49 protein-coding genes and 1 pseudogene (1 of these 50 running past the window's edge) are annotated in these 57,671 nt (G+C 69.6%); 17 read left to right on the top strand and 33 right to left on the bottom strand.

Annotated features, from left to right (window positions below):
• Positions 1–643 carry the 3' end of an amidase gene (locus ACFVVM_RS20665; RefSeq protein ID WP_387620514.1) on the top strand. Its footprint begins 827 nt before the window's first position, so the window shows 643 of its 1,470 coding nt (coding positions 828–1,470); its start codon lies beyond the left edge, outside the window; it ends in the stop codon at positions 641–643.
• Between the two features lie 79 nt (positions 644–722).
• On the opposite strand, the gene ilvC is transcribed toward ACFVVM_RS20665, so the two are convergent.
• Genes ilvC through ACFVVM_RS20650 form a run of 3 tightly spaced genes read right to left on the bottom strand, consistent with a single transcriptional unit; the run spans position 723 to position 4,204 of the window.
• Positions 723–1,724 (bottom strand): ketol-acid reductoisomerase, encoded by a 1,002-nt coding sequence (ilvC, locus tag ACFVVM_RS20660; RefSeq protein WP_387620911.1) that lies wholly within the window; start codon positions 1,722–1,724, stop codon positions 723–725.
• Positions 1,725–1,775: 51 nt separating this feature from the next.
• Entirely contained in the window at positions 1,776–2,279 is a 504-nt protein-coding gene (ilvN, locus tag ACFVVM_RS20655; protein WP_019048314.1) for an acetolactate synthase small subunit, read from the bottom strand.
• Positions 2,276–4,204 carry an acetolactate synthase large subunit gene (locus tag ACFVVM_RS20650; protein WP_387620511.1) on the bottom strand — a complete coding sequence of 643 codons (1,929 nt, stop codon included), beginning with the start codon at positions 4,202–4,204 and terminating at the stop codon, positions 2,276–2,278. Before ACFVVM_RS20650 ends, ilvN begins: the two co-directional genes overlap by 4 nt.
• Before the next feature lie 307 nt (positions 4,205–4,511).
• Here ACFVVM_RS20650 and ACFVVM_RS20645 point away from each other — a divergent pair, with 307 nt between their 5' ends.
• Together ACFVVM_RS20645 and ilvD are read left to right on the top strand one after the other, a co-directional pair.
• Complete coding sequence (locus ACFVVM_RS20645; RefSeq protein WP_387620508.1) at positions 4,512–5,345, top strand: PH domain-containing protein; 834 nt, start codon at positions 4,512–4,514, stop codon at positions 5,343–5,345.
• Between the two features lie 296 nt (positions 5,346–5,641).
• The gene (ilvD, locus tag ACFVVM_RS20640) at positions 5,642–7,483 is read left to right on the top strand and encodes a dihydroxy-acid dehydratase (protein WP_387620506.1); all 1,842 of its coding nucleotides are present in this window, start codon (positions 5,642–5,644) and stop codon (positions 7,481–7,483) included.
• Between the two features lie 135 nt (positions 7,484–7,618).
• Here ilvD and ACFVVM_RS20635 read toward each other — a convergent pair whose 3' ends face one another.
• From ACFVVM_RS20635 to ACFVVM_RS20615, 5 genes and pseudogenes are all read right to left on the bottom strand, one after another.
• On the bottom strand, positions 7,619–8,686 hold the full coding sequence (locus ACFVVM_RS20635) for an MFS transporter (RefSeq protein WP_387620503.1): 1,068 nt from the start codon (positions 8,684–8,686) through the stop codon (positions 7,619–7,621).
• A 62-nt stretch (positions 8,687–8,748) separates the two neighbouring features.
• Positions 8,749–8,868: pseudogene (locus ACFVVM_RS20630) on the bottom strand (hypothetical protein); the annotation flags it as partial.
• Positions 8,869–8,977: 109 nt separating this feature from the next.
• Positions 8,978–9,274, bottom strand: a complete 297-nt coding sequence (locus ACFVVM_RS20625) for a helix-turn-helix transcriptional regulator (protein WP_387620500.1) — start codon at positions 9,272–9,274, stop codon at positions 8,978–8,980.
• 1 nt (position 9,275) lies between these two features.
• On the bottom strand, positions 9,276–9,635 hold the full coding sequence (locus tag ACFVVM_RS20620) for a type II toxin-antitoxin system RelE/ParE family toxin (protein ID WP_387620498.1): 360 nt from the start codon (positions 9,633–9,635) through the stop codon (positions 9,276–9,278).
• 77 nt (positions 9,636–9,712) lie between these two features.
• Positions 9,713–10,561 (bottom strand): DoxX family protein, encoded by an 849-nt coding sequence (locus tag ACFVVM_RS20615; RefSeq protein WP_387620495.1) that lies wholly within the window; start codon positions 10,559–10,561, stop codon positions 9,713–9,715.
• Positions 10,562–10,651: 90 nt separating this feature from the next.
• Here ACFVVM_RS20615 and ACFVVM_RS20610 point away from each other — a divergent pair, with 90 nt between their 5' ends.
• Positions 10,652–11,773 carry a PQQ-dependent sugar dehydrogenase gene (locus tag ACFVVM_RS20610; protein WP_387620492.1) on the top strand — a complete coding sequence of 374 codons (1,122 nt, stop codon included), beginning with the start codon at positions 10,652–10,654 and terminating at the stop codon, positions 11,771–11,773.
• Between the two features lie 64 nt (positions 11,774–11,837).
• On the opposite strand, the gene ACFVVM_RS20605 is transcribed toward ACFVVM_RS20610, so the two are convergent.
• From ACFVVM_RS20605 to ACFVVM_RS20565, 9 genes are all read right to left on the bottom strand, one after another.
• A complete protein-coding gene (locus tag ACFVVM_RS20605) occupies positions 11,838–12,431 on the bottom strand; it encodes an RDD family protein (RefSeq protein ID WP_387620489.1) in 594 nt (197 codons plus the stop codon).
• A gap of 158 nt (positions 12,432–12,589) precedes the next feature.
• The gene (gene gatB, locus ACFVVM_RS20600) at positions 12,590–14,101 is read right to left on the bottom strand and encodes an Asp-tRNA(Asn)/Glu-tRNA(Gln) amidotransferase subunit GatB (protein ID WP_387620487.1); all 1,512 of its coding nucleotides are present in this window, start codon (positions 14,099–14,101) and stop codon (positions 12,590–12,592) included.
• A 21-nt stretch (positions 14,102–14,122) separates the two neighbouring features.
• A complete protein-coding gene (locus ACFVVM_RS20595; RefSeq protein ID WP_387620484.1) occupies positions 14,123–15,502 on the bottom strand; it encodes an alpha/beta hydrolase family protein in 1,380 nt (459 codons plus the stop codon).
• Positions 15,503–15,532: 30 nt separating this feature from the next.
• Positions 15,533–16,567 (bottom strand): ATP-dependent 6-phosphofructokinase, encoded by a 1,035-nt coding sequence (locus ACFVVM_RS20590; protein ID WP_387620482.1) that lies wholly within the window; start codon positions 16,565–16,567, stop codon positions 15,533–15,535.
• Between the two features lie 28 nt (positions 16,568–16,595).
• On the bottom strand, positions 16,596–17,480 hold the full coding sequence (locus ACFVVM_RS20585) for a hypothetical protein (RefSeq protein ID WP_387620480.1): 885 nt from the start codon (positions 17,478–17,480) through the stop codon (positions 16,596–16,598).
• Positions 17,481–17,589: 109 nt separating this feature from the next.
• Complete coding sequence (fdhD, locus tag ACFVVM_RS20580) at positions 17,590–18,399, bottom strand: formate dehydrogenase accessory sulfurtransferase FdhD (protein ID WP_387620478.1); 810 nt, start codon at positions 18,397–18,399, stop codon at positions 17,590–17,592.
• A 39-nt stretch (positions 18,400–18,438) separates the two neighbouring features.
• Positions 18,439–19,074 carry a DUF1345 domain-containing protein gene (locus tag ACFVVM_RS20575; protein ID WP_387620475.1) on the bottom strand — a complete coding sequence of 212 codons (636 nt, stop codon included), beginning with the start codon at positions 19,072–19,074 and terminating at the stop codon, positions 18,439–18,441.
• Positions 19,075–19,121: 47 nt separating this feature from the next.
• Positions 19,122–20,036: a LysR family transcriptional regulator gene (locus ACFVVM_RS20570; protein WP_387620472.1), complete on the bottom strand. Its 915-nt coding sequence runs from the start codon at positions 20,034–20,036 to the stop codon at positions 19,122–19,124.
• 12 nt (positions 20,037–20,048) lie between these two features.
• Positions 20,049–21,278 carry an FUSC family protein gene (locus ACFVVM_RS20565; RefSeq protein WP_387620469.1) on the bottom strand — a complete coding sequence of 410 codons (1,230 nt, stop codon included), beginning with the start codon at positions 21,276–21,278 and terminating at the stop codon, positions 20,049–20,051.
• 283 nt (positions 21,279–21,561) lie between these two features.
• On the opposite strand from ACFVVM_RS20565, the gene ACFVVM_RS20560 reads away from it, so the two are divergent.
• From ACFVVM_RS20560 to ACFVVM_RS20550, 3 genes are read left to right on the top strand one after another with little or no spacing between them, the layout of a single operon-like run.
• Positions 21,562–23,883, top strand: coding sequence for an FdhF/YdeP family oxidoreductase (locus tag ACFVVM_RS20560; RefSeq protein WP_387620466.1), 2,322 nt, complete (start codon positions 21,562–21,564; stop codon positions 23,881–23,883).
• Between the two features lie 23 nt (positions 23,884–23,906).
• On the top strand, positions 23,907–24,572 hold the full coding sequence (locus tag ACFVVM_RS20555) for a hypothetical protein (protein ID WP_387620464.1): 666 nt from the start codon (positions 23,907–23,909) through the stop codon (positions 24,570–24,572).
• An 8-nt stretch (positions 24,573–24,580) separates the two neighbouring features.
• Positions 24,581–25,090 (top strand): NAD(P)H-dependent oxidoreductase, encoded by a 510-nt coding sequence (locus ACFVVM_RS20550; protein ID WP_387620462.1) that lies wholly within the window; start codon positions 24,581–24,583, stop codon positions 25,088–25,090.
• A 39-nt stretch (positions 25,091–25,129) separates the two neighbouring features.
• On the opposite strand, the gene ACFVVM_RS20545 is transcribed toward ACFVVM_RS20550, so the two are convergent.
• From ACFVVM_RS20545 to ACFVVM_RS20535, 3 genes are all read right to left on the bottom strand, one after another.
• A complete protein-coding gene (locus ACFVVM_RS20545; protein WP_387620460.1) occupies positions 25,130–29,134 on the bottom strand; it encodes a protein kinase in 4,005 nt (1,334 codons plus the stop codon).
• A gap of 102 nt (positions 29,135–29,236) precedes the next feature.
• On the bottom strand, positions 29,237–29,926 hold the full coding sequence (locus ACFVVM_RS20540) for a response regulator (protein ID WP_387620457.1): 690 nt from the start codon (positions 29,924–29,926) through the stop codon (positions 29,237–29,239).
• Positions 29,923–31,224, bottom strand: a complete 1,302-nt coding sequence (locus ACFVVM_RS20535; protein WP_387620455.1) for a sensor histidine kinase — start codon at positions 31,222–31,224, stop codon at positions 29,923–29,925. The genes ACFVVM_RS20540 and ACFVVM_RS20535 overlap by 4 nt, the downstream gene beginning before the upstream one ends.
• A gap of 155 nt (positions 31,225–31,379) precedes the next feature.
• Here ACFVVM_RS20535 and ACFVVM_RS20530 point away from each other — a divergent pair, with 155 nt between their 5' ends.
• From ACFVVM_RS20530 to ACFVVM_RS20520, 3 genes are read left to right on the top strand one after another with little or no spacing between them, the layout of a single operon-like run.
• Entirely contained in the window at positions 31,380–31,703 is a 324-nt protein-coding gene (locus ACFVVM_RS20530; RefSeq protein ID WP_387620452.1) for a hypothetical protein, read from the top strand.
• A 34-nt stretch (positions 31,704–31,737) separates the two neighbouring features.
• Positions 31,738–32,460 carry an ABC transporter ATP-binding protein gene (locus tag ACFVVM_RS20525; RefSeq protein ID WP_387620449.1) on the top strand — a complete coding sequence of 241 codons (723 nt, stop codon included), beginning with the start codon at positions 31,738–31,740 and terminating at the stop codon, positions 32,458–32,460.
• A complete protein-coding gene (locus ACFVVM_RS20520; RefSeq protein WP_387620446.1) occupies positions 32,457–34,949 on the top strand; it encodes an FtsX-like permease family protein in 2,493 nt (830 codons plus the stop codon). The genes ACFVVM_RS20525 and ACFVVM_RS20520 overlap by 4 nt, the downstream gene beginning before the upstream one ends.
• Positions 34,950–34,953: 4 nt before the next feature.
• Here the strand turns inward: ACFVVM_RS20520 and ACFVVM_RS20515 are convergent, their stop codons facing one another.
• On the bottom strand, positions 34,954–38,262 hold the full coding sequence (locus ACFVVM_RS20515; protein WP_387620443.1) for a protein kinase: 3,309 nt from the start codon (positions 38,260–38,262) through the stop codon (positions 34,954–34,956).
• A gap of 196 nt (positions 38,263–38,458) precedes the next feature.
• On the opposite strand from ACFVVM_RS20515, the gene ACFVVM_RS20510 reads away from it, so the two are divergent.
• Entirely contained in the window at positions 38,459–39,355 is an 897-nt protein-coding gene (locus ACFVVM_RS20510) for a hypothetical protein (RefSeq protein WP_387620440.1), read from the top strand.
• Between the two features lie 10 nt (positions 39,356–39,365).
• Here ACFVVM_RS20510 and ACFVVM_RS20505 read toward each other — a convergent pair whose 3' ends face one another.
• A complete protein-coding gene (locus ACFVVM_RS20505; RefSeq protein WP_387620437.1) occupies positions 39,366–40,031 on the bottom strand; it encodes a response regulator in 666 nt (221 codons plus the stop codon).
• A 9-nt stretch (positions 40,032–40,040) separates the two neighbouring features.
• Positions 40,041–41,204: a sensor histidine kinase gene (locus ACFVVM_RS20500; protein WP_387620435.1), complete on the bottom strand. Its 1,164-nt coding sequence runs from the start codon at positions 41,202–41,204 to the stop codon at positions 40,041–40,043.
• Positions 41,205–41,371: 167 nt separating this feature from the next.
• On the opposite strand from ACFVVM_RS20500, the gene ACFVVM_RS20495 reads away from it, so the two are divergent.
• A complete protein-coding gene (locus tag ACFVVM_RS20495) occupies positions 41,372–42,121 on the top strand; it encodes a hypothetical protein (protein WP_387620432.1) in 750 nt (249 codons plus the stop codon).
• 44 nt (positions 42,122–42,165) lie between these two features.
• On the top strand, positions 42,166–42,606 hold the full coding sequence (locus tag ACFVVM_RS20490) for an SRPBCC family protein (RefSeq protein ID WP_387620429.1): 441 nt from the start codon (positions 42,166–42,168) through the stop codon (positions 42,604–42,606).
• Positions 42,607–42,654: 48 nt separating this feature from the next.
• On the opposite strand, the gene gatA is transcribed toward ACFVVM_RS20490, so the two are convergent.
• A complete protein-coding gene (gene gatA / locus ACFVVM_RS20485) occupies positions 42,655–44,142 on the bottom strand; it encodes an Asp-tRNA(Asn)/Glu-tRNA(Gln) amidotransferase subunit GatA (protein WP_387620426.1) in 1,488 nt (495 codons plus the stop codon).
• Positions 44,139–44,435 (bottom strand): Asp-tRNA(Asn)/Glu-tRNA(Gln) amidotransferase subunit GatC, encoded by a 297-nt coding sequence (gatC, locus tag ACFVVM_RS20480; RefSeq protein ID WP_067493225.1) that lies wholly within the window; start codon positions 44,433–44,435, stop codon positions 44,139–44,141. The genes gatA and gatC overlap by 4 nt, the downstream gene beginning before the upstream one ends.
• A 258-nt stretch (positions 44,436–44,693) precedes the next feature.
• Between gatC and ACFVVM_RS20475 the strand changes: the two genes are divergently transcribed.
• Positions 44,694–45,344, top strand: a complete 651-nt coding sequence (locus tag ACFVVM_RS20475; protein WP_387620423.1) for an amino acid-binding protein — start codon at positions 44,694–44,696, stop codon at positions 45,342–45,344.
• On the opposite strand, the gene ACFVVM_RS20470 is transcribed toward ACFVVM_RS20475, so the two are convergent.
• The 3 genes from ACFVVM_RS20470 to ACFVVM_RS20460 form a co-directional block, all read right to left on the bottom strand.
• Positions 45,337–45,861, bottom strand: a complete 525-nt coding sequence (locus tag ACFVVM_RS20470; protein WP_387620420.1) for a GNAT family N-acetyltransferase — start codon at positions 45,859–45,861, stop codon at positions 45,337–45,339. The two genes, ACFVVM_RS20475 and ACFVVM_RS20470, sit on opposite strands and share 8 nt — an antisense overlap.
• A gap of 91 nt (positions 45,862–45,952) precedes the next feature.
• Positions 45,953–46,288 carry a hypothetical protein gene (locus ACFVVM_RS20465; RefSeq protein WP_387620417.1) on the bottom strand — a complete coding sequence of 112 codons (336 nt, stop codon included), beginning with the start codon at positions 46,286–46,288 and terminating at the stop codon, positions 45,953–45,955.
• Between the two features lie 45 nt (positions 46,289–46,333).
• Positions 46,334–47,446: an ATP/GTP-binding protein gene (locus ACFVVM_RS20460; RefSeq protein ID WP_387620414.1), complete on the bottom strand. Its 1,113-nt coding sequence runs from the start codon at positions 47,444–47,446 to the stop codon at positions 46,334–46,336.
• A 431-nt stretch (positions 47,447–47,877) separates the two neighbouring features.
• Here ACFVVM_RS20460 and ACFVVM_RS20455 point away from each other — a divergent pair, with 431 nt between their 5' ends.
• Positions 47,878–48,231: a hypothetical protein gene (locus tag ACFVVM_RS20455; protein WP_387620411.1), complete on the top strand. Its 354-nt coding sequence runs from the start codon at positions 47,878–47,880 to the stop codon at positions 48,229–48,231.
• Between the two features lie 98 nt (positions 48,232–48,329).
• Here the strand turns inward: ACFVVM_RS20455 and ligA are convergent, their stop codons facing one another.
• The 4 genes from ligA to ACFVVM_RS20435 form a co-directional block, all read right to left on the bottom strand.
• Positions 48,330–50,483: an NAD-dependent DNA ligase LigA gene (gene ligA, locus ACFVVM_RS20450; protein WP_387620409.1), complete on the bottom strand. Its 2,154-nt coding sequence runs from the start codon at positions 50,481–50,483 to the stop codon at positions 48,330–48,332.
• A gap of 98 nt (positions 50,484–50,581) precedes the next feature.
• Positions 50,582–51,652, bottom strand: coding sequence for a methionine synthase (locus tag ACFVVM_RS20445; RefSeq protein WP_387620406.1), 1,071 nt, complete (start codon positions 51,650–51,652; stop codon positions 50,582–50,584).
• Between the two features lie 78 nt (positions 51,653–51,730).
• Positions 51,731–52,846, bottom strand: a complete 1,116-nt coding sequence (gene mnmA, locus ACFVVM_RS20440) for a tRNA 2-thiouridine(34) synthase MnmA (RefSeq protein WP_387620404.1) — start codon at positions 52,844–52,846, stop codon at positions 51,731–51,733.
• A complete protein-coding gene (locus ACFVVM_RS20435; protein WP_387620401.1) occupies positions 52,846–54,072 on the bottom strand; it encodes a cysteine desulfurase family protein in 1,227 nt (408 codons plus the stop codon). Before ACFVVM_RS20435 ends, mnmA begins: the two co-directional genes overlap by 1 nt.
• A gap of 408 nt (positions 54,073–54,480) precedes the next feature.
• Between ACFVVM_RS20435 and ACFVVM_RS20430 the strand changes: the two genes are divergently transcribed.
• Together ACFVVM_RS20430 and ACFVVM_RS20425 are read left to right on the top strand one after the other, a co-directional pair.
• Positions 54,481–55,221, top strand: coding sequence for a serine hydrolase (locus ACFVVM_RS20430; RefSeq protein WP_387620398.1), 741 nt, complete (start codon positions 54,481–54,483; stop codon positions 55,219–55,221).
• A gap of 315 nt (positions 55,222–55,536) precedes the next feature.
• Positions 55,537–56,787, top strand: coding sequence for an amidohydrolase family protein (locus ACFVVM_RS20425; RefSeq protein WP_387620395.1), 1,251 nt, complete (start codon positions 55,537–55,539; stop codon positions 56,785–56,787).
• A gap of 83 nt (positions 56,788–56,870) precedes the next feature.
• Here ACFVVM_RS20425 and ACFVVM_RS20420 read toward each other — a convergent pair whose 3' ends face one another.
• The gene (locus ACFVVM_RS20420; protein WP_387620393.1) at positions 56,871–57,221 is read right to left on the bottom strand and encodes a MerR family transcriptional regulator; all 351 of its coding nucleotides are present in this window, start codon (positions 57,219–57,221) and stop codon (positions 56,871–56,873) included.
• Between the last annotated feature and the right edge of the window lie 450 nt (positions 57,222–57,671).

Raw genomic sequence — 57,671 nt, 5'->3', positions numbered from 1 at the left:
CGGAGCGGCGGTGCGGGCGGGCGTGCACCGGGTCGCCGCGGCACTCGTCGAGGCGGGCGCCCGCGTCGAATGGCACAGCCCGCTGCTGCCCGACCTGACCGAAGCCGCGACGCTGTACCAGCTGTTGATGTTGTCGAACGCCGCCACGAGCCTGTCCGTCGACGTGTACGAACAGCTGCGGGCCCGCGCCGCCGCGCTGAGCACGGACGACCGGAGTCTCGACGCGGCGAGGCTGCGCGGCATGGTGCTCAGCCACCGTGACTGGGTCGAGGCGGACAATCGTCGCGAACTGCACCGCCAGAGCTGGCGGCGACTCTTCGCCGACTTCGATGTCGTGGTGTGCCCGGTCACGCCCACTCCCGCCTACCCACACGACCACCGCGGCGGCCTGGAGGACCGGCGCATCGACATCGACGGCGTCGAGCATCCGTACTTCGACCAGCTCGTCTGGGCCGGTGTGGCGACCATGCCCGGTCTGCCCGCCACCGCCATACCGGCGGGCCGGTCGCCCGAGGGTCTGCCGGTGGGGGTACAGCTCATCGGCCCGATGTTCGAGGACCGAACCCCGCTGCGGCTGGCCGAACTGCTGGAGCGGGTGATCGGCGGATTCCAGGCGCCGCCGTCCGCCGCGGGCGGTGCGTGAGGTCCCGCGACGACCGCGGAAACGCCGAAAGGGCCCATCCGATCCGAAGATGGATGGGCCCTTTCGAGCAGACGAGAACTTACGCGGTTTCGGTGATCGGGCGGTCGACCCAGCTCATCAGGCCGCGGAGCTTGGCGCCGGTGACCTCGATGGGGTGCTCGGCGTTCTCCTTGCGCAGACCCTCGAGCTCCTTGTTGCCGCCCTCGACGTTGGCGACGAGGCGCTTGACGAAGGTGCCGTCCTGGATGTCCTTGAGGATCGCCTTCATGCGCTCCTTGGTGTCGGCGTCGATGACGCGCGGACCGGACAGGTAGCCGCCGAACTCCGCGGTGTCCGACACCGAGTAGTTCATGCGCGCGATACCGCCCTCGTACATCAGGTCGACGATCAGCTTGAGCTCGTGCAGGACCTCGAAGTAGGCCATCTCGGGGGCGTAGCCCGCCTCGACCATGACCTCGAAACCGGTCTTGACCAGTTCCTCGGTGCCACCACAGAGGACGGCCTGCTCACCGAACAGGTCGGTCTCGGTCTCTTCCTTGAAGGTGGTCTTGATGACGCCGGCGCGCGCGCCGCCGATGCCCTTGGCGTAGGACAGCGCCAGCGCCTGGCCCTCGCCCTTCGGGTCCTGGTCGACCGCGATCAGGGCCGGAACGCCCTTGCCGTCGACGAACTGACGACGCACCAGGTGGCCGGGGCCCTTCGGGGCGACCATCGCGACGGTGACGTTGGCCGGAGCCTTGATCAGACCGAAGTGGATGTTGAGGCCGTGGCCGAAGAACAGCGCGTCGCCGTCCTTCAGGTTCGGCTCGATGTCGTTGGTGAAGATCGACGCCTGCGCGGTGTCGGGGGCCAGCACCATGATCACGTCGGCCCACTCGGAGACCTCGGCGGGGGTACCGACGGTCAGCCCGGCCTCTTCGGCCTTCGGGCGCGACTTCGAGCCCTCGGCGAGGCCGACGCGCACGTCGACACCGGAGTCGCGCAGGCTCAGCGAGTGCGCGTGGCCCTGGCTGCCGTAGCCGATCACGGCGACCTTGCGGCCCTGGATGATCGACAGGTCAGCGTCGTCGTCGTAGAACATCTCGACTGCCACAGTGGAGTCCCTTCTGGATTATTTCTGGTTGATGAAAAGTTAGCGGGTCGCCGTGATCGACTTCGGACCGCGTCCCACGGCCACGACACCGGACTGCACGATCTCGCGAATACCGTACGGCTCGACCATGCGCAGCAGGGCGTCCAGCTTCGAGCGGGTGCCGGTGGCCTCGATGGTCAGCGCGTCGGGCGAGACGTCGATCACCTTGGCGCGGAACAACTGCACGGCCTCGATCACCTGCGTGCGCACCGAGGCGTCGGCGCGCACCTTCACCAGGATCAGCTCGCGGGCCACCGAGGCGTCGGCGTCCTGCTCCACGATCTTGATGACGTTGATCAGTTTGTTGAGCTGCTTGGTGACCTGCTCGAGCGGCAGATCGTCGACGGTGACGACGATGGTCATCCGCGAGATCTCGGGGATCTCGGTGCCACCGACGGCCAGCGACTCGATGTTGAAGCCGCGGCGCGAGAACAGGCTCGCGACTCGCGCCAGCACGCCCGGCTTGTCCTCGACGAGAACGCTCAGGGTGTGGGTCGTGCTCATTCTTGGGAACCCTTCTCGAATGCCGCCTGCTCGCGCTCCATGGCCTCGTGGATGACGGCAGGCTCGGAGACCTGGTCGTCCTCGTCGAACAGCGGACGGATGCCGCGGGCGAACATGATCTCGTCGTTGCTGGTGCCCGCGGCGACCATCGGCCACACCTGGGCATCCTTGCCGACGATGAAGTCGATCACGACGGGTCGGTCGGTGATCTCCTGCGCCTGCCGGATCGCGGCCTCGACGTCTTCTTCCTTCTCCACCCGGATACCGACGCAGCCGAGCGCCTCGGCCAGCTTGACGAAGTCGGGGATGCGCAGGGTGTGCGTGCCCAGATCGGTGTTGGAGTAGCGCTGTTCGTAGAACAGGGTCTGCCACTGCCGGACCATGCCCAGGTTGCCGTTGTTGATCAGGGCGACCTTGATCGGCACACCCTCGATCGCGCAGGTGGCCAGTTCCTGGTTGGTCATCTGGAAGCAGCCGTCACCGTCGACCGCCCAGACCTCTTTCTCCGGGGCGCCCATCTTGGCACCCATGGCGGCCGGGACGGCGTAGCCCATGGTGCCGAGGCCACCGGAGTTCAGCCAGGTGCGCGGGTTCTCGTACTTGATGAACTGCGCGGCCCACATCTGATGCTGACCGACACCGGCGCAGTAGACGGCCTCGGGACCGGCCAGGCGGCCCAGCGCGTCGATGACGAACTCCGGCGACAGCGAACCGTCGCTGGGCTGACTCCAGCCCAGCGGGTAGTTGTCGCGGATCCCGCCCAGGTAGGCCCACCATTCGGTGAGCTTCAGCAGCGGGGCGTCGCCGGTCTGCGGGTCGGCCTTGAGGGTCTCGATCAGCTCGACGATCACCTCACGCGCGTCGCCGACGATCGGGACGTCGGCGTGGCGGTTCTTGCCGATCTCGGCCGGGTCGATGTCGGCGTGGATGACCTTGGCGTCGGGCGCGAAGGAGTCCAGCTGGCCGGTGACGCGGTCGTCGAAGCGGGCGCCGAGGGTGATCAGCAGGTCCGACTTCTGCAGCGCGGCCACGGCGCCGACGGTGCCGTGCATGCCGGGCATGCCCATGTTGAGGGTGTGGCTGTCGGGGAACGCGCCGCGCGCCATCAGGGTGGTGACCACCGGGATGCCGGTGAGCTCGGCCAGCTCGAGCAGCTCGGCCGAGGCGTCGGACTTGATCACGCCGCCGCCGACGTAGAGCACCGGCGCCTTGGACTCCAGGATCATCCTGGCGGCCTCGCGCACCTGCTTGCCGTGCGGCTTGGTGACCGGACGGTAGCCGGGCAGACGCATCTCAGGCGGCCAGGAGAAGGTGGTCTGGGCCTGCAGGGCGTCCTTGGTGATGTCGACCAGGACCGCGCCCGGGCGACCCGAGGCGGCGAGGTAGAACGCCTCGGCCAGGATCCGCGGGATGTCGATCGGGTCCTTGACCAGGAAGTTGTGCTTGGTGATCGGCATGGTGATGCCGGAGATGTCGGCTTCCTGGAAGGCGTCGGTGCCGACCAGGCTCGACGGCACCTGACCGGTGATCGCCACGATCGGGACCGAGTCCATCTGGGCATCGGCCAGCGGGGTCACCAGGTTGGTGGCGCCGGGGCCGGAGGTGGCCATACACACACCGACCTTGCCGGAGGCCTGCGCGTAGCCGGTCGCCGCGTGACCGGCGCCCTGCTCGTGGCGCACCAGCACGTGGCGGACCTTCTTCGAGTCGAACAGCGGGTCGTAGACAGGAAGGACCGCGCCGCCGGGAATGCCGAATACGGTGTCGACGTCGAGCTCTTCGAGCGACCGGACCACCGACTGCGCGCCGGTGACGCGCTCGGGCGCGACCTGGCGGCGGGTGGGGGTGGTCGCCGGGCTCGGCTGTCCCGTTGAAGGCGCTGACCTGCGGGCCGATGGCCCGGGTCGTGCGGTTGGTGCACTCACCGTCTTCGTTCCTAACTTTGTCGTTCCGACTCCGGACTGGCGCGGAATTCTCCCGAACACAAAAAAGCCCCCGATCAGCGCATGGCTGTTCGAGGGTGGCGCGTCGCAACGCGAGCTGACGTATTCGACTCAGGTAGTCAGGCTCAACGCTGGACGCGCCGGCCGATTACGAGCAACTCGTTTCGATTCACGCACACGACGTTATGCGCGCGGGAACCGATGAGTCAAACAGGCTACTCACTGCGTCCCATTATGTGGGACTCGAGCGGTTGCGTGGGTCCGTGTACCAAGATGCGAGGATAGGGGGGTGTCTTCACCGCATCAGTCCGTGCCACCGGCTAAATCGTCCCACACCACCGACGAGGGAACCGATACGGGTCGCCCGACGCGACCCGGCGGTCTGCGTGCGGCGAGTCAGGGCAGGCTCGCCGCGATCGCCGCGGTAGTGGTTGCCTACCTGGCCTTCGTCGTCGTCGGTACCGTGCAGGACTGGTCGCTGGTCCTGCGGATCGGGCTGATCGTGCCCACCGCGGTGATCGTCTGGCTACTGATCCCGCGCAAGGCCAACACCCCGGTTCCTGGCACGCACGTGATCGCCGTCCCGCGCCTGGCCTACATCGGCGTGCTGGTGCTGGCCTTCTGCGTGTTCTTCCCGTTCGTCGGGTGGCCCGTCGCGCTGTGGTGGCTGCTGCTGTTCCCGGTGATCGCGGTCTTCTGGCTCACCCGCACGCACACCACGATCTCGGCGGCCGGGCTGGATCTGAGCTCGATGTTCGGCAAGCGTCACCTCGACTGGTCCCAGGTCAAGGGCATCAGCATCCCCAAGCGCGGGTATGTGCGCGCCCGGCTCGACGACGACTCCGAGGTCAAACTGCCCTCGGTGAGTTACGACCGCCTGCGCGAGCTGATCGAGGCCTCCGGTGGGCGCCTGCCCGATGTGTTCGGTGCCGCCGAGGCCGCCGAGCGGGAGCGCCTCGCTCGTGAAGAGGCCGAGGCCGCCGAGCGGGACGAAGCAGCCGACACCGCGACCACCGACGCCGAGGTCAGCGACGCGAAGGCCACCGACGCGAAGGGCACCAGCGCGAAGGCCACCGAGACCACGGCGACCGACGACACCGACGGCTCGGCGAAGTCGAACTGACGGCGATCTCGGCCACATCGGGAATCCACGCGCTCACGACACCGTTGTGCCGGTAAGCTGACGCCGACCGGGCACCCCCGCGCCGACGGCACGACCGCGGCGACACCCGCCGGAGCGATACTCCCGCCCCGGCCCGGTCCCCTCCCTTCTGCACGCCACCGGCGCGACGCGACCACCGCCCGTCCGAGTAACGTGCAGGATTGCCGAACGCACCGCGGACTCGCACCGCGCCCCGCAGGTCAGCCCCCTGCGCGCAGGCGAGGACGCACCAAGCGACACGACCAAGGACTCCGCTGATGCCACCGCTTCGCTCACGCACCACCACCATCGGCCGCAATGCTGCGGGCGCGCGCTCGCTGTGGCGCGCGACCGGCATGACCGACTCCGATTTCGGCAAGCCGATCATCGCGATCGCCAACTCCTACACCCAGTTCGTGCCGGGCCACGTGCACCTCAAGAACATGGGCGACATCGTCGCCGAGGCGGTGCGCGCGGCCGGTGGCGTGCCGCGCGAGTTCCACACCATCGCCGTCGACGACGGCATCGCGATGGGCCACGGCGGCATGCTCTACTCGCTGCCCTCGCGCGAGATCATCGCCGACTCGGTGGAGTACATGGCCAACGCGCACACCGCCGACGCGCTGGTGTGTATCTCCAACTGCGACAAGATCACTCCCGGCATGCTCAACGCCGCCATGCGGCTCAACATCCCGGCGGTGTTCGTCTCCGGCGGTCCGATGGAGGCCGGTAAGGCCGTGATCGCCGACGGTGTCGCGCACGCGCCGCTCGACCTGGTCAGCGCGATCTCCGCGAGCGCGAGCCAGGCCGTGTCCGACGAGGGTCTCGACGAGGTCGAGCGCTCCGCCTGCCCGACCTGCGGTTCGTGCTCGGGCATGTTCACCGCCAACTCGATGAACTGCCTGACCGAGGCGCTCGGACTCGCGCTGCCCGGCAACGGTTCCACCCTCGCCACGCACTCCGCGCGCCGCGCGCTCTTCGAGCGGGCGGGCACGGTCATCGTCGACATCGCCAAGCGCTGGTACCAGGACGACGACGCGTCGGTCCTGCCGCGAAACGTCGCCAACGCCAAGGCCTTCCGCAACGCGATGGCCCTCGATGTGGCCATGGGCGGGTCGACCAACACGGTGCTGCACACCCTCGCCGCCGCGCAGGAGGGTGAGATCGACTTCGATCTGCAGACCATCGACGAGATCAGCCGCCGGGTGCCGTGCCTGTCGAAGGTCTCCCCCAACTCCGATTACCACATGGAAGACGTGCACCGCGCCGGTGGCATCCCCGCCATCCTCGGCGAGCTGCGCCGCGGCGGCCTGCTCGAGACCGACGTGACCACCGTGCACACCGCCGACTACACCGAGTTCCTCGACACCTGGGACATCCGCTCCGGCAAGGCTTCCGACGAGGCGATCGAGCTGTTCCACGCCGCACCCGGCGGCGTGCGCACCGTGGAGCCGTTCTCCACCTCCAACCGCTGGTCCTCGCTCGACACCGATGCCGCAGGCGGCTGCATCCGCGACATCGAGCACGCCTACACCGTCGAGGGTGGACTGTGCGTGCTGCGCGGCAACATCGCCCCCGACGGCGCGATCCTCAAGACCGCCGGCATCGACGAGGAACTGTTCACCTTCGAGGGCCCGGCCGTGGTGGTCGAGTCCCAGGAGGAGGCGGTCTCGATGATCCTGGGCAAGAAGATCCAGCCCGGTGACGTGGTGGTCGTGCGCTACGAGGGCCCCGCGGGCGGTCCCGGCATGCAGGAGATGCTGCACCCCACCTCGTTCCTCAAGGGCCTCGGCCTCGGCAAGGTGTGCGCGCTGATCACCGACGGCCGCTTCTCCGGCGGCACCTCGGGCCTGTCGATCGGCCACGTCTCCCCCGAAGCCGCCTCGGGCGGTGTCATCGGCCTGATCGAGAACGGCGACCGCATCCGCATCGACGTGCACACCCGCGCCCTGGAAGTCCTTGTGCCCGACGAGGTCCTGGCCGAGCGCCACGCGAAGATGGAAGCCTCCGAGCGCCCGTGGCAGCCGGTCAACCGCGACCGCACGGTCACCACCGCCCTGCGCGCGTACGCGGCCCTGGCCACCTCGGCAGACAAGGGCGCAGTCCGCAAGGTGCCCTGACCGCCTCTCCGGGAATTTTGGCCAGACATAGGTGCGCCGCCGGTCGTCGATGCGACCGGCGGCGCCGTCGTTGGTGGGCTCAGCCCGTACCCGGTGAGTTACCGATGTTCTTGCGAGATCAGGTGTTGCTGTCGCTCACACGAGGGCGGGTTGAGTTGTGGACGTGGGTGATTCGGCCGTTCGGGAGGGGATGAAGGCGGTGGCTATCAGGCCGAGGAGGACGAAGGCCGCGGCGAGGTAGCCGCCGAAGGTGATGCCGGTGGTCATGGCGGTGCGGCCCGCTTCGGCGATCTCGCGGGTTTCCGGTTGTGCGGCAAAGCCTTCGATGGCTGCGCCCGCGCTGCTGGTGATGGCGTGCGAGAACTGTTGCGCCTGGGCAGGTGGCGTGCCCGCCGCGGTGAGGTCACTGTCCACCTGGGAGCTCAGTGTGGTGAAGAAGACCGTGGTGAGCAGGGCGATGCCGAGGGCGGAACCGAGCTGGCGGAAGGCGCGCTGGATGCCGGAGGCCTGGCCGTTGTCGTGCTCGGGGATGTCGGCGAGCACGACATTGGTGACCTGGGCGGTCGCGAAGCCGACGCCGACGCCGTATACGCACAGGATCAGCGAGATCGTCCACCAGGGGCTGTCGGTGGCGGCGAAGAACGCGAGCGCCGCCAGGCCGACGACCTCGAGTGCGAGGCCGAGCCGGACCATGTTCAGCGGTGAGGCCTTCCCCGCCAGCCCGAAGCTGGCACCGCTGGCGATGAAGCTGCCGATGGCGATCGGCACCAGCGCCAGCCCGGATTGCACGGCGCTGTAGCCGAGGGTGAACTGCAGCCACAGCGGCATGACCGCGACGATGCCGAACTCGCCGAGCCCGATGATCAGCGTGGCGACGTTGCCGTTGCGGAACGAGGCCCGCCGGAACAGGCTCAGATCCATCAACGCCTTGTCGGCGTCGGGACCGCGGCGCAGCAGCACCTGCCGCCCGAGGAAACCGCCGAGCGCGAGCACGCTCAGCACCAGCGCGACCAGAACCGGCGAAGGCCCACTGTCCCAGCGGAAACCACCGATGGTCATCGGATGGGTCGTGGTGATCCAGCCGTAGGTGCGGCCTTCGACCAGCCCGAAGGCGAGCAGCCCGAGACCCAGCACCGACAGCACCGAACCGGCGACATCGAGGCGGCCCGGCACCCGGGGCGAGCGATCGATGCACAGCAGCACCCGACCACGATCAGCACCGCCAACGGCACATTGATCCCGAAGGCCCAGCGCCACGAGACGTGCTCGGCCAGCCAACCGCCGAGCAGCGGGCCCAGCGCGGCCGCCGCACCGATCGTCGAACCCCACACCGCGAACGCCTGACCACGCGCTTTGCCGGTGAAGGTGGCATTGAGCAGGGTCAACAAGGTCGGCCGACAAGTTCGACGGCCGCAAGGGGCCGTAAGCGCACCAAGCCCTGGTCGAATTCGGGTGGGCCGCCGGTCGTCGATGCGTCGGGCGGCTCAACCCGGCTCAGGCTGCGGTGATGAACGATACGTCGACTGTCGCGCCGAGTGCGGCCGCCAGTCGATCCAGCAGCGTCAGTGTCGGCACGTGTTCGCCGGCCTCGAGCCGGGAGATCGCGGCTTGGCTGGTGCCCGCCCGACGCGCGAGTTCGGTCTGCGAGATACCGAGGTCGACTCGCCGTTCACGAACGGCTCTGCCGAGCTCGACTGCCCGCTTCTCGGCCTCGTAGCCGGACTGGACGATCGAGCCATCCCGCCGCGCCACCTGTTCGGTATCCCACCTGACATGCGGACTTTCGCTCATGTCAGACCTCTCTCTCGAAAACATCCAGTGCGTGGCCGTGATTGGCCTCGCACTCCTTCTGCGCCAACAGAGCTCGGGCAACCTCACCGGATTCTCGCTGCCGAGTCTTGTAGAAGACTGTCAGGAGCACAACGCGTCGTTGTGGAGCCAGCCAGTACGTCACCCGGACGGCTCGGCCGTCAAGGCTGAATCGAAGCTCGCGCACCTTGCCACCGAGATGCCTCGAGTACGGCTCCCCTAGCGTGTTCGCCTGCTCCACCAGCATCTCTGCTCGGTACAACGCCCGACCGTAGTGATCATCACTCAGCGACTCCAACCATTCCCGGACCTCGGGTTCGACTTCCAAGCCGAACAGTGCCATGCGTCCAGGCTATATGCCAATGATGGCATATGCCAGCCACGGCATGGATTTGCAAGTCCGCCCATGGTTTCGTCGGATCAGAACGGGCCGATGCCCGTCAGCGGGTTGCCGCCGTGGAGGAACCAGTAGGTGGCGATGGCCGCGGCGAGGGCCAGCAGGACCACGACGGCGGAGCCGTAGGCGGGGCGGGTGGCCCAGCCGCGGGTGCGGTCGAGGGACCAGCGGCCGGGGCCGGTGAGGATGATGGCGAGGGCCGAGCCGGCCAGGATCGAATCGAGTTCGACGCCGCTGGGGGTGCCCGCGTTGTATTGGAAGCCGGGGTACATGCCCTGCTTCCACATCCACGCGGTGGCGATGGTGGCCAGCACGGCACCCGCGGCGAGCGGGGTGGCCAGGCCGATCACCAGCAGGATGCCGCCGCCCAGTTCGCCTGCGATCACCAGGGCGGTGGCCAGCGACGGGTAGTCCCAGCCGCCGCCTTCCATCATCGACTTGGTGCCGTCGAGACCGGGGCCGTGGAACCAGCCGGTCAGCTTCTGCAAGCCGTGGTAGATGAAGGTGTAGCCGACCACCAGGCGCAGCACGAACAGGCCCAGATCGAGGGTGCCGCGACGCGGTTCGCGGGCGCGGCGCTGCAGCCGGACCGCGCCCGCCGAGGTGGCGGCCGCGGGCGGGATGGTGGCGTAGCCGTAGCTGTCGTCGCCACCGCCGCCGAGCTCCGCGCCCGCGGTGGGCACCTCGTCACCGGGGTCGAGGCCGAGGTCCTCGTCGGTGTGGGCGATGGGCTTGCGCAGATCCGCCGTCGGCATCTGCGTGGTCGGCGAATCATACGGGCTGGTCACCGGGCGGCCAGCCGACGACGCAGCCGGTCCGGCCTGCGCTGATCCGTCCGCCGTCGGTGTGTCGTCGTTCGACTTGTCGGTCACCGACCCACCTTATGACGTGCGATCGCGGTGCGCCGCTCTTCCTGGCATCAGGCGTGTCAGCCCCGCTCGACTGCCGGTAACGTCTGTGGCATGAGTTCGGGAATCGCGGTTCGCGTGGCAGTCGGGGTGGCGGTGGGGGCCGTACTGGTCGCCGGGTGCGCCCGTTTCGACGAGTCGGCGTCGAGTCCGTTCACCACCGAACCGTCACTGGGTGGCTCCAATGTCGAGCCCAAACGCCCGCAGGATTCGCCGTCGCAGGCGCCGCGGCCGACCGGGCCGTGCATCGATCCCGATCCGAACGTCATCGCCACCTGCCTGGACTCGGCGTCCGGGCTGATCGCGGTCGGCGAGAGCGCACTGGTGGCCGAGCGGCGTACCGGACGCATCCTGCGGGTGGTCCCGGTCGACGCGAGCACGCCGCAGGAGCCGCCGGTGGAGATCGCCGCGCTCACCGTCGACGGCTCCGGCGACGGCGGCATCTCCGACATCGTGCTCTCGCCCACCTTCGGCGAGGACGGGCTGATGTACGCCTACATCACCACCGGCAGCGACAACCGCGTGGTGCGCCTGTCCCAGGACGGCGCGCCCAAGGAGATCCTGACCGGAATACCCAAGGGCGCCACCGGAAATCGCGGTGCGCTGGAATGGGCGACGCCGACCCAGCTGATGGTGCTCACCGGCGATGCCGGAAACCCCGGCGCCGCAGCCGATCCCGGCTCGCTCGGCGGCAAGGTCCTGCGGCTGGAATCGCCGTCCTCGGGCAGCAACAGCCCGCAGGTCGTCGCCTCCGGGATCGGGACCGCGGGCGACATCTGCCGCGACGGCAAGGACGGCATGTGGGTCACCGACCGCACCGCCGCCGAGGACCGGCTCCAGCACCTCGGCGCCGACGGCGCCATGAGCGTCGCCTGGACCTGGCCCGACCGCCCCGGCGTCGGCGGCTGCACCGCCACCGGTGACGGCGTGGCCGTCGCCCTCGCCGACGGCAAGGCCCTGGCCGCGGTCGGCGCCGACCCCACCACCTTCGCCGTCACCACCGCCCCGACCATGATCGGCCAGGACAAATACGGCAAGCTCCTCGGCGCCACCGCCAGCGCCGACGGCAGCGTCTGGGTGACCACCATCAACAAAACCGACGGCGAGCCAGGCGAATTCGACGACCGCGTCGTCCGCATCCCACCACCCTCGGGTGGCGCGGGCGGGCCTGACTAGGCCGACTTCAACGCTTCGGCGCCCACCTCCGAACGAGGATGGGCGACGATGTCGTCCACCGAGTTCAGTTCTTGGCGAAGCTGATCTTCTTGGGCAGCAGCATCGGAAGGTCCTTCTTGATCTCGATCTTCCGACGCTTCGCACGCACCACGCGAGTTCCTGCGGCGTAGTCGTGGAGGGCGCGGCGGTTGGCCAGCGGAAGCGCCGTGAGCAGAAGATTGAAGGCAATGCTCGCCATGCCGATCAGGGACAAGACCTCGAGAACAACAACATCAGGGTGATTGCCGGACAATGACATCAGCACGAACGGCATGAAGATCATCGACATCCGAGTGAGAGCAGGGCGGAGTTCAAGCCTCGGCCGGGACCAGGGGGCCGAAGGCACGACGCGCAGTCCCATGAGCCCCTTGCCGAGCGTTTGCCCCTCTCGACGAGTGAGGAGGAAGACCTCCAACCCCACGTAGGCGATGAAATAGCAAGCCGCCGCGTAGATTCCGGCGGACCAATCCCGCATCCATCCCGCACTGACCAGGACGTGCGAGAACGCGTACACGATGCCGACCGGTATCGCGACGACAAAGGTCAGGCCCAGACAAAATGTCAGGTCGAGGACCCGCGCGACGAGCCTGCGAAAGAACGGCGCTGGAGTGAGCGTCACGCGGTCTCCTGGATGGGTTCGCTGTAGTTGGATTCGTCGAGCTCGAAGCAGACGTACGAATCGAAACATCGCGACACAGTGAGATGCGTTACACCGCAAACCCTCTGGCGCTACGAGCCCGGTGCCGCCGCTCCAGGGGCGGCGGCACCGGGTGGACCTCAGTTCGCGGAGACGCTGGCGATGACCAGTTCGCGGACCTTGGCGGCGTCGGCCTGGCCGCGGGTGGCCTTCATGACGTCGCCCACGATCTTGCCCGCGGCCTGCACCTTGCCGGAGCGGATCTTGTCGGCGATGTCGGGGTTGGCGGCGAGGGCCTTGTCGACCTCGGTCTGCAGGGCCGAGTCGTCGCTGACCATGCCGAGGCCCTTGGCCTCGACGATGGCGGCAGGCTCGCCCTCGCCCGCGAGGACGAAGTCGACGACCTGCTTGGCGACCTTGTTGTTGACGGTCTTGGCCTCGACCAGGGCGATCACCGCGGCCACCTGGGCGGGGGTGATCGGCAGGTCGGCCAGGGCGACCTCGCGTTCCTTGGCCTTCTCGGTGAGGTAGGCGACCCACCAGGAGCGGGCCTCGTTGGCGGGGGCGCCGGACTCGACGGTGGCGATGATCAGGTCGAGGGCGCCCGCGTTGACCAGGTCGCGCATGACCTCGTCGGACAGGCCCCAGTCGGCCTGGATGCGGGCGCGCACCAGCCACGGGTATTCGGGGATGGTGGTGCGCAGTTCCTCGACCCACTCGGCCGCCGGGGCGACGGGCTCGAGGTCGGGCTCGGGGAAGTAGCGGTAGTCCTCGGCGGTCTCCTTGCGGCGACCCGCGGAGGTGGACCCGTCGGCCTCGTTGAAGTGGCGGGTCTCCTGCACGATCTCACCGCCGTCGGTGAGCACGGCGGCCTGGCGGCGCATCTCGTAGCGCACGGCGACCTCGACGCTCTTGAGCGAGTTCACGTTCTTGGTCTCGGTGCGGGTGCCGAACACCGTGGCGCCCACCGGCATCAGCGAGACGTTGGCATCGCAGCGCAGCGAGCCCTGCTCCATCTTCACGTCGGAGACGTTGAGCGAGCGCAGCACCTCGCGCAGCGCGGTGACGTAGGCGCGCGCCACCTCCGGCGCGCGCTCCCCCGCACCGGTGATCGGCTTGGTGACGATCTCGATCAGCGGTACACCGGCGCGGTTGAAGTCGAGCAGCGAGTGGCTGGCGCCGTGGATGCGTCCGGTCGCGCCGCCCACGTGCAGCGACTTGCCGGTGTCCTCCTCCATGTGCGCGCGCTCGATCTCCACCCGGAAGGTGGAGCCGTCGTCGAGGACGACGTCGAGGAAGCCCTCGGTGGCGATCGGCTCGTCGTACTGGCTGATCTGGTAGTTCTTCGGCTGATCCGGGTAGAAGTAGTTCTTGCGCGCGAACCGGCCCCACGGGGTGATCGAACAGTTCAGCGCCAGGCCGATCCGGATGGCCGATTCCACGGCCTTCTCGTTCACCACCGGCAACGAGCCGGGCAGGCCGAGGCAGACCGGGCACACCTGGGTATTGGGTTCGGCGCCGAACTCGGTGGGGCAACCGCAGAACATCTTGGTCGCCGTGGACAACTCGACGTGGACCTCCATGCCGAGTACGGGCTCGTACCGGGAGAGGACATCGGCGTAATCCATCAACTCGACCGTGGGTGCGCTCATAGCTTCCTATCTTAGGAAGCGCTAGCTGGGCGGGACGCGCTGGGTGAGCCAGTCGGTGACATAGGTGAGCACCGACGGGTCGATGGTGGTCTCGATGGTGACGTACTCACTGGGCTTGCCGCTCTCCGAGGGCTGCATCATGTGGTTGAGCCCGGGGAAGGTGTGCACCGTGGCATCGGGCGCACCGGCCAGGTTCTCGCGCATCGGTCCCTCGTTCTGGGTGGCGATCACCTGCTGGTCGGTGCCGCCGAAGAAGGCCAGGACCGGAATCCGCATCGCCTCGAGCGCGGGCTTTGGGTCGTAGGTGACGAACGAGGTCATGTACGGGGTGCTGAAGGAGTCGACCGCCGACTGCGGGGTGCGCTCGGCCTCGGGCAGCGAATCGTTGTGCTGCTGGGCGTAGGCCTTGGCGCCTTCGGTGTCGCCCGCGCGCAGCAGCGCGGTCCACTCGGTGACGAAGCGGACCTGGGCGTCGATCTGCTCCTGCGGGGCACCGGAGGAGGCCATGATCACCTCGTTCTGCTCGATCAGCACATCGGCGCCGGGCACCGAGGGACCGGCCATCAGGATCGCGAAGGCGATATTGCTGTCGGGCCGGGCGGCGATCAGCGGCGCCAGGTAGCCGCCCTCGCTGTGGCCGAACAGGCCGACGCGGGCCGGGTCGATCTCGGGACGCTCACGCAGGAACGCGACACCGGCGGCAGCGTCGTCGGCCAGATCGGGGTAGGTGGCCTGGTCGAGGGTGCCGCTGGTACCGCCGACACCGCGGTCGTCGGTGCGCAGCACGGCGTAGCCGGCGCGGGTGAAGGTGTCGGCCAGCAGCTGGAAGGGCTTGTGGCCCATGATCTCTTCGTTGCGGTCCTGCGGGCCGCTGCCGGTGATCAGCAGCATCGCCGGGAACGGGCCGTCGCCCTCGGGTGTGGTGAGCGTGCCCGCGATGGTGATGTCGCCGTTGCGGTAGGTGACGTCCTCGCTGGAGTACGGGAACGGCGGGGTCGGGTCCTGCGGGCGTTCCATGCCCTCGATCGGGCCGCGCGACAGGGTGACCGGCAGCTTCTCCCCGAACTGCACCCAGTCACCGGCGATCTGCTCGCCCTCGAGGCGACCGCGGAAACCCGGTTCGCCCGGCGCGTCGGGAACGTTGAACTCGACCCGATCCGGTTCGGTGAGCACATCTTTCAGCGGTGCCTCGGTCACGCCCTGGACCGGGATGTCGATCGTGGCCGAGCCGTCCTCGGCGAAGTTCACCCCGATCCCGATGACCTGGCCGGGAACCTCGATGTCACCGTGCCACTGGCCCAGTACCGGCGAGGCCGCCGCGTCCTCGGACGAATCCGAGCAGCCGGTGGCCAACGCGGCGACAGCGAACAGTACCGAAACGATCACTCGACCAGTGCGCATACGGCCACCGTACCGAACCCCTGTGACAGCTCAGCCGAAGAACGCCTGTGCCTCGCTGAGCCGTTCGACCGGAACGCGCTTGAGCTGCTTGGTCGCCTCCGACAGCGGGACCAGGCTGATGGTGGTGCCGTGCAGCGCGACCATCTGGCCGAAGTGGCCCGCGTGTACGGCCTCGGCGGCGTGCACGCCGAACCTGGTCGCCAGGATGCGGTCGTAGGGGGTGGGGCTGCCGCCGCGCTGGACGTGCCCGAGCACGGTGGTGCGCACTTCCTTGCCGATCCGGCGTTCGATCTCCGAGCCCAGCTGCTGGGCGACGCCGGTGAAGCGCTCGTGCCCGAACTCGTCGATCCCGCCCTCGCGCAGGGCGAATCCGGAATCGGGCGCCGGATGCGCGCCCTCGGCGACCACGCAGATGAAGTGCTTGTCGCCGCGCTGGAAACGCTTCTTGATCATGGCGCACACCTCGGCCACATCGAAGGGTTCCTCGGGGACCAGGGTCAGGTGCGCGCCCGCGGCGATGCCGGAGTTGAGCGCGATCCAGCCCGCGTGGCGGCCCATCACCTCGACCAGCATGACGCGCTGGTGGGATTCGGCGGTGGTGTGCAGGCGGTCGATGGCCTCGGTGGCGATGGACAGGGCGGTGTCGTGGCCGAAGGTGACGTCGGTGCAGTCGATGTCGTTGTCGATGGTCTTGGGCACGCCGACCACCGGCACGCCCTCGTCGGAGAGCCAGCTCGCCGCGGTCAGGGTGCCCTCGCCGCCGATCGGGATCAGCGCCTCGATGCCGTTGTCGTCGAGGGTCTGCTTGATCCGGCCGAGTCCGGCGCGCAGCACGTCGGGATTGGTGCGCGCGGTGCCGAGCATGGTGCCGCCCTTGGTGAGCAGCCGGTCGGTGCGGTCGTCGTTGTGGATCCGGATCTTGCGATCCTCGAGTAGCCCGCGCCAGCCGTCCTGGAAGCCGACGATCGCATCGCCGTAACGGCCGTTCGCGGTGCGGACAACAGCCCGGATCACCGCGTTCAGCCCTGGACAGTCGCCGCCGCCGGTCAAGACTCCGATGCGCATGGCGACCATCTTGCCGCACCGGCGCCGATCAGGCGCAGCGACCTCCGGCCAGCTCGCTCAGATGCCCGGACAGCAGCGTCGTCATCTTGTCCAGCATGGTCATTCCGTCGCCGAACGCACCCGAATCCGGCTGCGCGGCGAAGGCGATGGCGATCCGGCCGGTGGGCGAATCGATCAGGCCGAACTGGCGGACCAGGTACTTGCCCGCGGGATCGGGCCCCCATCCGCCCTTGAACTCCGAGCTGCCGAACGCGCCGAGGCCCCAGCGATGGCTCGGCACGATCTGGCCCATCAGGTCGAGCACGCGCTGACTCTGCGGCACGCAGGGCAGTTGCGCGGCGAAGCGCACCTGATCGGCCAGCGTCCATTCGGCCTGTCCGTAGACCGAGGCGTCCGAGCGGGTGCGCGTGGTGGGCACCGTGGTGGCGTTGTCACCGCCCTCGCGCAGCACGCCCTGCACGGCCGCCGAGGCGTCGACGCCCGAGCCGAGCGAGGCCCACAGCGTGTCGGCGGCGCCGTTGTCGGAGGCGGTGATGGCGGACGAGGCCGAGGCGGCGTAACCGCTGTTGGCGCGGAGTGCGGCGATGGCCAGCGGGACCTTGATCGTCGACCAGGCCGGACCGGAGGTCCAGTTCCCGAAGGTGACCATCTTCGTGCCGCCGACCGGCATGATCGCCAGCCCGGCGCGGCCACGGAAACCCTGCTGGAGTTCGGCGAAGTCGGCGGCGAGGGAACCCGGTAGCGCGACGGAGAACTCGCCGCCGCCCGCACCGGGATCGATGACCGGCGCCGTTCTGGTCACCTGGGGTGGTTCGGCTTCGGGTTCGGTACCGCAGGCTGCGGTGAGTACCACGACCGCGCCCAGCAGCGCGGTGAGCACCGTCCGAACACGACGGCGTCGATCAATCGTCATAATGTGAAGCATCTTCGTTTGTGAACTCCCCCGGGCTTTCGGTGCTGGGTAGCCGTCCCGACACCGTACTGGGCAGTATGGCCGATCGCCCACCGGGTCCGGGAAACACTCAGCTCAGACGGTGTTCACCGGTGTAGATGTTCATCGTCTCGCCGCGCAGGAAGCCGACCAGCGTCAGATCCGACTCGGCCGCCAGGTCGACGGCGAGCGAGCTGGGCGCCGAGACCGCGGCGAGCACGGGGATGCCGGCCATCACCGCCTTCTGCGCGAGTTCGAAGGACGCGCGGCTGCTCACCACGAGCACCAGATCGTGGGCGGGGACGCGGTTCTCGCGGATCGCCCAGCCGATCACCTTGTCCACCGCGTTGTGTCTGCCGATGTCCTCGCGCAGCGCCAGCAGCGTGCCGTCGGCGGTGAACAGGCCCGCCGCGTGCAGGCCGCCGGTGGCGTCGAACAGTTTCTGTCCGGTGCGCAGCTGGGCGGGCAGCCCGGCGAGTACGTCGGTGGACAGCGTGAGGCCGTCGTGCGGGATCGGGTAGCGGGTGTGCGTGCGCACCTCGTCGAGCGCGGTCTTGCCGCACAGGCCGCAGGAGCCGGTGGTCAGGAAGTTGCGGGTGTGCAGCGGGACCGGCGCGCGCAGGCGCAGATCGAGCACGTTGTAGGTGTTGCGGCCCTCGCTGTCGGTGCCCGCGCAGTAGCGGGCGGTGACGATGTCGTCGACCGCGCCGATGATGTCCTCGCCGAACAGGAAGCCGTGCACCAGGTCGATGTCGTTGCCGGGGGTGCGCATGGTGACGGTGAGCGATTGGCCGTCGACCCGGATCTCGAGCGGTTCCTCCACCGCGAGGGTGTCGGGCCGCTGGATGCGCCCGGCCGGGGACAGCCGGGTGGTCTTGCGCCGTGCGGTGACTCTGCTCATCAGTCGTGCCGATCGCTCGTTGGCTTGCGGGCGGTTCACTCAGCCGGTGACGACACCGGCGACCAGGTTGATCGTCGTCGCCAGAATGACCGTACCGAAAGCGTAGGACAGCAGGCAGTGGCGCAGCACGATCGCGCGCACCCGCCGGTCGGAGACGTCGGTGTCGGAGACCTGATACGTCATCCCGAGGTTGTAGCTGAAATAGAAGAAATCGCGGTAGGCGGGTGGGTCCTCGGAGTTGAAATCGATCCCGCCCCTTGGGGTCTCGTAGTAGAGATAGGCATAGCGCGCGGCATACATCAGGTGCACGGCCGCCCACGCCGCGAAGACACCGCCCAGCGCGGTCGCCGCCGCGACCTGCCCCTCCCCGGACCGGCCGACGACCAGGATCACCACGATGCCGACCAGCCCACTCAGGGTCGCGGCAACGACCGAGAGTTCCTCGATGAACGGCTGGAAGTCCTCGCGCCGGGCATTGCGCCGGGTCCGCTCGGCGTCCATCGGCCACAGCACCAGCCAGCCGATCACGACGAAAACGACGGCGGCCGTGGCGATTCCGGCCAGCGAGCCCATGGCCGGATCACTGCGCAGGCCGACGAGTACCCCCGCCAGCACACCGAGGGCGATCGAACCGACCAGGCGGATGACCGCCGACAGCAGCAATCGGGTGCCCATGGGGTGGAGCGTACCGGCCGGTTGCCGGGGTGTAGCTGATTTCGGGCTCAGGCCGATCCGCGGGTGAGGGTGTCGTCGATGCCCGCGGTGCGGGCGGTGGCGGTGAGGGCTCTGGCGAGGACCGAGCCGGGGTCGGCGTCCTGGGTGACCAGCACGATCCGCGCGGTGACGGCGGGGTCGTCGAGGGCGAGCACCCGCACCCCGGCGGGCGCGGGCACGGTGTGCAGCCAGGGCTGCGGCACGACGCAGGCCCAGCGGCCGGTGCGCACGTGCGCGAGCAGCGCCAGCACCGAATCGGTCTCCAGCTGCGGGGTGGCGACGAGGCCGCGGGTGGCCAGCGCGTCGTCGATGATCTGCCTGCCACGCATTCCCTTGTGCAGCAGGCACATCGGCATCTCCAGCGCCTCGGTCCAGGTGATCGACTCGGCGCGGCCCGCCAGCAGGTCGGTGCCCGCGAGCAGGACGTGGCGCTCCTCGTAGAGCGGGGTGCGTGCCAGCCCGTCGAACTCGACGCCGTGGCCGTAGACGATCCCGGCGTCGAGTTCGAACCGGCGGATCCGTTCGACGATGTCGCGCGAGCGCAGGCTGGTCTCGATCCGCACCCGCACCAGCGGGTGCGCGGCGCAGAAGGGGTCGGTGAGCAGGGCGACGGTCCCCGACGCCGCGGGGATCACGCCGATCCGCAGCGCGCCGGTGAGACCCGTCTGCAGCGCGAGGACTTCCTGTTCGAGCGCGTCCCGGTCGGCCAGGATGCGCCGCGCCCACAGCACCAGCCGCTCCCCCTCCGGGGTGAGCCCTTCGAAGGCGTGGCCGCGGCGGACCAGCGGCACGCCCAGCTCACGTTCGAGCTTGCGGATCGCCTCCGACAGCGCGGGCTGGGAGACGTAACAGGCGGCGGCCGCGCGGGCGAAATGGCGTTCGCGGGCGAGGGCGACGAAGTACTCGAGCTGCCGGAACAGCATGTGCCGAGGTGGTCAGTCGTCCTCGTCGTCGGCGGCTTTGTTGCGCGCCCTGGCGATCTCGAGCGCCTGCTCGGCGGTGGCCTTGTCCGGGTACGGGCCCATCCGGTCGCCGTACCAGCAGGTCTTGCCCTGTTCGGCCGTGTGATGCTTCAGGCAGTAGTACCACTGTGCGTTGTCATCAGCCATGTCGCCAGTATGCATGGCCGTGCATGCCTGCGTCTCGCACGTGGATGAAGCGTCGGCAACCGGTTCGCGAATCAGCAGGGCGACAGCGATTCCCACCGCGACACCGAGCACCGTGTCGATCCCGCGGTCGGTGAGCATGGTGAGCGGATCGGTCGGTTCGGCCAGCTCGGTCATGGCCATGATCAGCGGGGTGAAGAAGCCGAGTGCCACGGCATAGTGCCTGGCCATGAACAGTTCGGTCGGGTACAGCAGCGCGATGATCACCAGTGCGAGCACCGCCGGACCCGGTCCGGGGAGCAGCAGCGGCGCGGTCACCGCGAGGCCGAGGAAGGTGCCGAGCACGCGGTGCACACCGCGGGTGATCCGGCCGCGGGAATCAGCGGCGGCCAGTGGCACCGCCGCACCCGCCATCGCCCAGTTCGCGTGGCCGACGCCGAGCAGCAGTCCGATCCCACCGGCGATCGAGATCGCCAGCGCGTAGCGGCCCGCCTGCACGAGCGAGACCCGGCCGGTCCGGTGCGGTGGGGCGGGCATCGCGAGCACATCGACGCGACGCGCGCGGCGGGCGGAGTCGAGGTAGCCGACCAGCACGCACAGCGCCGCGGTGGCCGCGCAGATCGCCAGCGCGAGCACCGGGTCGGGCTGGGCGCCCGCCACCATGGCGATCGCGCCGAACGCGAAGATCCCGAAGAACGGGCCTTCCGGCCGCAGCCCCAGCCGATCGGTGAGCGGCGAGGCGAGCGCGGCGAACACCGCGACGGCCGAGACCAGCACGGCGGGCGAGGCGTGCAGGCGCGCCAGCAGGATGCCCGCGCCGACGGACCCGACCAGCAGCACGGCGGCTTCGCACTGGTGGATCAGTCGTTGCCGCGGTGCCTCGGCGAAGCCGTACATGCCGGTGAACGAGCCGAACACGGCGTAGATGAGCAGGTCGGTGCGGCCGGCCGCGATCAGGATCAGGCCGGGGATCGCCAGGCCGACGAAGACTCGGGCGGCGGGCAGGTGATCGATCTCGGTGGTGAACCGGCGAATGATCGGGCGCTCCAGCGTCGGCATGGTGCGCAAGATTTCCTCCGGAGATCGGTCGCTCGAGGCGGCCCGGCGGGGCCGAGGAATCAGGGTGCCCGACCCGCGCGCACGCCGTCAACCTGCGGCGATGGACTCCGCGAGGCGGTTTCGGGGGCGGATCGGCGGTGATAACCGCGGCCTATCGACCGGTCGGAATTCGGTCTTGGCACCCCGGCCCGCCTACGCCGTACCGTGACCTGCGCGGAGGAGGATTCCCCCAGGAGTGAGTGACAAGGACCGACTTCGAACATCTCGTCGAAGGGAATGTGTCATGGTAGCCAGCCCGCCCAGACGGTTCGACCCCGACGACGGCCCGAGCGGTGACGCCGACCGGGCCGCCACGCCGAAATTCAAGCCCTATCACCACCCGGCGGCAGGCTGGGGCGCGGCGAAGGCGGTCAGCGAGTTCATGATCGTCAAGGAGCGCGAACCGCTCCTCGGCACCCACGCGATCCTGAAGATGAACCACGAGAACGGCGGTTTCGACTGTCCGGGGTGCGCGTGGCCCGATTCGATCAAGGGCATCCATCTCGACATCTGCGAGAACGGGATCAAGCACGTCACCTGGGAGATGACGCACAAGCGGGTCGGGCGTGAGTTCTTCGCGACGCATTCGGTGGGCGAGCTGTCGACCTGGAGCGACCACGATCTCGAGGACCAGGGCAGGCTCACCGAGCCGATGGTCTACGACCCCGACACCGATCACTACGTCCCGATCAGCTGGGCCGAGGCGTTCGACCTGGCTGGCACGGCCCTGCGTGAGCTCGACGACCCGAACCAGGCGGCGTTCTACACCTCCGGTCGGCTCGGCAACGAGGCCACCTTCCTCTATCAGCTGATGGCGCGCGAGCTGGGCACCAACAACCTGCCCGACTGCTCGAACATGTGCCACGAGGCCAGCGGGCGCGCGCTGCAGGCCGCGCTCGGCACCGGCAAGGGCACCTGCGATCTGGAGGACTGGGAGACCACCGACGCGCTGTTCGTGATGGGCGTCAACGCCGCCTCCAACGCGCCGCGCATGCTGACCGCACTGGCCGAGGCGGATCGGCGTGGCGCCCAGATCGTGCACATCAACCCGCTGGTCGAGGCCGGTGCGACGCGCACGATCATCCCGCACGAGATCATGCAGATGGCCACCTTCCACTCCACCAAGACCTCCACGCTGAACCTGCAACCGCGCATCGGTGGCGATTTCGCGCTGATCCGCGGCATGGCCAAGGCCGTGTTCGAGGAATCCGAGACCGAGCCCAAGGCGCTGGATCGCCAGTTCATCGAGCGCCACACCGTCGGCTTCGACGACTATCGCGCCAGGGTCGAGGCGACGCCGTGGTCGCTGATCGAGCAGCAGTCCCTGTTGAGCGAGGCCGAGATCCGCAAGGCGGCACGGATCTACTGCGACGCCGACCGCAGCATCATCAGCTGGTGCCTCGGGGTGACCCAGCACGAGCACGGCGTCGACACCATTCGCGAGATCGTGAATCTGCTGTTGCTGCGCGGCAATCTGGGGCGCGAGGGCGCGGGTCCGTCGCCGGTGCGCGGGCACAGCAACGTGCAGGGCAACCGGACCTGCGGCATCGACAACAAGCCACCCGCCAAGTTCCTCGACCGGCTCGACGAGGTGTGCGGCATCCTGTCCCCGCGCGCCGACGGCTACGACGTGGTCGCCACCATCGAGGCGATGCAGGCGGGCAAGCTGAAGGTGTTCATGGCGATGGGTGGCAACTTCGCGCTCGCCGCGCCCGACACCGCCTACACCTACGAGGCACTGCGCAAGTGCGCCTTGACGATCCAGGTCTCCACCAAGCTCAACCGCAGCCATCTCGTGCACGGTGCCCGCGCGCTGATCCTGCCGTGCCTGGGCCGCACCGAGCGCGACGAGCAGCGCGGCGGGTTGCAGCGGACCTCGGTGGAGGACTCGATGGCGATGGTGCACCTGTCGAAGGGGATGAAGAAGCCCGCCTCGGCGCACCTGCGCTCCGAACCCGCCATCGTCGCGGGGATCGCGCGTATCGCGTTGCCCGACAGCCGGACTCCGTGGGAGTCCTATGTCGAGGACTACGACCGGATCCGCGACACCATGTCGAAGGTGCTCGACGGGTTCGAGGACTTCAACCGGCGCGTGCGGCTGCCGCTGGGCTTCCGGATCAAGCAGCCGGCCAGGGAGCTGATCTTCCTCACCCCCTCGGGCAAGGCCGAGTTCTCGGCGGCGGAACTGCCCGATCTGACCATGGCGCCGGGCATGCTGACGCTGGCCACCATGCGCTCGCACGACCAGTGGAACACCACCATCTACTCCGACAACGACCGGTACCGGGGCATCAAGAACCTGCGGACCCTGGTGTTCATGAACCGCGAGGACATGCGCGAACGCGGTCTGCGGGAGTTCGACGAGGTCGACATCACCAGCATCGCGCGCGACGGCAGCAAGCGTTCGGTGCAGCGCTACAAGGTGATTCCGTACGACATTCCGGTCGGTTGCGCGGCGGGGTACATGCCCGAACTCAATGTGCTGTGCGCGATCGGCGACTACAGCACGCAGAGCGACCAGCCGATCATGAAGAACCTCAAGGTCACCATCGACCGTTCCGTGTAGATCGTCTTCTCAGGAGAAGCCCTATGAATTCGCATACGCGCAAGACACTGGACGCGATCACCGGCCATCCGGCGCCGCGCGATCTGGAATGGACCAAGTTCGTCACCCTGTGGGAGGACCTCGCCGACGAGGTCGAGCAGGAGTCCGGCGATCGCCTCGCGGTGAAGATGAACGGGCACCGCGAGGTGTTCCACCGTCCGCACGATGGTCGGGTGTCGATCGGCGACATCGAGCACGCGCGTCAATTGCTGCGTGACACACCGGAACTCAAAGGGTCGGGCAGTCTGTTCGCCGTCGCGATGGATGCGGAGAAGGCTCGCATCCTGCACTTCGATCTGGGGACCACCGGGGTCAGCGACACCGAACACGATGTGCGCAACCATGATTCGGCCGCGCGTCATCTGCGCACGGTCGAGCGGCACACCGGCCACGACGACCATCAGGTGTACCTGCGCTACTTCGACGATCTCGCCGTGGCGCTGCTCGAGGAGATCGGCACGGAGAGCTTCGTCGTGCTCGGGCACGGCACCGGAACCTCCGATGTGGCCGAGGATTTCGTGCTGCGGTTGCGCGAGACCGATCACGCGCTCGCCGATCGCGTCGCGGGTGTCGGCGTGGTCGATTTGAGTGCAGCCAACGACGCGGCGCTCGAGGCCGCGGCGCAGAAGATTCTCGCCGGGGCGAAGTAGGAGTCGCGATGTCGTATCTGCTCGCCCTGGTGGCCGACACCGACGCGGACTCCGACGCGCAGAAGCTGGCGGGCGAGGCGCAGCGGGTCGGGATCCGCAACAGTGTCGATGTGGTGACGCTGGCCGAACTCGACACCCTGCCCGCGTACCGCCCCGAGCTCGACACCGAGGACGGTCGGCCGCTGATCGCCAATCAGTTGCGACGTTCGACGCTCGAGGCCGCCGGGGTGCTGCTGTTCGCGGCCGAGGGCGGTGTGGTGGCGCCGCTGGCCGACAGTGTGCTGACCTGGCTGGCCCACTCCGGCTCCGGGCCTGCGCCGGTGATCGCGGGGAAACCGGTCGCGGTGATCACGGCGGGGCCGGGTGAGGTGATCAATCAGGACATCGCCGATCGGCTGCGGGCGGCGGGTGCCGACGTCGTGGCCGACGGGGTGTCGATCGCCACGGCGTGGAGTGATCCGAACACGATCGAGCGGCTCGGCGATGTGGTGGTCGCCGTGGCGTCGTCGGCGAACTGACCTGTCCGGCCGCGGCTTTCGGGCCGCGGCCGGTGCCGGTCAGTAGACGTAGACCACGGCGTTGTCACCGCCGGTGCAGGTGACGAGTTTGCCGTCCGGGGTGCAGGTCATCGTGTAGGCGCGGCCGGTCACCGGGCTCGTCGCGACGACCGACTGGGGGCCGGTGCGGCCGCTGGTGCCACCGGCCACGTACGCCTCCCTGACCGCTTCGGCGAAACCACAGCTGGTGACCGTGGTGCCGACGGCCGCGCTGCCGTATGCGCCCCCGGCGGCGCCGGATTCACAGGGCTGCGCGCCGGCGGGCAGGGTCACCGGGCCCGCCGTGGTGGTCGGCGCGGTGGTGGTGGCGCGCGGTGCGGTGGTCGCGGTGGGTCCACCCGCCCCGGCCGGCGACTCGGCGGTCGTCGCGGCGGCGGTGGTGTCGGTGGTATCGGCGGACGACATCAAGCGCCAGCCGATCGCCCCGCCGATGACCACGACGACGAGACCGACCACGCCGAGCAACACCGGCAGCAGCCACGCGCGGTTGCGCCGGGGCTCGTGCTGCCGGCCCGGGTCGTAGGCGGGTTCGGGACCGTACGCCGGATCGGGGCCATGGGCCGGATCGCGGTAGGCGTGGTCGCCGTAGGCGTTAGCGTCGTCGTACTGGGAGTAGGCGGGCTCACCGGAACCGGTGTACTGCCTGGTCGCGGCCGCGGGATCGTCGTGGTCGCCCGGCGCCGCCTGATGCGCGGCGAACGGCGCAGCCCCGCCGCGGTACTGGTGGGTCGCCTGCGCACGCTGCGGATCCGCGTCGTACTGCTCGGTCGGCGCACCGCCGTAATGCTGCGTCGGCGCCGCCCGCTGCGCATCGAACCCCGCCGGATCGAACTGCTCGGTCGGCGGCCCGAACTGCCCCGCCGCACCGTAATGCTGTGTAGCGGCGAACCTTTGCGGATCCCCCTGCGGAGCACGGCCGGGGTACTGCTCGGTGGGCGCACCGAACCCGACGTCACGATCGTCGTACTCGTCGTCGTCGAATCCGGGCCGAGGGCCGAACCCCGCGTCCGGATCATCGCTGTAGCGCTGAGTCGGGGCCACGGGACGTGTCGAACCTCGGTCCGCGCCGAAAGGTGCAGCGGGGGAGCCAAAATGGGTGTCCGGCCCATCGCCTTGGGTGGCGAACGCAGCCGCGTCAGAACCGAACTCCGCATCGGAGTTGTCGCCATAGCGCTGAGTCGGGGCGCTCGGGCGCGGGGCGCGGTCGTCACCGAATTGCGCTGCCGAGCCGCCGAATCGCGCGTCGCGGTCGTCATCGAACGGGGCACCGGTGGGGCCGAAGCGATCGGCCGATCCGGAGCCGAAACCGGCATCGTCGTCGTAGCGCTCGGTCGGAGCGCCGGGACGCGGACCGTGTCCGTCACCGAATTGCGCTGCCGAGGCGCCGAATCGGGCATCGGGTGCGTTGCGGTCGTCATCGAACGGGGCGCCAGTGGGGCCGAAACGGTCCTCGGCATGCGCCTTGGCGCCGAATGGCGTCTCGGCTGGACCGAAGCCGTCGTCCGATCCGTGCTCCTTGTTGTCGAACCCTGCTGTGCCGGAGCCGAAGCCGACATCGGGATCGTCGCCATAGCGCTGGGTTGGTGCGCTGGGACGAGGGCCGGGTTCGTCGCCGAATTGTGCTGCCGGGGAACCGAATCGGGTGTCCGGGGTGTTCCGCTCGTCGTCGGGTGACGCACCGGCGGGGCCGAAGCGGGCGTCAGGGTCGCCTGCGAAGTGCTGGGTGGGGGCCGAGCGGGGGTTCGGCGGTGGGCGGTATTGCTCCGTCGGGGGCGTGAATGGTGCTGCGGGAACAGGGTGTTCGCCGGAGTAGCGCTGAGTCGGGTTCGCTCGCTGGGAGTCGGGGCCTGGCGGCTGGGCCGCGGCGTGTGGGGGTTGGGCGAGGCGGTGGGGGCCGGTGGGGGCCGGGTAGGGCGGGGTGGGCTGGGCGATCGGGCCCGAGGTTTCGCCGGGGTGGTCGCCGCCGTAGAGGTGGGCGTCGGGGAACGGGCGCATGCGGGGCAGGCCCTGGTCGGGGGTGTAGGCCGGTGGGGGCTCGGGAGCCTCGACCGGGCCGTCGGCGGGAGGTAGGGGGGTGAAATGGGTGTCGGCCACGCGGATTTCGGCGGGGCCGGTCGGCTGGATCACCGCCGGGATGGACACCTCGCCCGAGCCCTCCACCGGGACGCGGCGGAAGCCGGTGGTGTCCGAGGAGCCGGGACGTGGCTCGGGGGGACGGATGATCAGGGTCGGCTGGGCGCCGGTGGCCGAGGTCTGGCTGCGCGAGGTCTCGATGCCGCCGGTCGCGGTCACCGCCCCGACGACACGGAACTCCCCGGTGGGCGTCGGCTGCGGCTGATCGTCCTCGTCGTCCTCCGCACCGGACGCAACGCGCCCGGCACCGGTCACCGACCCGGCATTCTTCGCGGTCCTGGTGGAGCCGGCCGGCACGGGACCCGTCCCGGAACCTGGCACGCCACGCGACCCGCCCGCCGGTCCGGGAGCATCCCGACCCGCCACCGGATGACCACCGGTGCCCGAACCCGAGGAGCCACCACGCGCCCCACCGGCCGGTCCTGGATTGTCACGGCCGGCCAGCGGGACAGCACCGGACGTAGAGCCCGCGGGCACACCACGCGGCCCCCCGGATCCGGGCCCACCAGGCACATCTCGACCCACCAAGGGCACAGAACCGGTGGCACCACGCGGCGCACCAGGCGAATCCCGGCCCGGCAACGGTGAAGCACCGGTCCCGGAGCCCGGCACACCACGCGGCCCGCCGACTCCGGGGCCGGGAGCGTCCCGACCCACCAACGGCACGGAACCGCTGGCGCCACGCTGCGCACCAGCGGGCACATCTCGACCTGCCAACGGGGTAGCACCGGTCCCGGAACCAGGCACACCACGCGGCCCACCGGATCCGGGCCCGGGAGCGTCCCGGCCCACCAGTGGCACAGATCCGGTCGCACCACGCTGCACGCCAGCGGGGCCATCTCGGCCCGCCAACGGCATGGCGCCGGTGGAGCCACGCGAACCACCGGGTCCGGCCAACGGCGCAGCGCCGGTTCCGGAACCGCCGGGCACTCCGCGCATCACGGCAGCGGCCGAACCGGCGGGCACATCACGGCCGACCACCGGGGTCGGGTGGGATCCGGTCGAGCGGCCGGGGGCGTTCGGCGCGGTCCCGGGGTAGGCGCCGGGCTGTCCGTAGGCAGGGTAGGCCGGTGGACGCGGCGCACCACCGTGGAAGGCCGAGGCCAGCGCGTCCCTGGCCGCGATGGCCAGGTCGCCCGCGGTGGCGTACCGGTCGGCGGGGTCCTTGGCCATGCCGCGCGCGATGACGTCGTCGAGGGCGGCGGGCAGGCCGGGCAGCAAGGTGCTGGGGCGCGGCGGCGCTTCGGAGAGGTGGGCGCGGACGAGCACGCTCATGCTGGCCGCGGGGAACGGGGAGGCGCCGGTGAGGCATTCGTGCAGGACGCAGGCCAGCGAGTAGACATCGGCACGGTGCGAGACCGGGCCGACGTCGAAGCGCTCCGGCGCCATGTAGATGTAGGAGCCCATCGCCATCCCGACCTGGGTCACCGCGCTGTCGCCCTCGGTGTGCGCGATGCCGAAGTCGGCGAGATAGGCGAAATCGGCGGGGGTGACCAGGATGTTGGCCGGTTTCACATCGCGGTGCACCAGTCCGCCCGCGTGCGCGGCATCGAGGGCGGCGGCGATCTGCTCGACGACGGCGACCGCGCGCTCCGGACTCAGCGGCCCGCCCGTGTGCAACACGCTCCGCAGATCGGTGCCGGGGACCAGGCGCATGTCGATGAACAGCACCCCGTCGATCACGCCCCAGTCGTGAATCGGGATGACGTGCGGCTCGGCCAGTTTCGCCGCGGCCTGGGATTCCCGGCGGAACCGGACCTGATAGGCCGGGTCCTGCGCGAGCTCCTCGGCCAGCAACTTCAGGGCGACCACCCGGTCCTTGCCGGTGTCGTAGGCCTCGTAGACCTCACCCATCCCGCCTTTGCCCAGCATCGACCGCAACTCGTACGGGCCGAACCTGCTCCCCGTCCGTGACCCAGGTGCTTGCACCGGCGTCCGCCTCCCACTCCATGCGGGCCCTGCGGAGCCCGCGTGTCAGAAGGTGGATTCTCCCGGTGACACCACGCCGTGGTCAAACGCGAACACGATCGCGGCGGCGCGATCACGCAGGTCGAGCTTGCCGAATATGTGTCCGACGTGGCTTTTCACGGTGACTTCGGAGATACCGAGCTCCGCGGCGATCTCACTGTTGACCCGGCCGCGCCCGATCAGTTCGAGCACCTCGTATTCGCGGGCGGTCAGCTCACCGAGCCGCCGATCGGCGCGCGTACCGGTCGGTTTGACCGTCCGATAGGCGGTGAGCACCCGCCCGGTTACCGAGGGATCCAGCCACGCCCCACCGGCGGCGACCGTGCGCACCGCGCGGATGAGGTCCTCGGCGGGGGAATCCTTGAGCAGGAATCCGGCCGCCCCCGCGCGCAGCGCACCGGAGAGCAGCTGGTCGTCGTCGAAGGTGGTGAGCACGAGCACCGGCGGCGCGTCGGGACGCGCGCGCAGCAGCCGGGTCGCGTCGATCCCGCCGACCCGCTTCATCCGCAGGTCCATGAGCACCACATCGGGGCGATCGGCGGCGACGGCGGCCGCGACCTCGTCCCCGTCGGCGCACTCGCTGACGGTGAAGCCGTCGCGACGGCGCAGGATGCGGCGCAATCCCCCGCGCACGAGTTCCTGATCGTCGACGACGAGCACCGTCACCGGGTTCTCGATGGGCGCGGCGGCCGTCACATGTCCTCCTGGGGTTTGGGTCGGAGCAGGCCCGACACGATCGGGCACGGCGCGGTTTTCAGCGGAAAACCCGCCCGGACGATCCAGCTGTCCTCGGCGCTGCCCGCGATGATGGATCCACCGAGCAGTTCGGTGCGTTTGCGCATCCCGCGCACGCCCATCCCGCCGTCGCGGCGGGCGAGCGGGCCCGGCGGCAGCGCGTTGCGCACCACCAGGGTCGCGGCTTCGGCGCTGATGTCCAGGCGCACCGTCGCCGCCGTGCCGGGGGCGTGTTTGGCGACATTGGACAGCGATTCCTGCCCGATCCGGTACAGCGCGTGGCCGACGGCACCGGCGACCGCGGTCAGATCTCCGGTGCGGGTGTAGTCGACGGTGAGTCCGGCGCGGCGGAAGTCGCCGACGAGCTCGGCGAGGTCGGCGGCGCCCGGTTCGGGAGTGATCTGTCCCTTGCCCTGATCGAGCATGCCGACGGTGCGGCGGATGTCGGCCATCGCCTGGCGGCCGAGCCGTTCGGCGTCGACGAGCGCGTCCACGGCCTCGGTGACGTCGTCGTCGGTCTGCAGGGCGCGCCGGGCCGCGGTCAGGTGCAGCAGGGTGATCGACAGCGAATGCGCGATCACATCGTGCACCTCGCGCGCGATCCGCCGCCGCTCCTCGTCGGCGGCCTGACCGGCGCGGATGGCCTGATTCTCGCGTTCCTGATAGAGGAATCTGCGCTGGTACTGCAGCATCACCCCGACGAACATGCCGAGCAGGATGCCCAGGGCGTACATCGGCAGGCCGTCGAGCCGCTGGCCGTCGGCGCCCCACAGTATGTTCCCGGCGAGGTCGAAGGCGACCAGTTGCGCGATGGCGACCACGGTGAAGCCGATGGTGATGCCGCGCGGGGCGATCGCGGCCACCTCCCCGGCCACGATGACCAGCACGAACGGTGCGAAATCGGCGGGCACGGGTTGCAGCAGGAACAGCGCGCAGGACAGCAGTCCACAGGCCTTGAGCAGGACCGGGTGCGGTTTCACCCCGAAGATCACGAACAGCGGGATCGGGAGGAACGCGGTGAGCATCGCCAGCAGCGGCAGCAGCGACGGGAAATAGGAGTGCCGCTGCACGACCGCGGCGACGGTGATCGCGAGCAAAGCCAGGTCGGCGGCGAGGATCACCGCGGGCGGATAGTCGAACGGCAGCGACTCCATGCGGGCCCGTCCCGCCTCGACCAGCCGCCGCGCCATCGCCCACGGCCGGGCCACGAACCGTGTCCGGCTCGGCTCGGCGCCGGGGATGGCGTGGACCACATCCATGTAGCCAGGCTAGCGGGCGCACCCACCGCGAGCATCGTCCCGGGAACGGTCCCGGCGTCCTACCGGGGTAGGAGAAGAAGTCGGGTCCCGGGCACGACGAATCGCCCGGTCGACGGCCGTAGCGTCATCGGTACCGATCACGGAAGGTGAAGCCCATGACCTGGACCGATCAGCACCAACGCACCGAGATCGTGCACACCGTGCTGGCCAGGGCGGCGATCGACCCCGCCGACCCCGGCCTGTTCGCCGGTCTGCCCGAGCTGGACCGACTCTTCGGCGGAATCGACGGGCTGCTGCGGGCCCTGGACTACCGCTGGAACAACCACCTCCACGCCAAACTCGAGCAGGCCGAGTTCGAGGGCAACACGGCGGTGGAGGCCTATCTGGAACTGGCCGCCGAACAACCCGCACTGCGCGCGATTCTCGACACCCACCGGCCCGTCGGCCGTACCATCCGCTCGCACGTGCTCGCACGCTGACAATCCACAATCGAACATGCTTGGGGGACAACACATGCTGGAGACCGACACACCACAGCCGCCGATGCTGGAACTGACGCGGGTGATCAAGCAGTACCGGATCGGGGACGAGACGGTGCGCGCGCTCGACGGGGTGAGCATGCGGATCGAGGCGGGGCAGTTCACCTCGATCATCGGACCGTCCGGCTCCGGCAAGAGCACCCTGCTGCACCTGCTCGGCGCCCTGGATCGCCCCGACGAGGGCTCGATTCGCTTCCGCGGCACCGAGATCGGCGATCTCGACGAGGATCGGCAGGCCGCGTTCCGGCTCGAGCAGGTGGGGTTCGTCTTCCAGTTCTTCAATCTGCTGCCGACCCTCTCGGCCTGGGAGAACGTCGCGGTGCCGAAACTGTTGGACGGCACCGGATTACGCAAGGCCAAGCCGCGTGCGCTGGAACTGCTCGACCTCGTCGGCCTCGGCGATCGCGCCCAGCACCGGCCCGCGGAACTGTCCGGCGGACAGATGCAGCGGGTCGCGGTGGCGCGGGCCCTGATCATGGACCCGCCGCTGATCCTGGCCGACGAACCGACCGGCAATCTGGACTCCAAGACCGGCGCGGCCATCCTCGCCCTACTCGGTGAGATCACCGAACAGGGCAATTCCGTGGTGATGGTGACCCACGACATGGGCGCGGTCGCCTACTGCGATCGGGTGATCACCCTGCACGACGGCCGGATCGGCGCCGACGACGTGGTCCCGGCCCAGGTGCGGGCATGATCGCCGCACTGTGGGATCGGTTGCGGCTGTTCAACATCGGCGAACTGGTGCGTCATCCCGGCCGCACCGTCATGTCGACGGCGGTGATGGCGGTGTCGGCGGCGCTGCTGGTGGCGGTGCTGAGCATCTCCGGGTCGGTCACGGGGTCGGTCGACCGGCTCACCAAGGGACTGGCGGGCACGGCGGCTCTGGAGGTCACCGGGATCACCGACGCCGGTTTCGAGCAGGCACTGTTGCCGGCGATCGCCGCGACACCCGGCGTGTCGGCGGCGGTGCCGATGCTGCGCAGCGCGCTGGGCACCGGGCCCGATCGGGCGCTGCTGATCGGGGCGGACACGAGCATCACCGCCCTCGGCAGCGATCTGGCCGGACCGATGTCGGGCTTCACCAACAAGTTGATCAACACCCCCAACGGGGTCCTGGTCGGCGCCGCGATGGGCTACCGGGAGGGCGACACGCTGCCCATCGGCACGGGCACCGCGACGGTGGCCGGTGTGCTCGACGCCGAGACCACCGACCGGCTCAACGGCGGGCACGTGGTCGCCGCGCCGCTCGGCTTGGCGCAGCGGCTCACCGACCGCGTCGGCAAGCTCGACTCGGTGCAGATCATCGCCGCCCCCGAGACCGACATCGGTGAGCTGCGGGCCGCGCTCACCACCGCCGTCGACGGGCGGGCGGTGGTCGCCGAACCCAGTCTGCGGACCGCGCAGGCGGGCGGGGCGATCCAGATCATGCGCTATTCCACGCTGATGTCCTCGGCGGCGGCGCTGATCGTCTCGGCGTTCCTGATCTACAACGCGATGAGCATGGCGGTGGCCCAGCGCAGGCCGACGCTGTCGCTGCTGCGCGCGATCGGTGGTCAGCGCGGGCCGATGGTGCGCGATCTGCTGGTCGAGGCGTCGCTCCTCGGCCTGATCGGCGGTGTGATCGGCGCGGGCATCGGGGTGCTGATGGGCCGGTTCGCGATCGGGCGGTTGCCCGCGGCGATCGTGCAGTCGGTGGAGGCGCGTACCGAGTTCCTCGTGCCGAATTACGCGGTGCCCGTGGCGATTCTGGCCTGCGTCCTGGCGACGGTACTGGCCGCGGGGATCGCGGCCAGACAGGTGTACAAGGTGGCACCGGTGGAAGCGCTCGCACCGGTGGAGGCCAGTGATGCCGCGGCGACGGGCGTGGTGCTGCGCTGGGCCGCACTGGTCGTCGGGCTCGCGCTGGCCGCGTCGGCGGTGACCCTGGCATTCCTCGACCTCGGGCGGCTCTCCCTCGCCGCGATCTCGACCTCGTTCACCGCCGCGGTGCTGCTGTGCTTCGCCGCGACCGGGCCGATCGTGCGCGCGGCGGCGGTGATCGCGCGCTGGTTCGGCGCGCCGGGTGCGCTGGGCGCCACCACCCTCGAACGCGCCCCGCGCCGGGTCTGGGCCACCGCGATGACGGTGATGATCGGCGTAGCGGCGGTCGTCGCCCTCGGTGGTGCCTCGGCCAACATGGTCGACTCGGCGACCGAGTCGTTCGAGAGCCTCGCCGACGCCGACCTCTATGTGAGCCCGAGCCCGGCCGAACAGTTCCCGACCGGGCCGATGCTGCCCGCCGAACTCGCCGACCGCGTCGCGGCCGTGCCGGGGGTCGCGCAGGTCCAACCGGCGCAGATGGCGTTCGCGACGGTCGGCGGCGGGCGGGTGATGCTGCAGGGGTATCCGGCCGAGGGCGACAACGCCCGCCTCGGCGCCGTCGACCCGGCGGTGATCGAGCAGATGGGCAGACAGGAGGGCGTCGTCGTGACCCGCGACGTTGCCCGCTCGCTCGATCTCGACGTCGGTGACACCATCACCATGCCGACGCCCACCGGCGAGCGCACCACACCGGTGCTGCAGGTGATTCCGTACTTCACCGCCGTGTCCGGGGTGGTGATGATGGACATCGACCAGATGCGGGAGTGGTATCAGCGCCCCGGCGAGACGATCCTGGCCGTGCTGTTCGAGCCCGACGCGGATCCGGTCGCGGTCCAGGCGGCGGTGCGGACGGTGGTGCCCGCAGCGATCCACGTCGACACCGGGGCCGAACAGCTCGCGGCCATCTCCAGCAGCGTGGAGCAGGGTGCGGCGATGAGCGGCATGATCCTGTGGATCGTCGTGCTGGTGGCGACCGTGGCCCTGCTCAACACGCTGATGCTGTCGGTCCTGGAACGGCGCAGGGAACTGGGCGTGCTGCGCGCCATGGGCACCAACCGCAAGTTCCTGCTGCGGTCGGTGCTGGCCGAGGCCGCCGGGATCGGGATCGTCGGGGCGGCCATCGGGCTGGTGATCGGGGCGGCGGTGCAATACCTGGCCACCGTGGCGATCGGGCACGCGATGACGATCGACATCGTCTACCAGGCGAGCCCGATCCTGGTGCTCTACGGCGCGGTCGCCCTCGGGCTGGCGCTGCTGGGTTCCATCCCACCCGCCTTGCGAGCAGCCCGGATGCCGATCGTGGCGGCGCTCGCGGTGGACTGAGCACTCACAGCGGCACCTCCTCCCACCAGGCGATCACCTCGTCCAGTGCGGAGGGGCGCGGGGCACCGTCGACCCCGCTGCTGCCCCAGCGGCTCACCGCGACCACATAGTTGGCGCGGGACGGGTCGCCGGGGAAGCTCACCACCTGGTGGGCGGTCGCCACCCGGCTGTTCGCCGGATCCTCGACCACCCAGCGGCGCATCGAGAACGAGATGTCGTCCTTGTCACCGGAGAAGCGGATCGGCGCGGGCAGCGCCTCGACGACCGAACGCGCCTGCGCGGCAGTGGGATACTCGAGCACCAGATAGCCCACCGCCGCCGCACCGGTGCCGGTGCGCTCGCACTGCCAGCCTGCGGTGATCGGATTCCACTGCAGGGCAGGTTCTTTCCACTCGAGATCACTGACACTGCGCACCGCGACACAGTGCGCACCGCGATACCCCGGCCCCTCGGTCATCCCACCCTGCGGCACCAGCGTGGAGAAGATCCGCCTGCTGGCCTGGAACGAATCCCCCACCGCCGTAATAGAACTCGACGGCGCCTTCGTCGCCGCGTCGGCCGCGGCATCCTCGTCACCATCGGGCAACGCCACAACCACCAATGCCCCGACAAGGACCAGTAGCGCAGCAAGGAGCGCCGCGAACACCAGCCACCCGAGCCGATGCAATCGCGAGATCCCCCGCCGCACCGGCCGCCTCCTCGGCGGTCGCGGACCCGGCCAGGGCGCCTGCTGCGCCATCCCCGGCGCCATCCGCGGAATCTGCTGGGCCCCTTGCCCATTCCCTGGCACCGGCGGACCCGATTGCGGGCTCGCATGCACCTGTGCGGACGCCACAGCGGGATCACCCTCCGGCCCGTGCCGCACCGATCCACCATCAGGAGCACCAGCCTGCGCACCCACCGGCTGTCCGCCCGGCGCGCTCACCTGCGCCGGTGTGGAGACCACGGCGGATTCGCCCTCTGGCCCACGCGGTACCAGTCCGCCGTCGTGAGCACCCGCCTGCGCGACCGGCGGCTGCGCGCGCTCGACACCCTGTAGATCTGCGCGCCCGGCGGTTCCGGAAGCATGACCGCCCAGCGGGTTCGCTCGTGCTCCCTGATCCTCCTGTGCCGCGATCTCGCCAACCGCCACATCGGAACCGGGACCGCCGGATGCGGGGTCGGCCGCCGAACCGAACCCCGGCGATCCCATCACCTCGCCGGAGGGATCGTGCTTGTCGAGCGAGATCACCGGTGCGGCTTCGGAATCCGCATCGACCGAACCGGGCTCGGCCACACCACCCGAACTCGGCTGGACTGCACCACTCGAACCCGGGAGGGCTACACCACCCGAACCGGGCTGGACCGCATCACCCGAACTCGGCAGAGCTTCGCCACCCGAACGGGGCTGGACCGCACCACCTGAACCCGGCAGGGCTGCACCACCCGAATCCGGCTGAGCCGCATCACTCGAGCCAGGTGCAGGTGGAGGTCGATGCCGACTGAGATCGGCGGTGGCAGCGGACCCCGGGGGCTCCGCGAGCGCCGTCACGTCCGTCTGTGCCGCCGCGTTCTCCGCGTCCAGCACCCCGGCGTTCGGCATGGCCACCACATCGGTCGCCGCCGAGCCGGATACGTCGGTCGTGCTTTCGAGGCCGATACCGCTCCCCGGCAGAGCCGTGCCGCTGGATGCATTCGTCTCGGCAGCAATCTCCCGATCCGATCCCGAAACACCCTTCTCCGCAAGGGAAGACGCGGCTTCGGCAACGGGTTGCGGAGGCGCTTTCCCGCCACCGGGTGCCGCAACAGGCGCCGGGTTCAGGGGCTGTGAATCGGGCGGCGACTGCGTCGCTTGTTGCGGTTGCGGAGGCTGCGGTGGCACCTGCTGCGGCTGGGCTGGGGGCACCTGTGGCTGCGACGGCGACGGCTGTTGCAGCGACGGCGACGGCACCTGTGGTGGCTGCTGCTGCGACGGCGGCTGGGGCTGGGGCTGCTGAGCCGGCGGCACCTGTGACTGCTGATTCGGCAGCGGCTGGGCTGGCGACACCTGCTGCGGCGACGGTGACGGCACTTGCTGCGGCTGCGGCTGCGGCTGGGGCTGCTGGGCCGGCGGCACCTGTTGTGGCGACGGCGACGGCACCTGTGGTGGCTGTTGCTGCGACGGCGGCTGGGGCTGGGGCTGCTGAGCTGGCGGCACCTGTGACTGCTGATTCGGTGGCGGCTGTTGCGGCGCATGCTGCGGCGGCTGTTGCTGGGGCGTGCCGTAGGGATGCGCGGGCGCTTGCGCTGCGGGTGGGCGGTGCGGGGGCGGGCTGGACGGCACTGCCGGCGGGCGAGGAGCTTGGGGCTGCCAATTACCTTGGGGTGCAGGTGGTATGGGAGGAGCTGGGTAGGCGGGGGCTGGGTGGCCCTGGGGTGGGAAGGGTCCGGCCGGGGCGGGTTGCTGTGGTGGGTAGGGCGGCGCGGGGTTGGGGACCGGGCGCGGGAGGACGGGTGGGGTGGTCGATGTCAAGGCTTGGCGGGCGGCCTTGGCGAAGGCGGTGCACGAATCGAAGCGGGCCGCGGGGTGTTTCGCCATGGCGGCCGCGAGGACCGCGTCCATGACAGGGGGCAGGCCGGGGCGGCGCAGGGCCAAAGGCGGTGGACCGAGGTAGAGGGTGCCGCGGATGATCTCGTTCGGGTCGGGTGAGTCGAAGGGTGCCACGCCGGTGAACAGCCAGTACAGGGCGCAGGCCAGGGAGTACTGGTCGGAGCGATGGTCGAGTTCGGCGCCGGTCATCTGCTCGGGCGAGGCGTAGGCCAGGGTCGCGGTGAACATGCCCTGCTGGGTGAGGTGGGTGGAATCGGCGCGCAGGCGGGCGATCCCGAAGTCGGTCAGGAAGACCCGCTCCCCCTGACCACCGCTGGATCTGGCGAGCAGGATGTTGGCCGGTTTCACGTCCCGGTGCAGCACGCCCCGCTCGTGCGCGAAATCCAGTGCGTCGGCGACCCCTTCGATGATCTGCACGGCCCGCTCGGGCGGCAGCGTCATCGGATCGACGGTCGCGCCGTCCACCCCGTCGACGTACTGCATGCTGATCCACAGCTGCTCGCCCTCGGTGCCACGGTCGTAGACGGTGACGATGCCGGGATGGTCGAGCCCCGCCGCCAGATCGGCCTCCCGCTCGAACCGGGCGCGAATCCGTTCGTCGGCGAACAGATCCCGGTTGAGCAGCTTGAGCGCGGTCAACCGGTCCAGGCGCGGATGCCTGGCCAGGTACACCGTGCCCATCCCGCCCTGGCCGAGCAACCGCTCGATGGTGAACCCGGCGAACACTTCACCGCTCTCGAGCACCGCGACCCCCTTCCCACGCCTGTGGCGGATCAGCATCGTAGCCGCTCGGCCGCCTGACCACGCTCATTCGAATTCTGGCCGCCGATCGGTGAGACTTGTCGGTAGGCGTCCGGTACTGTCCGGGCGCGCTCGACGAGTAGTTTGCACCGCCGAAGCAGGGCGCCGACGCGCAGTGGGTGGTGGGGAGGATTCGGTAGTGTTCTCGACCGGCAAGGCGGCTGCCTGCCGCAGGTTGCTGCAGTGTGTGGTGGTGTTCTCGGCAGCGGCGGTGTCCACCTCGTGTGTCATCAGCGGCACCGCGACCCCGGTCGCACCGACGGTCACCGTGAACAGCGACGACCCCTGGCATCCCGGCCTTTCCATCGTGCTGCCCGATTCGCTGGCCGCGGATTTCACCCAGTTGCAGTCCGCGCTGCCCGGTCAGGTCGGCATGGCGCTGATGCCGGTGGGCGGCAGCCGGATGACGATCTACGGCGACTGGACCTCCGGCATCGCCTGGTCGACCATCAAGGTGCCGCTGGCGGTCGCGGCGCTGCGCCACGAGCAGAACCAGTCGATCTTCGAGATGGTGCGCGCCGCGATCACGGTGTCGGACAACGACGCCGCCTATGGACTGTGGGAATCCCTCGGCGACGGACCGGAAGCGGCCGAGGCCGTGCAGCAGATCCTCGACGAGGCGGGTGACTCGATCACCGGCGAGGCGGGCAAGCGCACCGAGATGGAGTACACCTCCTTCGGCAGCACCGAGTGGTCGCTGGCCAACCAGGTGCGCTTCGCCTCGCGGCTGCCCTGCCTGCCCTACACCGAGGCGGTCACCGCGCTGATGGGCGAGATCACCCCGGAGCAGGGCTGGGGCCTGGGCCTGCTCGACGGCAGCGAGTTCAAGGGTGGCTGGGGCCCCGACGACGACACCGGCGTGTACACGGTGCGCCAGTTCGGGCTGGTCCCGATCGGCAGTGGTCAGCTCGCGGTCGCCTTTGCCGCACAGGCGGATTCGGGCACCTTCGAGGACACCACCGCGCTGCTGGACCGGATGGCGCTGCTGCTGGACCGGCATCTGACGGAACTGCGCGGGGGCGTCTGCCCGGGCTGAGCGCCGCGGCTCAGCCGGGGACGACCAGGCCGGATTCATACGCCAGCACCACCGCTTGCGCCCGATCGCGCAACCCGAGCTTCGAGAACACCTTGGAGACATGGGTTTTCACCGTCTGTTCGGCCACGTAGAGCGAGGCCGCGATCTCGGTGTTCGACAGCCCCTTGGCGACCAGTTCGAGCACCTCGCGCTCGCGCGGCGTCAGCGAGGACAGCGCGGGCGCGGCCGGGGTGCGCACGGTGTTGCGCCTGCGCGTGACATCGGCGATCAGCCTGCGCGTGATGGTCGGCGCGAGCAGCGCCTCCCCGTCGGCGACCACCCGCACCGCCCGCACGAGTTCCTCGGCCGGGGCGTCCTTGAGCAGGAACCCGCTCGCGCCCAGGCTCAGCGCCTCGTAGACGTAGTCGTCGATGTCGAAGGTGGTGAGCATGAGCACCCGCACCGGCGGTTCGAAACCGGCGGCCAGGATCGCGCGGGCGGCGTCGAGTCCGTTCATCTCCGGCATCCGCACGTCCATCAGCACCACATCGGGACGCAACCGCTTGGCCTCGGCCACCGCGACCTTGCCGTCGGGCGCGTCCCCGACGACGCTGATGTCGGGCTGCGCGGCGAGCAACGCGCCGAAACCCTGCCGCACCATCGCCTGGTCGTCGGCGATCAAAACGGTAATAGCCACCCAACCACCCTAGTGGGTGGGCAGTTTCGCCGAGACCTCGAATCCGCCGGTCGTCGTCGGTCCCGCGTGGAGTTCGCCGCCGACCGCGGCGACCCGGGTGCGCATGCCGTCGATCCCGTGGCCGCCGCCGACCGCCGGGCGCGGCACACTCGTCGCCGGTGCGTTGCGCACGGTCACCGTGACCAGGCCCGGATCGACCGCGACGGTGACGTGCACCGGCGCGCCCGGCGCGTGCCGCGCGGAGTTGGCCATCGATTCCTGCACCACCCGGTAGACGACCAGCCCGGTCGTGTCCGGCACCAGCGTGAGGTCCCCGACCACGGTGCATTCGACCGGCATCCCGGCCCGCAGCGCCGAGGCGCACAGCGCGGGCACTTCGGCCGCGGTGGGCTGCGGTGCGTGCTCGGGCAGCTGGCCGTCGCTGCGCAGCACCCCGAGCATCCCGCGGATCTCGTTGAGCGCGGTGCGGGCGGTGGCGCCGATGGACTCGAACTCGGTGCGCGCGGCCGGGTCCATGTCGACGATCCGGTAGGGCGCGGTCTGGGCCTGCACGACGACCATGGACATGTGGTGGGCGACCACATCGTGCAGGTCACGGGCGATGCGCGCCTTCTCCTCGAGGATGGCCCTGCGCGCGCGTTCGAGCTCGGTCACCTCTTCCTGCTGCTCGAGCCGCCGCCGCGAGACCACCAGGATCCGCAGCAGGTATCCGAACAGGGCGAGCGCGCCGAAGCCGATCGGCCAGCCCCACAGCGGCCCCGATTCCGAGCCGGGCATGGTGGTCGCGAACAGCATCGAAGTGGCCGCCCACGCGACCACCACGATCGGCACCGAGGCCCGCAGCGCGACCGCGAACAGCAGCACGAACAGCACGATCACGTGCACGACCTGGAACGGCAGGTCGTTGCCCTCGGTCGGGTTCAGCGCCAGCGACAGCAGCAGCGCCGACCCGGCCGAGATGGCCCAGCCGAGCGACGGGTTCACCCGCACGAGCAGGATCGGCAACGCCGCCAGCGCCGACAGCAGGGGCGCGATGGCCGCGGGCACCTCGTGGGTGACGAACAGCGTCGGCCACGCGATGCTGTACAAGATCAGCGCGACCGCCACCGTGGCCAGGTCGAACCAGGTTCGCGCGGTGATGGGTCGCGCGGCGGAGCGCAGATGTCCGGTCATGACTGCGAGCCTACGAACCGCCCGGTCACCGGGCCTCATACCCACGAGCGAATTCGGACCCCCTACCCTGGGGTGACCCCGGCGCCGGGTCACCCACCCGTGCGCCCTACAGAACCGGTCCGCAGCGGGATGCCCGTCGCACGACCCGCTCCTTACCGTCGGAGGCCATGAACACCCCGCTTCGCCCGGTACCCGCCGCCGGCCGTACCGCAGTCTCCGCCGCCTCCGCGTCCGCCCAGGGCCAGCACCGCCGCCGCAGTGGTGTCGCGCTGTGCACCGCGGGGCTGGCCATGGCCGCCGCCGTCATCATGTCCTCGCCCGGCGCGCTGGGCACCACCCCGCACGCGGCCGAGAACGTCGCGGCGGCCACCGTGGTGCGCGCGCTCACCGACGACGACCCCGACGCGCCCGCGCTGATCCCGCGCGACTTCGGCTACAAGTTCGGCTACGACCCGGCCGTGGAGAACGGTCTGCTGGTGAACCCGGGCGGCGACTGCTCTTCCCCCGTGACGCTGCCCGCGGAGTTCCAGCCGGCCTGCAAGGCCCACGACCTGGGCTACGACATGCTGCGCTACGCCGAGCGCTTCGACGAGCCGCTGGGCGCGTGGGCGCGGCGCTCGGTGGACGCGGCGCTGAACCGGCGCATCCACGCGGCCTGCGAGCAGCGCGCCGACGACTTCTCCCGCGCCCGCTGCTCGGTGATGGCCGATATCGCCTTCACCGCGGTCGATGTGAATTCGCGCAGGCAGGAGTACGGCGCACCGGTGGTCGAGAACGTCTTCGCCACCAGCACCGACCCGGCCGACCAGCCCACCCTGTGGCCGCTGGCGCGCACCGCGCTCGGGTTGTTCGCGGTGACGGCGGCCTCGGCGGTGATCATCGACGCGCTGCGCAAGCGCCGCCGTCGCCTGGTCTGACCGGCCCGGTTGCCGAAAACTAGAACATGTCCTAACTTGCACGCATGGCTCTAGTCATCGACGAGACGATCGAGATCGACGCCCCTGCCGAGAAGGTCTGGGAGGTGCTCACCGATTTCGGGCACTACGGCGAATGGAACACCTTCTGCGTCGAGGCGGCCAGCACGCTGGTTCCCGGCGACCCCATCGACATGCAGGTGCGCCTCGGCCCCAACACCCGCGCCCAGCGGGAGTGGATCCGCACCCACACCCCCGGCTCGGAGTTCAGCTACGCCATGAAGCCGGTGCCCCTCGGCGCGCTGCACAGCCTGCGCTCGCACACCGTGGTGTCGCTGGGTCCGAATCGCAGCCGCTACGAGTCCCGGTTCACCCTGGCCGGGTGGCTCAGCCCGGTGGTGGTGCTCGCGCTCGGCAAGCATCTGCGCGCGGGCTTCGGCGCGATGACCGCCGCCGTCGGCACCCGCGCCGCGGCCTCCGTCAACTGAGAAACGGGGTGCGCCAAGCCGATTCGGCTGGCGCACCCCGTTCCGAACTCAGACTCCGGCGGGAGCAGGCAGCGCGCCACGCGCCGCCTCGTAGGCCGCGCCCACCCGGTACAGGCGGTCGTCGGCCAGTGCGGGCGCCATGATCTGCAGGCCCACCGGCAGGTTGTCGTCGGCAGACAGACCCGAGGGCACCGACATGCCGGGGTGGCCCGCCAGGTTGGTCGGCAGCGTGCACAGGTCCGACAGGTACATGGCCAGCGGGTCGTTCACCTTCTCGCCCAGCTTCCACGGGGTGAACGGGCTGGTCGGCGAGACCAGCACGTCGACCTGCTCGTAGGCGGCGTCGAAATCGCGCGCGATCATGGTGCGGACCTTGAGCGCCTGGCCGTAGTAGGCGTCGTAGTACCCGGCCGAGAGGGCGTAGGTGCCGATGATGATGCGACGCTTCACCTCGGGACCGAAACCGGCCTCGCGGGTCAGCGACATCACCTGGTCGGCGCTGTGGCTGCCGTCGTCACCGGCGCGCAGGCCGTAGCGCATGGCGTCGAAGCGCGCCAGGTTCGACGACACCTCCGAGGGCATCACCAGGTAGTACGAGGACAGCGCGTACTCGAAGCTCGGACACGACACCTCGACCACCTCGGCGCCGAGTTCCTTCAGCACCGCGACCGCGGCGTCGAAGGAACCGAGCACGCCGGGCTGGTAACTGTCGGAATGCAATTCGCGCACCACACCGACGCGCACGCCCTTCAGGTCACCGTTGGCGCCCTGCTTGGCCGCCTCCACGACCGGGGCGACGGGCACATTGCGGGAGGTGGAGTCACGCGGGTCGTACCCGGCGATCACCTCGTGCAGCAGCGCGGTGTCGAGCACGGTGCGACCACACGGGCCGCCCTGGTCCAGCGAGGACGCGCACGCGACCAGGCCGTACCGGGAGACGGTGCCGTAGGTGGGCTTCACGCCGACCGTCGCGGTGACCGCGGCGGGCTGGCGGATCGAGCCGCCGGTGTCGGTGCCGATGGCGAGGGGGGCCTGGAACGAGGCCAGCGCCGCGGCCGAACCGCCGCCGGAACCGCCGGGGATGCGGGTGGTGTCCCAGGGGTTGCGGGTGGGGCCGTAGGCGGAGTTCTCGGTGGAGGAGCCCATCGCGAACTCGTCCATGTTGGTCTTGCCGAGGATCGGGATGCCCGCGGCGCGCAGCCGGGAGGTGACCGTCGCGTCATACGGCGAGCGCCAGCCCTCGAGGATCTTCGACGCGCAGGTGGTCGGCATGTCGGTGGTGGTGAAAACGTCCTTGAGCGCCAACGGAACTCCCGCCAGCGCCGAGACCGGGGTCTCGCCCGCGGCGAGTGCGGCGTCGACCACGGCGGCCGCGGCCAGGGCCTCGTCACCCGCGACGTGGAGGAAGGCGTTGAGCTCACCGTCGACCTTGCCGATGCGATCCAGGTGCGCCTGGGTGACCTCGGTGGAGGACACCTCGCCCCCGTGGATCTTGGCCGCCAGCTCGGAAGCCGACAGCTGGGTCAACTCGCTCATTCGCCCTCTCCCAGGATCTGCGGGACCAGGAAGCGCTGTTCCTCCACCGCGGGCGCCTGGTCCAGCGCCTGCTCGGGGGTGAGTCCCGGAACGACCACATCGGGCCTGGTCACATTGGTCGTCGGGTTCGGCGACGCGGTGGCGGGGACGTCGGCGGCGACCTCGGAGATGGTCCGCACGTGGCTGAGGATCGAATCCAGCTGACCGGCGAACTGGTCGAGTTCGGCGTCGGTCAACGCCAGGCGGGACAGCCGGGCGAGGTGAGCGACCTCGTCACGGGAGATTGCGGGCACCGCGGGACCCCTTTCGGCTTCGGTGGGCAGTAGTCGGGTACAGCCTAGTTGGCAGCGCCGTGCCCCGATCCCGCGCCCTGCGTGGCCGCGGACGGCCTCGCCGAGGGGCCGGACCCGCTCGCCGTGCGCGAAAGTTCGCGCATGTCGGGCGGTTGGGGTCATACTTCGAGTCGATAACCCGCGTACCGGGGTGTAAGTATTGGCTGACCGGGTATTCGTTCCGAACAACCCCGGCCGCGCCCTAGGAAAGGAACGCACGTGTCATTCTTGCTCCGCGTGCAACTTCCGGATCGACCGGGAAGCCTCGGCTCCCTGGCACTCGCCCTCGGCGGGGTCGGCGCGGACATCCTCTCGCTCGATGTCGTCGAACGCGGCGCCGGGTTCGCGGTGGACGACCTCGTCGTCGAAGTCCCGACCGGTGCCCTGCCCGACACCCTCATCACCGCGGCGGAGTCCGTGCACGATGTCACCGTCGACTCGATCCGGCCCTATTCCGGGGTCCTGGACACCCATCGTGAGCTCGAGCTGATCGACCAGGTCGCCAACGCCCGCGACGATCGGCTCCAGGTGCTCGTCGACGGGGTGCCGCGCGTGCTGCGCGTGGGCTGGTCGACGATCATCGGCCTCGGCCCGTCCGGTGCCTACCGGGTCGTCGGCAGCCCGAGTGCCCCTGAGACACAGGCGGGTTCGGCGCCGTGGATGCCGATCGAGAAGCCCTCGCTGCTCGACGGCGACGCCGACTGGGTGCCGCAGATCTGGCGCGACATGGACACCAAGCTGGCCGCCGCCCCGCTGGGCGACACCGGCAAGGCCCTGCTGCTCGGCCGACCGGGCGGACCGGAATTCCGGCCCTCGGAGGTGGCGCGTCTGGGCTACCTGGCCGGCATCGTGGCCACGGTGCTCAACTGACCAGTGGCAGGCGCATGACGAACAGCCGCAGGCCGTCGTGGGTCATCCAGTTCCGTTCCGGCACAGCGACGAAACCGAGCCGCTCGTAGATGCTGTGCGCGTCGAACATGGTGGCCATCGTGGTCAGTGCCACCGCCTCGTAGCCGCCCGCCCGCGCCTCCTCGATCACGGCACGCACCAGCGCGGTGCCGACACCGTGTCCGCGGGCCTGCTTCGCCACCGCGAGCATGCGGAACTCGAGCTCACCGGGTCGGGCGATCTCGGCGTAGGTGGTGCCCGGCTCCGCGACGGTGAGGGAACCGGCGATCCGGCCGTCGTGGACGGCGACGAGTACCTGCGCCGCGGTCGCGCGGTGGGCGACGTCGGCGAGTTCGGCGGCGTAGTCGTCGTCCTCTGGGACGTAGCCGTCACCCACGTACACCTGCACCGTCAACTCGGCGACGGCGTCGTATTCGTCGGGCCGCGCCGGGCGAATCAGTACACCGGTCTCGGGGGTCGGATCGTGGTCAGCGCGCATCTGGGCATGATCGCACCCGCGCGGCTGTGAACTCGCTCGCACCCTGTCATCGACCGGCCGCTGACGCTCAGGGCGGGCGCACACGCCTCGCTCAGCGCAGGCCGGGATGCTGGGCGAACCACTTGTCCGGGTTGTTCGGCGGGTAGGCGACGACGAGCTGGTCCCCGATCGCGGGCCACTGCGCGGCGTCCCACACGAAACGGCGGTACACCACCTTCCCGGTGACCGAGGGCCCGGTGAGCGTGCCGGTGATGGTGACGAAGTGCTCGCCGGTCATCTCGGGCAGCGGGCTCACCCCGGTGACATACAGCGACCCCTGTTCCAGGTTCGCTCCCCCGCCGCCCGCGCCCCGCCGCCGGGCGAGGATGGCACCGATCATCACGACCAGCATCGTCACCAGCGCCAGCGCCATCACCACTTCGAGCATGCCGCCCATGCTAGGCGCTGGACGCGGAGGCGGTTCCGGGCGCCTTTACAGCGGGGTGAGCTCGCTGACGCCCTGCTCGCGACGCAGCTGCCAGACCGCGCAGCGCCGACGCTGGGAGCGGCCGTTGCCGCGGTCGATCAGCGCCCGGTTGCCGGTGGTGTAGATCAATTGCGCGCCACGGGCATTGGTCTCCGGGTTCTGGAACAGCTGCACGAGACGATCGGTCTCCTCCACCGGCAGACCCGCGCCGAGGTCGTCGACGGCGAGCACCTGGCCGGTGTCGAGCGCCTCGAGCATGGCGGGCAGCACCCGCAGCAGCGAGCGGGTGGCGGTGGACTCGTCGGCCAGTTCGAACGGCACGTCGATGCCCTCGTGCACCAGGCCCAGGCCGACCCCGCGCCGATCGACCATCCGGCGATACAGCGCGTCGCGGGCGGCGCGCACGGTGCTCAGTTCGCGCTCGAGCAGGATCGGCTCGGCGCCGCCGTGGTCGAGTCTGGTTGCCAGCGCGGCGATCTCGGTGTCCAGATCGCGCAGGTAGTCGGCGTACATCGGATCGGGTTCGGCCACCAGCAGGTCCTCGATGCCGAGGTCGGCGGTGCGCAGCAGCATCAGCAGGCGGGCGGCGTTGTCGGATGAGCGGGAGATGTGGCTGCCCAGGTCGAGGGCGAGCTCGGCGGTATCGACCGCACCCTGCTGGACCTGCAGATTCGCCGCGAACCAGCGATAGGCGGGCACCAGCGCCTCGGCGTAGAGCTGCCCGGCCAGGCTCAACAGCAGCGCGTTCGGCCGCACCAGCGGCACCAGGGCCGCCACCCCGTAGCGGGCGGCCTCGAACATCGGGCCGATCTTGATCTGGTCACCGGTGCGCTCGAACACGATCCGCTTGCGCGAGCGCGGATGGGTGTAGAGCCATTCGGCGATCACATCGGCGTTGTCGAGCCGGAAACCGTAGGTGTACGGCACACCCTCGGCGACGAAGCCCGCCACGAATTCCGAAGGGCGGTCGGCGAATCCGAGATGCGGTCGACGCACCGGACCCGCGTACGGATCCCAGCCACTCACCGAATGCAACACGGCGTCACGCATCTGGGCGAGCGCGTCGATCAGGCTGGTCTTCCCGGCGGCGGCCACGCCGTGCACGGCGGTCACGGGCACCGAAACGGGATTACCCGCCCCACGACTCAACCGCAATTGCTGCGCCTGGGCCAACGACCCATGATTCGACACCTGAAAACTACGCAGCACAGTTCCGCCTCTCCGAGATTCTTGGCCAGACTAAGGGACCGGGCGAGTTGGGGACGCGACCGGCGGTGGTGTGGGGGTGTGGGTTCGCCCGTGCCCGGCGAGTTACCCATGTGCTCACCTGCTGCTGCGCGTCTCTATTTGCCGGATGTGAGTGCTTGCGCCGGGCCGCCGGTTGGTCGGTGGGCGGGTTCTGGGCGTTCCCGGTGAGTTGCCCGTGTTCTTGCGTTGGTTTGTTGTTCCTGGACTTTCGGTGGGCGGGTTGTGGGGGTGAGGAACTAGCATGCTGGGCAATGCGGCCGGGAGGTCGCCGATTGTGTCGACGACGAGGATGGGTGCGCGTGATGGCGGTTCGGATGATGGTTCGTGGGGTTGTCGTCGCGGCGGTGAGCGCCGGTGCGGCGGTGCCGATGGTGTTGCTCGGGGCGCCGAACGCGGCGGCCGATCCGTGCCCGAACGGGACGGCGCGGGTGTTCCTGGCGAACTCGACCAACTCGTGTCAGGGGGCGGGAACGGTCCGCTACACCGACGCGCCGGTGTCGAAGGTGTGCTCGATGGCCGGCACCGATGTCACCATCGTGATCGAGACCAACATCAAGAAGCAGCCTCGCCGCGAGGTGCAGGTCCACAACGGCCGCTGCGCCGCGTTCGACTTCCGCACCCAGATCGGCAACTCCGTCACCGTCACCCCGCGCTGATTCCCCCATCCGCATCGCCACCACCGGTGCTGGACGGTTGATCACCAGGCTCTCAGGTAATCATCGGCCGAGTGGTCGACACCACCGGAGCCTGGTGATCAGTTGTCCAGGTCGGGATCCGAGGACTCAGGCGGCGCCGCGTCCTCGACGGGCTCCGGGGTGACGGCGGCCGGGCCCTCTGCCAGGAGCAGGCGGAAGCCGTCTTCGTCCAGGATGGGGACGCCCAGTTCCTCGGCCTTGGCGGCCTTCGAGCCGGGGGCTTCGCCGATCACCACGAAGGCGGTCTTCTTCGACACCGAGCCCGCGGCCTTGCCGCCGCGGACCAGGATCGCCTCTTTCGCGCCGTCACGGGTGAAGGTCTGCAGGGAACCGGTGACCACGATCGACAGGCCCTCGAGATTGCGGTCGATGGACTGGTCGCGTTCGTCTTCCATGCGCACGCCCGCCGCGCGCCACTTGTCGACGATCGCACGATGCCAGTCGGCGGTGAACCACTCCGCCACCGCCGCGGCGATGGTCGGACCCACGCCGTCGGTGGCCGAGAGTTCCTCCACCGACGCGGCCTCGATGCGCTCGAGACTGGCGAACTCCGCGGCCAGCGCCCGCGCGGCGGTCGGGCCGACGTGGCGGATCGACAGCGCGACGAGCACCCGCCACAGCGGACGGTCCTTCACCGTCTGCAAGTTCTCCAGCAGGCGCAGACCGTTCTGGGTGATCTGGCCCTTCTGATTGGTGAACAGCGGGACCGTGAGCAGCTTGGTCTCGTCGAGGTCGAACAGGTCGCCCTCGTCGAGGATCGCCCCGGAGCGCAGCAGGGTGTCGGCGGCCTTGTCGCCGAGTGCCTCGATGTCGAACGCGCCGCGACCGGCGAGGTGGAACACGCGCTCACGCAGCTGCGCCGGACAGTGCCGCTGGTTGGGGCAGCGGATGTCGGCGTCGCCCTCTTTCTCCGGCGCCAGTTCGGTGCCGCAGTTCGGGCAGTGCGTCGGCATCACGAACTCGCGTTCGGCGCCGGTGCGCGCGTCGACCACCGGGCCGAGCACCTCGGGGATCACATCACCGGCCTTGCGGATGGTGACCGTGTCACCGATCAGCACACCCTTGCGTTTGACCTCGGAGGCGTTGTGCAGGGTGGCCATGGCGACCGTCGAGCCCGCGATGCTCACCGGTGACATCACCGCGAACGGGGTGACCCGGCCGGTGCGGCCCACATTGACCTCGATGTCGAGCAGCGTGGTCGTTGCCTCCTCGGGCGGGTACTTGTAGGCGATCGCCCAGCGCGGCGCGCGCGACGTGGAACCGAGCCGACGTTGCAGGGCGGTCTGATCGATCTTGATCACCTGACCGTCGATCTCGTGCTCGATGTCGTGGCGGTGCTCGCCCCAATAGGCGACCCGCTCGATCACCGCGTCGATGCCCTGGACGAGGCGGGTGTGCTCGGAGACCGGCAGGCCCCAGGCGGCCAGGGCCAGGTAGGCCGCGTGCAGGGAGTCCGGGCGAAAACCCTCGATGCGGCCGAAGCCGTGGCAGATCATCCGCAGCCTGCGCCGCGCGGTGACCGCCGGGTCCTTCTGGCGCAGCGAGCCCGCGGCGGTGTTGCGCGGATTCGCGTACGGCGGTTTGCCCTCGGCCACGATCGCGGCATTGAGCGTCGCGAAGTCCTCGAGCCGGAAGTACACCTCGCCGCGCACCTCGAGCAGGTCCGGGATCGGGAACTCCGCGCTCGGGGTGAGTTCGGCGGGGATGTCGGCGATGGTGCGCGCGTTGAGGGTGACGTCCTCCCCCGTGCGCCCGTCGCCGCGGGTGGCCCCGCGCACGAGTCGGCCGTTCTCGTAGACCAGATTCAGCGCGACCCCATCGATCTTGACCTCGCACAGATACTGCAGGTTCGCCCCCGCCTCGGCCTCCACCCGGCTCGCCCAGGTGCGCAGTTCGTCGTAGTCGAACACATTGTCCAGCGAGAGCATCCGCTCGAGATGGTCGACCGCGGTGAACTCGGTGGCGAACCCACCCCCGACCAGCTGCGTCGGCGAATCCGGCGTCCGCAGATCCGGATGCGCCTCCTCCATGGCCTGCAGCTCACGCAGCAACGTGTCGAACTCGCCGTCACTGATGATCGGCGCGTCCCGCACGTAATAACGGAACTGATGCTCACGCACCTCATCCGCCAGCTCCTGCCACCGCACCCGCTGTTCGGGGCTCGCCTCCACCGACTCGACACCCACCGAAACCACGCCGTCGCTGTCACTCACACACCGCACAGTAGTCGAGCCCACCGACACTTCAGCCCACCGTTACCGCACGTCGCGGGGCCTATTCGGGCGAAAACTCCGCACCGTTCCCAACGAGGTCAGTCGAAGGTGATGGACTCCGGTTCGTCGGCGAAGGCCCGGGCTGCCTCGGTGGTGAGGGCGAGGGCTTGGCGGGACCAGGGCAGGGGTGCGCCTGCGAGGCCGCAGGCGGGGGTGACCAGGATCTGGGTGGCCAGGGTGGTGCGGGGCAGGGCGAGGCGGTCGATGAGGCGGACGGCGGGTTCGGCGATGTCGCGCCAGGTCGGCGGTTTCGCGGGGGGTTCGGTGGGGGTCAGGCCGAGGGCGATCCTCTTGCCGGAGTCGAGGATCTCGCCGAGGGCGTCGAGGTCGGCGGTGGTGATCGTCGAGGCGTCGATGGAGATCGCGGTCGCGGCGGTGCGGCCGAGGGTGGTGAGGGCGGGGCGGGAGGCGCAGGTGTGCAGCAGGACCGGGGCGGACTGGGCGTTGACGACGGTGTCGATGATGTGCAGGGCGTCCGGCTCGGGGAGGGCGCGGATGGTGTTCAGGATGCTCGGGCCCCGCAGTGATCCGTTCAGGACGGTGGTGAGCTGGGGTTCGTCCAGTTGCAGGACGACCTCGGCACCCAACCGCCTGCGGATCTCGGCGACGTGCCGGACCAGGCCCTCGGCCAGGGATTCCGAAAGATCGCGCACCGCACCGGAATCGGTGAGGATGCGGTGCCCGCCGGGCAGTTCGACCTCCGCGGCCAGAGTCAGCGGACCCGCCGACTGGAGTTTCACCACGCGCCCGGTGCCCGCGAGACCCAGTGTCTCCCAGGCTTCTTCGATGGCGTCGAGGTCGGCGTGCAGCAGATCCCTGGCCCGGCGCGACACCGCACCCGGTCGCGCGGCCAGTCGGTAACCCCTGGTCGTCGAATCGAAGCGCAGATCGACCAGCAGGGCCGAGACCCGCCCGATCATGTCCGCGCCGATCCCGCGATCGGGCAGCTCGACCAGATGCGGGAGGTCGGGCAGCTCACCGATGATCGTCGCGGCCGCCTCGCGGGGATCGGTGCCCGGCCAGGAGCCGATGGCCGTGGCGATCCCGCCCACCAGGGGGTCGACGGGCTCCGAGGTGGCCTCGGAGGTCTCGCTACGCCGGACTGTCACGCGCTCAGCACCTTTCGTGTCGTCGAACGCGGTCGCCACCGACCGGTGCCGACATCACGCCTTGGGAGCCCGCCCCTACTATGCCGTGGCGTCAGCCGAATCCAGCGGGACACCCGCGCGGTCGGTGCCGTTGATCGTGCCGCTGCCAAGCACGGTGTCCCCACCGTCGGCATCGGGCAGGTACAGCACGATGGCCTGCCCCTTCGCGACACCGCTGAGGGGCTCACGCAGGCGCGCGACCAGGCCGTCACCATCTGGCTCGACAATGGCGGGCGCGGTGCCACCGTGCGCGCGCACCTGCACGACGCACTCGATCGGCCCGCTCGGGCGCTCACCGGAGGTCCAGATGGCACGCTCGGCGGTGATGGTGTCGACCAGCAGGTCTTCGACCGAACCGACCTTGACCGTGCCCGAGTCGGGATCGATCTCGGTGACGTAGCGCGGCTTGCCATCGGCAGCCGTATGGCTCAGGCCGAGCCCCTTGCGCTGGCCCACGGTGAACCCGTGCACACCCTCGTGCTTGCCGAGCACCGTGCCGTCGGAGTCGACCAGCGCGCCGGGGCGGATGCCGATCTTGGCGCCGAGGAACGCGCGGGTGTCACCGGAGGGGATGAAGCAGATGTCGTGACTGTCGGGCTTGTTCGCCACGGCCAGCCCGCGCTCGGCGGCTTCCTCACGGATGCGCGGCTTCGGGGTGTCACCGACCGGGAACATCGCGCGCGAGAGCTGGGCGGCGGTCAGCACCGCGAGTACATAGGACTGGTCCTTGTCCGCGTCGACCGCGCGACGCAACACGCCCTCGTCCAGACGGGCGTAGTGACCGGTGACCACGGCGTCGAAGCCCAGCGCCTGCGCACGATCGGCGAGGGCGGAGAACTTGATCTTCTCGTTGCAGCGCAGGCACGGGTTCGGGGTCTCCCCCGCGGCGTAGGCGGCGACGAAATCGTCGATCACGTCTTCCTTGAACCGGTCGGCGAAGTCCCAGACGTAGAACGGGATGCCGAGCACGTCGGCGGCGCGGCGCGCGTCACCGGCGTCCTCCTTCGAGCAGCATCCGCGCGACCCGGTCCGCAGCGTGCCCGGTGACGCCGACAGCGCCAGATGCACCCCGACCACCTCGTGGCCGGCGTCCACGGCCCGCGCCGCGGCCACCGCCGAATCGACACCACCACTCATCGCGGCGAGAACTCGCATCAGGCACCTCCTCTAGCGCCGGCCAGGCCCGCGGCCCTGGCCCGATCGATGACCTGCGGCAGCACGGTCAACAGGGTTTCGACATCGGCTCCGGTCGAGGTGTGACCCAGCGAGAACCGCAGCGAGCTGCGCGCCTGCCACGGCTCGACGCCCATCGCGATGAGCACATGACTCGGCGAGGCCACGCCCGCATTGCAGGCCGACCCGGTGGAGCATTCGACACCGGCGGCGTCGAGCAGCATCAACAGCGAATCGCCCTCACAACCGGGAAAGGTGAAGTGGGCATTGCCGGCCAGCCTGCGTTCGTCGGCCGGGCCGTTGAGCACCGCGTCGGGCGCCAGCGCGCGCACACCCGCGATCAACCGATCGCGCAGCGCGCGCAGCTCAGCGGCCCGCGCGGGCAGATCGATGGCGGTATCGCGCAGCGCCGCGGCCAGGCCGACCGCCGCCGCCACATCCGAGGTCCCCGAACGCAGATCGCGTTCGTGGCCACCACCGTGCACCAGCGGCACACACGGCACCTGCCTGCCCAGCAGCAGCACACCGATACCGTGCGGACCGCCCACCTTGTGTCCGGCCACGCTCAGCGCGGCCAGCCCGCTCGCGCCGAAATCGACGGGCAGCTGGCTCACGGCCTGGATGGCGTCGCTGTGCATCGGGATGTCGAATTCCGCGGCGACCGAAGCCAATTCGGTGATCGGCTGCACGGTGCCGACCTCGTTGTTGGCCCACATCACACTGACCAGCGCCACCTCGTCGGCGTGCGCGGCGAGCACCTCGCGCAACGCCTGCGGCGAGACGGTGCCCTCGGCATCGACCGGCAACCAGCTGACCTGCGCGCCCTCGTGCTTCTCCAGCCACTCCACCGCGTCGAGCACCGCGTGATGCTCGACCGAACTGGTGACGATCCTGACGCGCCGCGGATCAGCCGCCCTGCGCCCCCAGAAGATGCCCTTGATCGCCAGATTGTCGCTCTCGGTCCCGCCGGAAGTGAAGATCACCTCCGAGGGCCGCGCCCCCAGATCAGCGGCGATCGACTCCCGCGCCTCCTCCAGCGCCCGCCGCGCCGCGCGCCCCGACCCGTGCAGCGACGACGCGTTCCCGACCGTGCTCAACGCAGCCGTCATCGCCTCGACGGCGGCGGGCAGCATCGGAGTTGTCGCCGCATGGTCGAGGTAGACCGTCTCGAGCGCACCGTTGACCGGACCCGTATAAGCCGACTTCATGACCGACAAAGCCTATACCACCCTTGACCTGGGCATCTTCGGGGCCCACCCCTGCTTTCTCCGATGTTTCCACGATTTCGCTACTCGTCTCAACGCCTGTGTCAGCTGTGGGCATTCCCGAGTCGACGGTCGAAGCGCCTGACCTGGTGGGCATCTCCCACTGCTCCACCTATCGTCACCGCGACATTTCGCAGGTGGCGGAATAGGATTGGAGGTACCCGAGTATCGATCCTGTGGGTGAGCTCGATGGCAGACCCGACCCGTGTGAGTCCACTTTCCCGCCCCGTCATCTGGTGTGCGTTGGTCGCGGTGGTCACCCTTCTCGTGTGCTTGGCGATTCGCAGTGTGGGTGGAGCGGCGGAGGCGGAGGATGTCGCCCGTGATCCACCACAGGACAGGTCCTCGGTCGTGGCGTCGGCGATGGCCGCGGCGCACGATGTTCTCGCCGCGGCAGTCGACATCGACGTGGGGATAGCGATCCTCGATCGCGAAGGGGGTGATCGTGCCGTCAACGGGGGCGCGTCGGTGTCGGTGCCGTCCGCGTCACTGGCCAAGATCATCCTCGCGACGGACATCATCGACCGCAGCCGGGCGGCGTCGACCCCGATCGGTCCGCGCGATCTCGACCTCATCCGGCGCGCACTGGGGCCGAGTGACGATGCCGCGATGAACGAGCTGTGGACCCGTTTCGACGGTCCCGACGCGATCGAGCGGATCAGCAGCAGACTGGGTCTGTCCGGCACAAATCCACCGGAATACCCGGCATCCTGGGGAGAGACGACGACCACCGCGGTCGACATCGTGGCGGTGTTCGATCACATCGCGGACATGCCCGCGCCCGACCGGGACCTCCTCACGAGCGCACTCGCCGCCGCTCCCCCGGTCGCCGCGGACGGGTTCCCCCAAGCCTTCGGCCTCCTGTCCCCGGACAACGACATGACTGTGGTGGTCAAGCAGGGCTGGATGTATCTCGGCGACCTGTTCTACCTCCACACCGCCGGTCTCGTCGGCGATTCGGCCCGCTATGTCGCGGCACTCCTGACGGTGCACGGCACGCAGCTCGGGCCCGCGCTTCTCCGCCAGAGCATCGACGACGCCGCACGATCGATCACCCACACACTGCGCGATGGTGATCAGCAGGCACTGTGAACGCGCGGGGCATAGCTGAACACGGAGACCAAATACCGGGACCGGTGATCGGCGCGGCGTAATCTGACGCGCGAAATATCAGACAGTCACCTGATCTCTGGACGTGGTATCGGCACCGACGAAAAGGAAACTGCCATGTCGCGACGATTCCGGCAATCTCCGGGATGCAATTGTGGGTTGTCGGCAGGATTGACTCGACGGCACTTTCTGGCCGCCATGGGTGTGGCATCGCTCGGGGGCGCATTGCTGACGAGTTCGTGCTCGTCGGATGATCCCGCGCCGGCGGAAACGACCGCGGCGCCCACCCCACCGCCCATGGCCGACAGCCTGTTCCACAATGTGCGGGTGCTCGACGTCCGGCAGGGACGGTTGACCGAGCCGACCGATGTCCTGGTGCGCGGCAACACCATCTCGGTGATCGGCGCGGGGCAGACCGCCACCGACGACGTCGAGGTCATCGAGGGACGCGGGCGCACGCTGATGCCCGGGCTCATCGACAACCACGTGCACCTGGTGTTCGGCAGCGCGTCGATGGCCGACCTCAACGATCCCGACAAGGACCCTGAGTTCTACGCGCGCGCCGCGCTGTCGTCGGCCGGTGAGATGTTGATGCGCGGATTCACCTCCGTGCGGGACATGGGCGGTCCGATCTTCCCGCTCAAGGCGGCGATCGACGCGGGGCAGGCCACGGGACCGCGAGTGTGGCCGTCGGGCGCGATGATTTCCCAGACCTCGGGCCACGGTGATTTCCGCTCACCCGAGGAGAAGTCACGCCGATTCACCGGAAAGCAGTCGCGCGCCGAGGAAATCGGCGCGACCTTCATCGTCGACGGGCGCGACGAAGTGCTCACGGCGGCGCGGGAGAACCTGCGGATGGGCGCGAGCCAGCTGAAGCTGACCGCGGGCGGTGGCACCTCCTCGGCGTACGACCCGGTCGACGTCACGCAGTTCACGCTCGACGAGTTGCGCGCCGCCGTCGACGCGGCCGGTGATTGGAACACCTATGTGGCGGTGCACGCGTACACGCCGAAGGCGGTGCAGCGCTCGGTCGAGGCCGGTGTCCTCTGTATCGAACACGGACAATTGCTCGACGAGCCGACGGTGGATCTGCTCGCCGAACGCGGCGTCTGGCTCAGCGGCCAGTATCTGCGGCCCAACACCGAGAGCATGTCGGCGGAGCGCCGCGCGAAACGCCAGGCGGTGCTGGAGGGGAATTCGGTCGTCTGGCCGATGGCCAAGGCGGCAGGGGTCAAAATGGCGTGGGGAACCGATTTCCTGTTCGAGCCGGAGTTGAATGCCGAGCAGAACAATTTCCTGCTCCCGCTGACCGAATGGTTCAGTTCAGCGGAACTGCTGCGCCTGGCCACCCTCGACAATGCCGGACTCCTGGCGCTGAGCGGTTTGCGCAGTCCCTACCAGGGCACGCTCGGCGTGGTCGAGCCCGACGCCTTGGCCGACCTGATCCTCGTCAACGGTGACCCGCTCGCCGACATCGATCTCATCGGCGACCCCACGACGAATTTCGACGTGATCATGAAGGACGGCGTGATCTACAAGAACGTCTAGGCGACCGAGCAGCCCGGTCACCGCCGAAGCGTCACCGGTCGCGTGGACCGGTGCGCGCCGCACCGGCCACCGGTGCGCGTCGGCTACTCGGGGCGGTTGTCGAGTTCGCGCTGAAGCTCGGTGTTGATGCGCTGCGCCTCGGCGAGCTGATCCTCGAGGATCACGATCCGGCACGACGCCTCGAGCGCGTTTCCGGCATCGACGAGTTCACGCACGCGGGCGGCGATACGCAGCTGGTAGCGGGAGTAGCGGCGGTGCCCGCCCGCGGAGCGCTGCGGGGTCAGCAGCCGGGCGGCGTCGAGGCCGCGCAGGAACGCCTGGGTGACGCCGAGGATCTCCGCGGCGCGGCCCATGCTGTAGGCGGGGTAGGTGTCGTCGTCGAGCTTGTCCGCGGCGCTGGGGCCGTCGGCGGGGTCGATGTTCGGGTGCTGCACGAGGCCTCTCGGGTTCAACGCCGGAAGGCCCCGGCGCGCTGGGCGCCGGGGCCTGGATTTACGGACTGAGGGATTGATTTCACTTGCGTTCACCGGCCGCGAGGGCCGGTCCGATACAGCGCATCCGACGATTTCCGGGATGCGGGACTGGTAAATGACTGCTCAGTGGCCACCACCTCCAAAAGTCGTCGGCTATACCTGCGGTACTGCGCTTACCTGGCTTCTTCGCCCCCTCCGGCGGTCCGGCCGACTGCACCGGATTCTCTTCTCCGCCAGAGGAGACGGTCGATCTCGTTACTCCGGGCAGTTCACCTGCCCGGCCATCTGATCTCTCAATCGGAACAACAGCGACTGTATACCCCCACACCGAGAATGTCTACACCCGACACAACAGATTTACTCCACCGGCGGGCAGTCGTTGCCGAAGGCTTGGCCTTCTCCGCCACCGGA

It is taken from the genome of Nocardia sp. NPDC058176, assembly GCF_042883805.1.
In the GTDB taxonomy this organism is placed as follows: domain Bacteria; phylum Actinomycetota; class Actinomycetes; order Mycobacteriales; family Mycobacteriaceae; genus Nocardia.
This window is presented reverse-complemented; position numbering and strand designations above follow the sequence as displayed.

Bases quoted from the DNA above. Each gene is read 5' to 3' on its own strand.
- ilvC (WP_387620911.1), bottom strand. From the start codon at position 1,724: ATGTTCTACGACGACGACGCTGACCTGTCGATCATCCAGGGCCGCAAG.
- ilvN (WP_019048314.1), bottom strand. From the start codon at position 2,279: ATGAGCACGACCCACACCCTGAGCGTTCTCGTCGAGGACAAGCCGGGC.
- ilvD (WP_387620506.1), top strand. From the start codon at position 5,642: ATGCCACCGCTTCGCTCACGCACCACCACCATCGGCCGCAATGCTGCG.
- ACFVVM_RS20625 (WP_387620500.1), bottom strand. From the start codon at position 9,274: ATGAGCGAAAGTCCGCATGTCAGGTGGGATACCGAACAGGTGGCGCGG.
- ACFVVM_RS20620 (WP_387620498.1), bottom strand. From the start codon at position 9,635: ATGGCACTGTTCGGCTTGGAAGTCGAACCCGAGGTCCGGGAATGGTTG.
- ACFVVM_RS20610 (WP_387620492.1), top strand. From the start codon at position 10,652: ATGAGTTCGGGAATCGCGGTTCGCGTGGCAGTCGGGGTGGCGGTGGGG.
- gatB (WP_387620487.1), bottom strand. From the start codon at position 14,101: ATGAGCGCACCCACGGTCGAGTTGATGGATTACGCCGATGTCCTCTCC.
- ACFVVM_RS20595 (WP_387620484.1), bottom strand. From the start codon at position 15,502: ATGCGCACTGGTCGAGTGATCGTTTCGGTACTGTTCGCTGTCGCCGCG.
- ACFVVM_RS20590 (WP_387620482.1), bottom strand. From the start codon at position 16,567: ATGCGCATCGGAGTCTTGACCGGCGGCGGCGACTGTCCAGGGCTGAAC.
- ACFVVM_RS20585 (WP_387620480.1), bottom strand. From the start codon at position 17,480: ATGACGATTGATCGACGCCGTCGTGTTCGGACGGTGCTCACCGCGCTG.
- fdhD (WP_387620478.1), bottom strand. From the start codon at position 18,399: ATGAGCAGAGTCACCGCACGGCGCAAGACCACCCGGCTGTCCCCGGCC.
- ACFVVM_RS20575 (WP_387620475.1), bottom strand. From the start codon at position 19,074: ATGGGCACCCGATTGCTGCTGTCGGCGGTCATCCGCCTGGTCGGTTCG.
- ACFVVM_RS20570 (WP_387620472.1), bottom strand. From the start codon at position 20,036: ATGCTGTTCCGGCAGCTCGAGTACTTCGTCGCCCTCGCCCGCGAACGC.
- ACFVVM_RS20565 (WP_387620469.1), bottom strand. From the start codon at position 21,278: ATGCCGACGCTGGAGCGCCCGATCATTCGCCGGTTCACCACCGAGATC.
- ACFVVM_RS20560 (WP_387620466.1), top strand. From the start codon at position 21,562: ATGGTAGCCAGCCCGCCCAGACGGTTCGACCCCGACGACGGCCCGAGC.
- ACFVVM_RS20555 (WP_387620464.1), top strand. From the start codon at position 23,907: ATGAATTCGCATACGCGCAAGACACTGGACGCGATCACCGGCCATCCG.
- ACFVVM_RS20550 (WP_387620462.1), top strand. From the start codon at position 24,581: ATGTCGTATCTGCTCGCCCTGGTGGCCGACACCGACGCGGACTCCGAC.
- ACFVVM_RS20545 (WP_387620460.1), bottom strand. From the start codon at position 29,134: ATGCTGGGCAAAGGCGGGATGGGTGAGGTCTACGAGGCCTACGACACC.
- ACFVVM_RS20535 (WP_387620455.1), bottom strand. From the start codon at position 31,224: ATGGATGTGGTCCACGCCATCCCCGGCGCCGAGCCGAGCCGGACACGG.
- ACFVVM_RS20530 (WP_387620452.1), top strand. From the start codon at position 31,380: ATGACCTGGACCGATCAGCACCAACGCACCGAGATCGTGCACACCGTG.
- ACFVVM_RS20525 (WP_387620449.1), top strand. From the start codon at position 31,738: ATGCTGGAGACCGACACACCACAGCCGCCGATGCTGGAACTGACGCGG.
- ACFVVM_RS20520 (WP_387620446.1), top strand. From the start codon at position 32,457: ATGATCGCCGCACTGTGGGATCGGTTGCGGCTGTTCAACATCGGCGAA.
- ACFVVM_RS20500 (WP_387620435.1), bottom strand. From the start codon at position 41,204: ATGACCGGACATCTGCGCTCCGCCGCGCGACCCATCACCGCGCGAACC.
- ACFVVM_RS20495 (WP_387620432.1), top strand. From the start codon at position 41,372: ATGAACACCCCGCTTCGCCCGGTACCCGCCGCCGGCCGTACCGCAGTC.
- ACFVVM_RS20490 (WP_387620429.1), top strand. From the start codon at position 42,166: ATGGCTCTAGTCATCGACGAGACGATCGAGATCGACGCCCCTGCCGAG.
- gatA (WP_387620426.1), bottom strand. From the start codon at position 44,142: ATGAGCGAGTTGACCCAGCTGTCGGCTTCCGAGCTGGCGGCCAAGATC.
- ACFVVM_RS20470 (WP_387620420.1), bottom strand. From the start codon at position 45,861: ATGCGCGCTGACCACGATCCGACCCCCGAGACCGGTGTACTGATTCGC.
- ACFVVM_RS20465 (WP_387620417.1), bottom strand. From the start codon at position 46,288: ATGCTCGAAGTGGTGATGGCGCTGGCGCTGGTGACGATGCTGGTCGTG.
- ACFVVM_RS20455 (WP_387620411.1), top strand. From the start codon at position 47,878: ATGGCGGTTCGGATGATGGTTCGTGGGGTTGTCGTCGCGGCGGTGAGC.
- mnmA (WP_387620404.1), bottom strand. From the start codon at position 52,846: ATGCGAGTTCTCGCCGCGATGAGTGGTGGTGTCGATTCGGCGGTGGCC.
- ACFVVM_RS20435 (WP_387620401.1), bottom strand. From the start codon at position 54,072: ATGAAGTCGGCTTATACGGGTCCGGTCAACGGTGCGCTCGAGACGGTC.
- ACFVVM_RS20425 (WP_387620395.1), top strand. From the start codon at position 55,537: ATGGCCGACAGCCTGTTCCACAATGTGCGGGTGCTCGACGTCCGGCAG.